Raw genomic sequence first — 49,710 nt, 5'->3', positions numbered from 1 at the left:
GTCACAGTCCGATACTTCTGCCCGTCGCGCGGGTCGGTGAACTCGCCGTAAGACACCTTCTCGTTGAACTGCTTCGACATGTCGAAGTAGCTGCTAGTGGGCACAGCCGAACTAGATGATTCCACTGGGACCCAATATCCATCTTCGCAGACAAATCGCATCCCATCCTCTCTCCGAGTTGTTCCCTCTTCATCTGCGGAACACGTTTTCTTTACTTTACTAGAGCTGCTGGACTCAATCTTGACATATTGACCACTCTTGCAAACATATCTCTCCCCAGTATCATAAATGGTCAAAATACGATTCTCATCCTTTTCTTCGCAAGATTCCGGAATCAATCCATTCAAAGAACTGCTCATGGAGTCCGTGGACGAGTTTGATTTTGCGGAGGAAGAGCTGTTCGTTGACGAAGACGAAACGCTACTGCTAGACTTGTCATCTTTGCTGCTGCAAGACGAGGGGCTAGAGCCTTCATGGCTGTCGCCACTCAGGGTAGCGCCGCTGTCGGAGGATTCCTTTTCCGGTTCAACGAAGCTGCTGCTGTCGTCGTCACCGCAGGCGGTAAAGAACATGGTTGCCGCGAACAGGGCCAGGCAAAAAATTCTGAGCAGGTTCATTCAAATATCCTTGTCATAACTCGTTTGAAAAATAAGGCTATGTTCTATTAGAGTGTAGGACTGCCATTTTATGTTGAATTTACTGAAAAAAATACTAAAAAATGGTCTAACCCAACAAAAATTAGGTTAGACCAAGTATCTAAGATAAAGTTTTTAGATAGTTATATTACATCTACACTTTGAAAGAACATAGCCAATTTTATTTTTGAACGTTACACAAGGGACGTACTAGGAACGGGGATTTTTACCGAAAAATTCCTTGTAGCACTTGGTAAAATAGGAGGGAGCGGAGAACCCGACGCGGTAAGCCACCTCGGAAATGCTAAGGCTCGGATCCTGCAAAAGCTCGCTGGCCCGTTGCAGACGACGCTCGCGGATAATCTCCACAGGGGACTTCTGGGCTAGACTTTTCACCTTGCGGTACAGCTGAACGCGAGAAACACACATTTCCTGGCTAATATCCTCTACGGAAAGAGTGGGGCTGTCCAGCTTTTCATCCACACAGGACAGGAATTTCTCCATAAATTCGTTCTTTTGAGGGATTTCTGCGGACTTTTCCGGTTCAGTCGGCTGATTTTCAATCAAAGTTTGGGTCGTAGCGTCCAAAAGTTGGTCTCTTTGTTCCTCAAGTTGGTCCCTTTGCTGTTCCACACGGGCCTTTTCAGCATCAAGCTCCTCATTTTTGCGGATCAGTTCGTCATTTTTCTGACGAAGTTCCTCATTCAGGCAGTCTTTTATACGATTTGCATGAATAATCAGGATCAAGAAAACGAAAACAACGCCAGTGAAAAGGCACATGGCAATGCTAAGCATGGCTCGAGTTTCCGATTCATCCTTGATTTTGCCTACCAGATTGTGCATCTTGGCAATATAGCCCGCCCTTTTTTGGACTTCGCGGTACTGAAGCAACAAAACATTGGCATTTTCCTTGGTGACAATACTGGTTTCCAGTACATTGTTCTTTTCGTAAGGCTCCCCACGAAGAATCTTCAGAGCAAGTTCAATCAGCTCATCGCCGCAGGTGGGGTAAATGCCAGAAGCGATCAGCAGACCGTCACGGACATTTTCCATACCGCCATCGGAAATAGGCAGGGCATCCACACCCAAATACAGAACTTCATTTTCCTGACCATCCAACTGCCCGCGGGACGAAAGCACCTTGCGAGCCCCCAAGGCCATGCGGTCATTATCCCCAAAAACCAGGTCGATGGGGCCATCATAATACTTGAGGATTTCCTCCATGGCCTTGGCACCGGATTCTTCCTTCCAGTCGCCCTCGGCGTAACCCACAATTTTCAGATCCGGATATTTTTTGATGGCATCCGCGAAACCCTGATGACGTTCCTTAGCCGGTGAAGAACCCTTGAGGCCACCGATTTCGGCAATGTTTCCCTTGCCCTTCAGCTGAGCCGCCGCAAATTCTCCCATCATGTTTCCGATGGCGTAATTGTCTGCACCCATGAACGCCGCAAATTCCACGTCGTTCATCTTGCGATCATAAAGGATCACAGGCACCTTCATGTCCTGGGCCCGCTTCATACTTCCAGAAAGGCCCTTCACCTGATTTGGAGATACAATCAGAAGGTCTAGTCCTGTATTCAGAAGAGAATCAATCTGACGGCTCTGCTGCACATCATCGTCGTCGGCAAAGGCCATACGGATTTCCACATCCTCATTAAAATAGGATGCCAGCACCAGCTCATCTTTGAGCTGGTAACGCCAATCCGTTAGCGAACACTGAGAAATTCCAATCACATACTTGTGTTCGTGACTGCCACAGCCCATAAGGGTCGCGCACACAAACGTAACAAATAACGCCCCAAACATTTTCATCATGTTTCCAATATACAATAAATTTTCGGTTCTGTTTTCTATATTCCCACTACAATGCAGCCGACTCAATCCTCATTCAAGAATTCTCTGAAGATCGCCTTCAAGCGTTCTTTGCCAGTACTTACAGGGTACTGGTTTCTGGGCATTACTTATGGGGTGTTGGCGGAGTCCATGGGCTTCAGCTATCTTTACCCGCTGAGCATGGCGCTGTTCATTTTTAGCGGGTCTGCGGAGTTTCTTGGCCTGGGAATGCTTGCGGCGAATTTCAATCCGCTGGCCGCTGCAAGTATGGCTCTGGTGGTGGGCGCCCGTCATCTGTTTTACGGAATTTCCATGCTGGACCGTTATCGCGGTATGGGGTGGCGAAAGCCCTTCCTGATTTTCTGGCTTACGGATGAAACCTTCGCCATCAACTATAACGCCAAGGAATCAACGCCTACGGAAATGCTGTTGGTGAGCCTCCTGGATTACCTTTACTGGATATCCGGCGGCTTTATGGGCTACATGTTCGGTTCCCTTCTGAAGGTGGATATTCACGGTCTGGAATTTGTGGTGACCGCCATGTTTGTGGCCATCTTCATGGATCAGTTCCTGAAAGAAAAGGAGCATCGACCGGCGTGGATTGGAATCGGTTGCACGGCGGCGGCGCTGTTCATTTTTGGAAGTCAGTACTTTGTGATTCCTGCCATGATTGGTATTCTTTTGCTGTTGACCACTTTCCGTAAAAAGTTAGAGGTAAACCTTTGACATCCCAACAACAAATATTGACCATTGCCATTCTGGCCTTGATGACGGTGTTGACGCGAGCCTTGCCTTTCATCATCTTTTCGGAAGGGAAGTCCCGGAAAAAAGAAACGCCCAAGTATATTCAGTACCTGGGCAAGGCTTTACCGCTAGCTGTTTTTGGAATGCTGGTGGTGTACTGCCTTAAGGATGTTCAGTGGCTTCAGGGGGTGCACGGCATTCCCGAGGTAGTGGGCATTTTGACTACCGCGGCAGTTCATGTGTGGCGTCGTCAGCTGTTCCTCTCCATGGCTGTAGGAACCGCGATCTACATGATTCTTATTCGCGTTCTGCAGTAGCCTTCATCTTCTTTGCGAAATCGGCCATACGCTGCAGGTCGTTTTCGTTAGGTCGTGTTGCTGCATCGGCCCAGCGTTTCTTGCAGGCTTCAAGGTCTTCGCCCCTGTGGCCGGGAACGCTTCCTTCGAGGCGTCGCTTGATTAGTGCCGGGTTGACGGCTCCCTGGCAGCTGAAGGTCCCGAGGATCCTGTTGCCTGGTCCCATCATGGAACCTGCCCGGGCAAAGGCCGTGATGGTGTGTTCCGTTCCGTCGTAGGCACCGTGGGTCTGGAACAGGGCGACCTTCTTGCCGGAAATTCTAGAAAGTAAAATGGAGGACTTACGGTCGGGAGCGCCCTTGCGGAGCCAGTAACCTACCATGACTCCATCGTAGCCGGAAAGTTTTTCTTCCAGCTTTCTGTCGAGAGTTTCCGATGAAATGGCGAGACTGTTTCTGCAGACGTCGATGGAGACAGATTCCTCATCGTCTTCTTCGCGAATATCTGCGGATCCAATAATTTCCTGAACGTTCAATAAATCGGCACCCATTTCACGGGCGGCCACTTCAGCCAGTTTGCGGGTGTTCCCCGTAACGCTGGAATAAACAACAATCCATTTCGCCATGTCCCTAATCTAATACCAAAAGCGCGGGACAAAAATCATTTTTTTCTTATTGTTGAACATAAAAAACGCCCGCGTTTCCGCGAGCGTTTTTAGCTTAAAGTTTAAAGTTTAAAGGTTAAAGTTTAAAGGAAAGCGGATTTTTTCTGAATTTCTTTCCGCTTTACTCTATCCGCTTTCACCTACTACATGCAGGTGTAGCCACCGTCAACCGGAACCATGATGCCGGTAACGTAGCTGGAAGCCTTGCTAGCGAGGAAGATAGCGGCGGTGTCCAGTTCGCCTTCATTACCATAGCGTTCTGCCGGGATCATAGTCTTGGCATTTGCCTGGAAGAAGTCGGAATCCAGGGTTTCCTTGGTGAGCGGGGTGTAGAAGTAACCCGGGCAGATGGCGTTAACGTTGATGCCCTTGCTGGACCATTCAGCGGCCAGGGCGCGGGTCAGGTTAACAACTGCGCCCTTTGCGGCGTGGTACGGTGCAGAACCGCAGATCTTGTTACCAACAAGGCCGTACATAGAGGCGATGTTGATGATACGGCCATACTTTGCCGGGAGCATTGCCTTCTTGGCGACGGCGCGAGCCATCTTGAAGGTGCCGCCCAGGTCCACGTTCATTTCGTGGTTCAGCTGGTCGTCGGTAATGTCTTCTGCCGGAGCGACAGCGCCGGTACCGGCGTTGTTGATCAGGATGTCGATGCGGCCAAGCTTTGCGAGGATTTCGTCAACGGCAGCTTCGACCTTGGCGGTGTCGGTAATGTCGCACTGGACTGCGATAGCTTCGACGCCGTAGGTTTCAGAAATTTCCTTGGCGACAGCTTCGATCATTTCCTTGCGGCGGGCGATTGCAACAATCTTTGCGCCCTGATTTGCAAGTGCCTTGGCCATCTGAACGCCAAGACCAGTGGAACAACCAGTAACAACTGCGACCTGACCGGTCAAATCAAAATAATTCTTCATCTTTATTCCTTGTGTGATGATTTTTTTTAAAATGCGAAAGTAAAATACACTTTAAAACCTTTAAAGTGCTACAAATTGGAGCAATTTTTCAAAAAAATTACGGAAATTCGTTGAAAATCACAAAAAAAGACCCGATTACGGGTCTATTCCGTCGATCTCGACGACTTTCTTGTTGTTCGTTGAGCCTAAAACCACCCGAACATCCCGCTTGTGAACCTTAAAATGGTCTGCCAGCAGCTCGCAGATGGCTTCGTTGGCGGCACCCTCTACCGGCGGGGCCTTGACTTCCACCTTAAAGCTGCCGTCGGGCTGGGGCGTTACCGATTCCCGCTTGCTGCGGGCGTGAACCTTGATATTGATTCTCATGGGGTTCCTGCGGGCTTAGGCCAGGACGTTTCCCATGGTGGGAACATTGACCTTGGCAGGAGCCACGCGCTTGGGTTCCCGTTCCAGGGCTTCCATTTCGCGCTGGTCGTTTTCCATGGCGGTCAGCAGGTCCTGCTGGCCCTTGATCAGGGCGCGGCAGCGGATGAAGTAGTTGGTGCGCAGCTGTTTCAGCTGTTCGATTTCGGCGCGGAGGTCTTCGGCTTCACGCTTGGTACTTTCCACTTCGCGGACGGCGCGGGCCTTGGCTTCGGCGATAATAATTTCGGCTTCCTTTTCGGCGGTAGACTTTACTTCGTCTACAGTCTTCTGCATGGTCACTACGGCGTCCTGGATTGTCTTTTCAATCTGGCGGTAATAGTTGACGCGCTCTTCGGCCACCTTCAGACGTTCAGTCAGGTCGGTTCGCTCCCTGGACATCTGTTCAAAGGCGTTGGCTGCCGTTTCCAGGAATGCCTTGACTTCTTCGGGGTCGATGCCGCCAAAGCTCTTCTTGTGGAAAGTCTGATTTCGGATATCTAGAGGTGTCAGTTCCATAATTAACCTTGTAAAGTTGGAAGTCCTTTTTAAGACGTGTAGAAATATAATAATAAGAATTCCCAATTTAGTCCGTCTAACTTTATAAAGTGGGTTAGAGGTGCCGAAAATTGAAAAAATTTCAATTAAAAATGTGGACTTTTTTTGTTTTCTGCAGAATTCGTTTTATATTTTGGTGTAGGATAGGATTGATGAGAATAATAAAGAATTTCTGGAAACAGCAGAACACCCTGGAAAGGAAACTTTTCTGGTCGATTCTTGTTGTGGTGACCCTGGCTTCTACGGGTTCGGCTATCTTTACGGTAGCTGAAGGGATGAGCGCCATAGCTGCGGCCTGTGGCTTCGGCTGTGTACTTGTCTGCTTGATGGTGGCTGCCGTTGCAGTAAAAACTTCCCTGTATAACCAGTGTTATCTGGTGATGTGCTGCCTGCTCACCTGCTTTTTGATGCCGTTGCTGTTCTTGTTCTGCGGCGGTATTACCAGCGGAATGCCTCTTTACTATGTGACGGCCATTGCCTTGATCGCCTATGCGGCGCGGGGGACGGCCAAGATCGTGGCTTTTTCTGTGTCGGTCCTGGTGAACGCCATTGTGTTTTTGGCGTCCTGGGTCTACCCGAACCTGGTGGTGGCGGAATTGGATCGGGATGGCGCCTACCTGGATATTCTGGTAACGAGCCTCTTCACTTCGTTGACCCTTTTTGCTGTGGGGGCGTTCTCTTTGAGGGCTTATGCCGAAGAACGCAAGAAGTGTGAAGTTTTGCTGTATAAATTGGATTATTTATCGCAGCGAGACCCGCTAACCGAGATTTATAACCGCAGGCACTTGATTTCCCACTTGCAGGATGTGGTCTGGCGCCGTCGAAATGAATTTTACCTGCTGATGCTGGACCTGGATGACTTTAAGCGGATAAACGACCGTCTTGGACATCCGTTCGGGGATCAGATTATCAATGCCGTGGCTCGAATTCTGGCAAATCATCAGGACGAAGGTTGCGGGGAGTGTGTTGCCCGTTACGGCGGCGTTAATTTTGTGTATGCCATGAACGCTTCGTCCGAAGGCGAGGCTTTTGCCAGGGCGGAAGCTATCCGCAAGGAAGTTCGCCAGCTCCAGTTTGAAGATTTTCCAGACGTTTCCGTGACTATAAGCGGTGGTTTTGTGCCTTGTTCTGGGCGGTCTTTCTCTGATATTCGGCAGGTTTTGAGCCACGTGGATGAACTTCTGGTGTTTGCGAAAACCCATGGAAAAAATCAAATTCGCAATGGGGCTGATTAAGAAATTCGTGGAAAAGGTGTTGATAACCCCGATTTCTTAGACTACCCCCCTTGATTTATCCTTGAACTTTACTAAATTTGCATTTCAAAAATTTGACTTTTAATAAAGGTTACTACAATGAAAAGAACTTTCCAGCCTCACAATCGTAAGCGTGTCAACAAGCATGGTTTCATGACCCGTATGGAAGACCGTTGGGGTCGTGCTGTTTTGAGCCGTCGCCGCGCCAAGGGCCGCAAGCGTCTGACCATCAGCGACACTATCTACAAGAAGTAATTTGGGAATTGGCTCGTGGCCAGTCTACGTTCTTATAGGCTGCCCAACCAGCCCGCTTACCGGCAAGTAGCCGTCCAAGGGAAGTATGTCCGCGGTTCATCGTTCTCGATGAGGTGGATTGATAGTCCGGACGGTTTTTGTCGTTTCTGCTTTTTGGCAAAAAAGAAAAACGGTAATGCCGTTTATCGCAATAGGTGCCGCAGACTTCTGCGCCCGTTGTTCTATGGGATGGTTCCCCAGATCACCAAGCCTGTTTGGGCTATGATCATCGTAAACGATAAGGCCGAAGAAGTTACTTCGGAACGTTTCCGCGAAACCGCCGAGAAAATCTTCAAAAAGATGGAATGGAGCCATGCAGACTCCGACGTCAAGAATGGATAAGATACGGGATGTTGCCCGGAGCGTGATGATTGCTCCCATACGTCTGTACCAAATTATCCATCCTTTTTTCTTTAGTGGCATCTGCAGGTTTCAGCCGACCTGTTCTCAGTATGCAATTGAGGCTATCCGCGTCCACGGAGTCTTCAAAGGTTTCTATCTTGCGGTTTTTAGAATTTTAAGGTGCAATCCATTTTGCAAGGGCGGCTACGATCCCGTACCCCCTAAAAAGGAAAGAAGATGAACAAGAATACCCTAGTCGGAACTATTCTTATTGTAGCCATCATGATCTGGTGGTTCAGTACCAATGCCGCTAATAACGAGGCCTCCATGGCTGCCAGGGCCGCCCAGAAGGCTGCTGCAGATTCTGTTGCTGCCCTCCAGGCCGAACAGTCTGCCTCTAATGGTAGCCTGGTTCTCCCGGTAACGGGAAATACGGAACTGAAGGCCGCTCCGGTTCTGGGTGGTGCTCCTGCGGTTGCCGCAGCGGATTCTTCTGCCAAGGATTCTGCAGCTGTTGATTCTTCCGCTGCACCTGCCAAGGTGATTGAAGCCCGTTCCGTCGTGGTGGAAACCGAAAAGTTCATCATGACCCTCACCAACAAGGGTGCAAAGATCCAGAGTGTGATCGTGAAGGCCCTGCCGGATTCCGCAGGCAAGTTCCCCGAACTGATTCAGGATACCACCCTCGGTGCCCTGGACCTGAAGATTGACGGAGCTGACCTGAGCGAAGTGCTGTTTGATGCTGGTGAAGTTCCCGCTAAGATTGATGTGGCTTCCGATACTACAGTGCAGTTTGTTTTCAAGGACGCCAATGGTAACCAGGTTATCCGTAGCTATGGCTTTACCAAGGATGGTGCTGCTGTTCGCCAGTCCAACAAGGTGGTGGGTTTCCGCGCTAACGGTTATGAACTGTCCTGGAAGGGCGGCATGAAGGAAACCGAAGACATTCCTCAGGGTAAGAGCTTCGGTGGCGCCTCCTACTTCTTCAGCGAAGTCGTCTACAATAATACCAGCAATGTGGAACGCGAAATGGTCCGCGAAGAAACTTCCTTCAACGATGGCCGTCTTTCCTGGGCTGGCCTTCGTCGCAAGTATGTCGCCATGACCATGCAGTTTGACACTCCGGTTCCTGCGACCCTCAAGGCAAAGCCCATGAAGGTGATGGAAAACGACAAGGATCCCGGTACCTACAAGCTGACTGTTTCTGATGAATTCCATGGCGACGAACTGGCTTACAACTTCATGGTTCTCCCGCTGCAGTGGAACGAAATTGAATCCCTGAACCAGGACTACGAAAAGATCATCGTCAGTGGCTGGACCTGGTGCGGAGCAAACGTTTGGTTCGTATGGATCTGCAAGATGTTGCTGAAGCTCCTGAACCTGTTCTACAGCATGTTGCCCAACTACGGTATCGCCATCATTCTGGTGACCTTCATTGTCCGCGGTATTACCACTCCGTTTACTGTCAAGCAGATGAAGTCTACCAGCGCCATGAGCAAGCTGAAACCCCAGCTGGATGAAATCAACGTGAAGTACCGTAGCGATCCTCAGAAGAAGCAGGCCGCTATTATGGAACTTTACCAGAAGAATGGCGTGAACCCGCTGGCTAGCTGCACTGGTGGCTGCCTCCCCATGCTGTTCCAGATGCCGGTGTTCATGGGCTTGTTCTTCGTGCTTGGCCGTGCTGTGGAACTCCGCGGTATGCCGGCATTCCTCTGGATTACCGACTTGAGCCGTAGCGATGTTATTTTCGATGGCTTCAGCATTCCGTTCCTCATGCCTGCCGGTCTCGCTGTTCTCCCCTGGATCATGGTGGTTACCACCTATTTCCAGACCAAGGTGACCATGGGTAGCAACTCCGCGATGGATCCTGCCCAGGCTAAGATGATGGCTTGGATGATGCCCGCCATGATGTTCCTGTTCAGTGCCGTGATGCCTTCTGGCCTTGTGCTCTACTGGATTGTTTCTAACATCTGGTCCATTGTCCAGTACAAGATCATCAAGCGCGATCAGAACGGCTCCGATTCCAAGACTATTAAGGGCAAGAAGGTCCAGGACGCTGAAATCGTCAAGTAGTCTGCTGGCTTTCTAGACTGTAGTCTTATAGAATTGAAAAACTCCCGAGGTCTGAACTCGGGAGTTTTTTTATAGTATGAATTTTTCCGTTTGACTACTCGTATTCTGCGCCGTCTAATTTGCGGCCGAGAATCTTGTATTTCATCTTGATTGCCTTCCGCAAAATGGGCCAGCCGATTTTATGGAATCCCTTTTCCAGCAGGGTGTCTCGGGTCTGGGTGATGATGTTCCCTGCGGGCTTGGGGAGCCATTCTTCCTTGAAATCGTTTGCGAGACCTGCTTCCTTGATAAGGGCTGCGTAGTCTGCCGAGAGGGCGTCGTAGGCCTTGTTTCGGATAAAGTGCATTCTTTCCTTGGCGTCGAATCGGTGCTGCAGGAGTTTGCGCTTTACAAAACCGCAACCTTGTGCGATTAGTTCCGGATAGGCGAACATGACAGGTCGTTCTGTGTTGAAAAGACTTTCCGTCTGAACTTCAGCTTCTAGGAATGCGCTGGAAAGCCCGATTTCAAGACGATGGACCACATCGTAGAAAGTTTCCTGTTCGGGAGTTTCCATGAGGTGCATATAGAAGGCCCCAAGTGCTTCCTGTTTTAGATAAAGGAAGAAAGACTGCAGGTGGGGAGTGACTTCGTTGTTCATGGTAAGAGAAACCGCGTCGGCAGTGCTGGTTTCGGCCCGCTTGATAAAATCGGCGAAACGGTTCTGGTAGTAGACGATAGAATCGTTTACCAGCAGGATTCGTTCGATACTGGTCAATGGGGCAAACTTGCCTTTGCCTTGTGCCAGATCCTTGAGAAAACGGTGCCACATGCCGAAGTCGAAGCCGTGGTTTTCTGTAAGGTAAAGCCTGATCCCGTTTTCTTCGAGGAACGTGTTTGTTTCTGCAGAAAGCGGACGGTTATTTGTCAGAAGGACCACGGTAAAGTCGGTTTCTGCCAAGTGCTTTAACGCAAAGCGGACGTAGCCGGGGAGGTCTTCCCCGACTTGGTACGAAGCGTATAGGACTAGCTTGGAATTTGTAGGCATGATTACCTGCGGCGGGTGCGGACCTTGCCTTTACGGGGCTTTTCGCTGCGGCTTCTGGGTGTAGCGCGAGTTTCCTTGGCGGCTGAACTGTGTCCGCGGTCGGCTCTGCCTCGGGCGGCACGTCCGGTGCGTTCGAAGCTGGGTGCGTCCATGTCGGAACCACGGCGGCCACGACGTCCTCGTCCGCGCATGCCTGCGGAAAGGAATGCCGGCATGCCGTCATCGCGATCGTCATCGTCGGGCTGACTCAGGTAGCCCATGGCTTCTGCGGCTTCGGCTCGGTCCATGCGTTCGTTGTAGTTGCGAGCGTCTTCTTCCACGTCGCGGCGGGTGCGGCGCTGCTTCTTGGGCTCGGGAGAGAGTTTCTCGATAATGGAGAAGTCCACCTGGCCGCGTAGCGGGTCCACGCGGAGCAACTGAGCCATCACCTTGTCGCCACGGCGGAAGGTGCGGCCACTGCGCTTGCCGAATGCAAGACCCTGATCCGGATTGTATACGTAGAAGTCATCGCCGGCGATGTCGCGGTAGCGGCACAGACCTTCGGCGATGGGATCGTTAATGGAAAGGTAGATGCCCCATTCCTCGATGCCGTTGACGGTGGCCTCGAAGTTGTCGCCGATGCGGTCCTTCAGGAGCCAGGTAGAGCAGACCTTGATGGCCTGGCGTTCCACCTTCATGTTCTTGATTTCGTTGGCGGAAATCAAGTCGCATACGTCAATGACGCTTTCCTTGCGCTCTGCGGAAATTTCCTTGCCCTTGCGAGCCAGTTCGCGATGGCACCAGAGGTCGGCGTAACGGCGGATGGGGGAGGTAAAGTGAGAGTAGTCCTGCCAATTCAGGGCGAAGTGGCCGAAACTGTTGCTGTCGTAATGAGCCTTCTGCATACTACGCAGAATACGGTTCATCAAGGTCTCGTCGTCACCAGCCTTCTGCACCAGGTGTTCATAGAGCTTGAACGCGGTGGGATTCAGGTTGGTGTCGCCGCTGCGGGGTTTGCCCAGATCGCGAAGCATCACCGGAGCGCCCTGGAACAGGTTGGGGTACATATAGTACAGTTCCATGATGTCCTTGGTGTCGGGGGCTTCGTGAATACGGTAGATGCCCTGCAGACCGCGCTTCTTCAGTTCCTTGGCGCAGCAGTTGTTGGCAATCAACATACATTCTTCAACCCAGGAGTTGGAGATGTCTGTGGTGCGGGGGTAAATGTCAGTGGGTTCGCCGGCTTCGTTGAAGTGGCAGCCCAGTTCGGTACTCTTGAATTCCAGCAGGCCTTCCTTGGTACGGTTGGCTTTCAGCTTGGCGGTAACTTCGGCCAGGTCCTGCATATCCTTGTCACCTTCTTCCCACAGCTTCTTTGCTTGCTGGTAGGTGAGGGAGCGGGTAATGCGGACGATACTGCGATGGAAATCCCAGCTGAGAACATTGGCGTTCTTGTCCAGCATGATCATGCAGGTGTGGGCGCAACGGTCCACATCTTCGTGGAGGGAGCAGATGTCGCTGGAAAGTTCGTCGGGAATCATGGGGACTGCGGTCCAGGGCAGGTACTGGGTGTAGCTGCGTTCCATGGCTTCCTGGTCCAGGGCGCTGCCCTCGGGAACATAGTAGCTTACGTCAGCGATATGGACTCCCAGCTTGTAGCCGCCATCTTCTGTACGTTCGATAGAAATGGCGTCGTCATGGTCCATGGCGCCTTCGGGGTCGATACAGAGGATGGTGGTCTTGCGGTAATCCACGCGACCCTTGAAATCTTTTGCGGTAGGAGCCTTGATGGTCTTGATGTAATCCTGGATTTCCTTGCTGAAGCCCTTGGGAAGGTTAGACTCTTCCATGAACTTCTGGGTAATCTCGGACCAGGAAACGTTCAAGATTTCGGCGGAATGGTCCACCTTGGCTAAATAGCTGTGCTTCAGACGGGGGTGGGGGTACAGGGTAAAGCTGATGACTTCCCCTTCCTTACCCGGAGCCTGACGGCGGTGGCACATTTCGAACTGCTGTTCTGAATCCAGTTCGGTGACGATCCAGGATTCTTCGCCAGTCTGGTGCAGTACGCCTCGGCGGACGCGGGTGCTCTTATCGTCGGTGGTCTGGCGGCGGCTACGGGCTCCCGGACGGCGGTTGTCGCCATCGCTTGCTTCTGCCAGCTTTTTCAGGCGTTTTTCACGCTTTTCTTCCAAAGGTTCGCCGTCACCAATCTGGTATTCCTTGTGATTGGTTCGCTTCAAGACGCCCTGGCTGACCAAATCGGCCAGAAGCTGCTTGAATTCCATTTTCTGTTTCTTGGGAAGGCCGAGGGAGGCGCGGAGTCTGCTCCCAACCATGGGTTCTTCTCGGAGAACGGCGACAATCTGCTCGACTGTCGGTAATTGCTGTGCCATGTTAAGCCTCCTTTTATGCTTCGGCCTGGGCCGCTGCCATTTCCGCCTGCTTATAGGGCAATGCGGATTCAATCAAATCGTGTACTTCGTCGCGGAAGTCTGCCATAGGTTTATCGGCGTAATCTTCGTATTTGTAAACCGGATGGACGACAATCTTGACTTCACCGGGAACGAGCGAAAACTTCGTCTTGGACAGACGTTCGCCGGTTCCAATTAATGTAATTGGCAAAATTGTAAAATGTTCTTCTTTCGCCATGCGAAATATTCCATTTTGGAACTTCAGCATTCGGCCATCGGCACTACGGTGTCCTTCGGGGAACACGCTGATGGTGTAGCCCTTGGAAAGTCGGTCACTGACCAGCTTGCCCATGCCGGCATTTTTCTTGGGATCCTTGTGGTTTACTGGGATACAACCTACGTGGTTGAGGACCCATCCGAAAATGGGGATGTTCCAAAGTTCGCCCTTGGCGATAAAGGAGCTAATGATGATGCCCGGCCAGATAACGTTGATGTCCAGGAAACTCTGGTGGTTGGACACGATAACGAAATTGGTACCTTCGGGGATATTTTCTTTGCCGATCACGTTCAGCTTGATTCTAAAAATCTTGAACAGTACGTTAAAATAGGTGATACAGACACGGGTACATTCTTGCCATTGACCCAAAAGTCCACCACGGAAAAGCATGTAGGGGACGCCGATGATGATAAGGGAAACTGCGATGGTCAGGTAATAAAGTATTGCTCTAATAAAAGATACAAAAGCCATAATTGGAACCTTAATGTTGTGATGCGATGGGTCCTTGTTCTCTTGTAGACAATCTACATAAAAAAAGGGACCCCTGCGTCATCAAGGGTCCCGTACTAGATGTTTTTTAGCTTATTTCAACTTCCATTCCAAGGTTTGGCCGGCTGCCAGGGGAACCACTCCGTTGACGACCTGGGGAACAGTCCAGTTTTCCTTGACCACTTCGATTTGACTGGTGGTTCGGGGAAGTCCGTAGAAGTCTGCACCGAAGCCCGCGATGAAATTGGCTAGCTTGTCCAATGCACCTGCCCGATCAAATTCCTGCACGAGAAGCGGGATAGCTACGGGGGCGCTATAGACGCCAGCGGCACCGCAGGGGCATTCCTTCTTACCCTGCTGATGGGGAGCGGAATCGGTGCCCAGGAAGAACTTGGGATTGCCGCTAAATGCGGCTTCGCGAATGGCGGCGCGGTCTTCGGGGCGCTTGGGCAGAGGTTTGCAGAAGTGGTGGGGACGCAGGGCGTCGCCAATCACATCGTCCAGAGTCATCATCAGGTGATGAACGGTAAAGGTGGCTGCCACATTGGCGGGCAGACGCTTTACGGCTTCTACGGCCTTTGCACTGGAAAGATGTTCAAAGACTATCTTCAGCTTGGGGAATTTTTCGGCCAGAGTTTCCACGCGCTTGATGAATGCGGGTTCGCGATCCAGGCAGAATTCGCCCGGTTCTTCACCATGGACGCAGAGAATAAGGCCCAGTTTTTCCATCATGGCCACTACGGGGAATACGGCTTCGAAATCACTGATTCCGTCGGCGCTATTGGTGGTGACGCCTGCAGGATAGTACTTGCCTGCCACGACACCTTCTGCCATCATGTCCTTTAGATCCTGTTCGGTGTAGTTCGGATTCAGCTTGAAGGTCATGAGGGGCTGGAAATCCGGGCGGACACTCTTGGCGGCTTCAAGAATCTGCTGCTTGTATTCCTTGATGGATGCGGCAGATGTCATGGGGGGCATGGTGTTGGGCATGATGATGGCACGGCCGAATTGTGCAACAAGGTCGCGGACATAGCCGGGCATCAGTTCGCCCTGACGGAGATGGGCGTGAAAGTCATCGGGTAAAGGAAGGAACATAATAGTGAACAGTGAATAGTTGGGAGTGAATAGTGAAGAGTTATGAGCGATGAGTGATGAGTTATGTGCTAAAGTTAGGTGCCTTCGGCGCGATTATCTAGCTCATTGCTCTCGGCTCAAAACTCACCGATGAAAGGAGCCGTAGGCGACGCCCTCGCGCCTCTTATCCGCTTGTTCTTAGGTCTCGGAACAGTTCCCTGGAGATTTCGCTGTTGGAGGTTCTCCAGTATTCAAAGGAGTTGGGTTCCGTAAGAACTTTGCGGTGCAAGAAGCAAATATTGCAATCCAATTCTTTAGAAATCAGCAAGTCATGGGTCACGATGATGATTGTTGTCTTAAACAGCATTCGCATGTTGTCGATCAGAGGCAACAGGTTTCGGCGATTGTAGTTGTCCAGACCTGCGGTAGGTTCATCCATCAAAAGGAGCTTCGGGTCCATGGCCCAGGATCTTGCGATGGCCACGCGCTTCTGCATACCCATAGAAAGCTGGTGCGGGTAAAGGTCTGCTTCTTCACGGACTCGCATCAAGTCCATGGCCATGTTGATCTTTTCGTCGATTTCGTCGGGTGAGCCCATCTTGTGGTATCGCAGGGGGAGGGCGATGTTATCTCGCACCTTCAGATTGGAAATGAGGGCTCCATTCTGAAAAACCAGTCCTACCTGACGTTTTGCCACTTCCAGTGCCGTTAGACGTTCCGGTGGGATGTATTCACCAAAATAATATAGGTTCCCCTTGGTGGGGCGCACCAACCCTGCAATGATTCGCAGAATGGCACTTTTTCCCTGACCGGATCCACCACCGATACAAATAGTGTCGCCACGGGTCACGGTAAGATTCGCTCCGGTCACTAACTCTTTCTGGGGGTCGTCTTCAACTTTCTTGAAGAATCCCAAGGCTCGGGGCTTTGAGAAAATCGTTCCTGCCAGATCGTTGTAGGACAGGTGAATATCTTCCATTCTTAAAGCTTCGTCAATCATTAGATAATCGAGTTGATGTTGTTCATGTAGTCGACGAAATAGAATATAGAAAGCACTACGTCTGCGCACACAATATACAGGAAGGACTTGATAACGGATCGGGAGGTGGCCTTGGGGACCTGGCGGATGTCTCGCGGAATATTCAGTGCCTGGTAACAGGCGTTGGTTGTAATGATTGCCCCGAAAACGAGAGGCTTGATTATGATATAGACGAAATCTGTAAGGGTCAGTGCGCTCAGGATTTCAGTGGTCAGATAATCCCAGGTCAGCTGGATGTTGATGATATTTCCGGTGAGGGCGATCATGGCCTTGGTTACGAGGAACCCTGCACAGATGGCGCTTGCACTGAAGATGATGTTCATGAAAAACAGGGCGATGCATCCACCAAAAAGGCCCGGCATAACAAGGAATCGAATCGGGTCCACACCCATGGTGGCCAGCGCATCAACTTCCGAATTAATGACCATGCTTCCGATGTATGTGGTCAGCGAGGATCCACTTCGGCCAGCGATAAGGAATGCCGTAAGAATGGGCCCTAATTCTCGGATGATTACAATAACAATCAGACTTCCAACCACATCGGAGAAACCCATCCTGCCCATGAGGGAGATTACTTCGATGATGACGACTGTACCGAACAAGGTGGCCACGACGAACAATACCGGAAAAATTTCTACGCCGGTAAAGAACGTCTGGGTGATGATATTCTTGGTGTCTGTCTTGAAATTACGGTTGCGAGAGAAAAGACTGGTGATGGCGTTCCAGAAAAGAGCGCACTGCTGCCCAAAGGTACGATGCAGCAAAAACATTCCCAGGTAGTGGAATATCTTTGCCGGGGGGCTGAGCTTCTGCCAGTTTTTTGATCTCTTTGTTCTCACTAGACCTTTTCGCCTTGGTTCATTGCTTCAAGAATTTCAGTCCAGAGCTGGTCAAGACCGAATTTTTTTAGGGAGCTCACGCAAAGAGGGTTAGATTCAAGACCGAACTTTTCCTTGATGGAACGAAGTCCCTTGGCAAGTTCAGACTGATTGACCTTATCGCGCTTGCTGGCAACGATCAGCACGGGGCATCCTGCGGCGCGGATATTTTCCACGGCGTCGATGTCTACGTCATGTCCGCCGTGGCGGATGTCTACCAGATAGACCAGACCCTTCAAGTCCTTGCATTTTGCGATGTAGTCTCGAATGGCGGTGGACATCTGCTCGCTTTTGGACGAACTGACCTTTGCGTAGCCTACACCTGGTAAATCTACTAGAAAAAACTTGTTGTTGACTTTGAAGAAATTGATTTCGCGGGTTTTTCCGGGGGTAGAACTGACCTTGACCAGTCCGTTCTTGCCCATAAGTGCATTCATAAGGGAAGATTTTCCCACATTGGATCGTCCAAGAAATGCGATTTGAGGGAGGCGTTCCTCGGGAAGCCCTTTCATGTTTACGGCTGCCGTTACAAAGACTGCCGAGGTGACGGTGAAGCCGCCCACTTCGACGGGGGCTTGGTGCTTTACGGGTGCGCTCATAGGCTTACTCTTCCTTCGAAGGCTCTTAACATGGTGACTTCGTCTACAAATTCAAGATCGCTGCCCATGGGGATGCCGCGGGCCAGGCGGGTACGCTTAACGTTGACTCCGTTGAGCATGCGGTCGATCATGAGGGCGGTGCTGTCAGCTTCGGGGCTGGAACCTAATGCCAGGACCAGTTCTTCGATCCCTTCGGTCTTGATGCGGTTGACCAGTTGGTTTAAGTGGAGTGCCTCGGGACCGATACCGTCTAACGGAGAAATGACTCCCCCCAGTACAAAATAAAGTCCGCGGAAAATGCCTGACTTTTCAAAGGGGATGATGTCTGAACTTTTTTCTACGACGCAGATGGACTTTGCTCCTGCCCTGGCCTTGCAGGTGGGGCAGAGGTCTTCGTCGGTAAAGGCGTAGCAGTTGGGGCAATGATGAACTTTGGTAATGGCGTTCACCAGGTTCTCGGCGAAGCGTTCCACGTCGGATTGCTTGCGGGTGAGAATGTGGTAGGCCAGGCGTCGGGCTGTCTTTTGCCCGATGCCGGGGAGACCTGAAAATTCCCCGATGAGAGCTTCAAGACTTTGTGGTTCTACCATCATAGGCTATTTTCCGGTCTGGCGTATAACATGAGCAGCAACCATTCCTGAATGTGGCGCATACCAACCCAGACGACTGCATCTTTTATGTTGTCTATATGGTCGTGGGCCTGGCTGTCGGAATTGACGAACTTTAGAAGGTTTGCGGCAATTTCCGGATGTTTGTCCAAGTTGCTGCAGAGTTCTTCTAGAGTGGGGCGGATCCGCAATAGCTGGAGCAACTGCAAAATGGCTGTAGATGTGGCGTCAATTTTTTGACCGGTGACCATTTCGGGTCGGGCGAAATAGAACCCTTGAAAATAATCGTAACCGGCTTCTACGCAACGCTTGAAGGTTTCTTCGTCTTCGACTTTTTCGGCTAGGAGCTTGATGTTCCTTGCCTTGAAGAAGGCGGCGGCCTTGCTCATGCTGTCTAGGCTGTTTTCTACAACGTCCATCTTGATGTAGCTGACGTAGGGGAACAGCGGGGCGAAGCGGTTGATGAAGTTCTCTTCGAAGATAAAGTCGTCCAGGGCGATTTCGAAACCCATGGACTTATACTCCTCGATGGCTTCGATGACGCGATCGTCCACTTCTACACTTTCGAGAACTTCCAGAACGAAATATTTAGGGTTCAGCAGGCCGAATAAATTGTCCAGCAGCATGTTCCTGCTGCAGTTGACAAAAGCCTTGCTGCTGCCGACCAGACGCTGGATGCCGATGTTGTTCAGTACGTTCTCCAACACCTGTGCGGTTGCCAGCAAGTCGCTGGATATAACAGCCGTACTGCTGTTCGGAGAATCTCTGAACAGCAACTCATAGGCGCATACCTTGCCATCGCGGTCAAGGATCGGCTGACGGGCTAAATAAGCGAGTGATTCCATGAGGTAGTGGCTAGTGGTTGGTGGTTAGTGGTTAGTGGTTAGTGGTTGGCGGTTAGTGATGTTGGAAACGTTTTTTACCTGCATATCCTGTTTACTAACCACTGCTTACTAATCACTATTTTAAGGTCCTGTTTACTAACCACTAATCACTGTCTACTGAATTTAACGCGAAGCGTTAAATTCGGGCGGACTTGATACCGAAGAGCAGGATGCTGCGTGCGCCTGCGTCCCAGAGCTTGTCCATGATGGCGTTGGCATCTTCCTGGGGCACCATGGCCTTTACGGAGTACCAGTCACGACCGTGGAGCTTGGCAACGGTAGGAGCGTCGAGACCCGGGGTCAGGGCTACAGCCTTGTCGAGAACGTCTGCGGGGCAGTCGTATTCGATCATCATGTAGGACTGTGCGACCAGCTTACCCTGGATGCGGCGGATCAGGGTGTTCACTTCTTCCAGGTCGGTCTTCTGGGGGTTGCAGTAGAGGGCTGCGTTGGAGCGGAACAGCGGTTCACCGATAATACGGAGGCCAGCCTGCTTCAGGGTGGTACCGGTTTCCACAACGTCTACGATAGCGTCGGCCACGCCAAGGCTAACGGAGATTTCCACAGCGCCTTCCAGAACCACAAAGTTCATGGGCTTCTTGTAGTAGCCTTCAACAATGTTGGGGAAGGAGGTGGCGATGGTAGAATCCTTCAGTTCGTCCAGAGTCTGGATGGGGCTTTCGTTAGGAACTGCAGCGCACATCTTGGAAGCGCCAAAGGGCAGGTCCAGAACCTTAACAGCCGGGCTCTTGGCTTCGGCGTTGAAGTCGATGCCGGTGATACCTGCGTCGATGATGCCGCGACCCACATACATGGGGATGTCGCTAGGGCGCAGGAAGAAAAATTCGATACCGTTCTTGGTGTCGATCTGGGTCAAAGTCTTGTAGGGCTTGGATGCCTTGTAACCGCAGGCCTTCAGAAGTTCCTGGGTAGGTTCAAAGAGCATGCCCTTGTTCGGGAGAGCTACCTTAATCATAGTTTAGCGTACACTTCTTCGAGGGTGAGACCTTTTTCTGCCATCATGCAGGCCACATAGTACAGAACCTGGGAAAGTTCCAGGCACTGGTCGTCGCGGGTTTCGTAACGGGCGGCCATCCAGCTTTCGCCGGCTTCTTCCACCAGCTTCTTGCCGATACCGTGAGCACCCTTCTTGAAGAGTTCAGTGGTGCTCTTGCCTTCGGGCATGGTTCTCTTGCGCTCGCAAACCAGCGCGTAGATTTCTTCAAACGTCATGATTGACCTCTTTTTGATATTTCTTTACGAGGTACAAGATAGAAAATTCAAAAAAGTCCACTTATGCATTTTGAATGTTCAATAAGGTTTAACGTCCTATTTTGCGGAACATCTATTTTATATTTGGAAATATGAAGTCTTTCGTGAAAGTTCTTGTTGCTGTGGCTCTTGTATTGGTGTTGGGAGTGTCACTTTACCAGTTTATCAGTTCTCGTGAAAAGGGGATTGCCCCGCAAAAATTGAGTTTCCCTGAAGCCCTTGAAAAAGCGGACCGAATGGAAGTGACTGCGGCGGGCCTTGGTAAAATTGAACGTAGCAAGATAATTGATGGTCGGTTGTACCAGAACTTTGTACAGATACTCCGTGTCGGTCTTCTTTATGAACATCCGCAGGATACTCTCGAATCTGACTGTAAAGAGGGTGCCTATATTACTTTGTATCGCGGTGCGGATTCCCTGGACAGATTCCGTTTTACCACTGCGTTTAACCGAGAAGGTTCGGTGGGATACTGGAGTACTCCCAGATTGCATAAGATTAATAAATTCCTGAAGGATGTGGGCGTTCCCTTTAGAGGTTGCAAAATCGAATCTGACATGGTTACTGAAAAATCTGAAAAGACCGAAGTAATGACTGTTCCCAAATTCAAGAAAAGACATGGGAAACGGGATGCTGATTTTTCTGAGATCCAGTATGAAGTAGACAGAGACGGTAACGTGTTTGAGTTGGGCGATTCTGTAAAAAAACAGGTTGCCGTAACGATGGAACTTTTGAACGAACTGATTTTCCCGGCCGATACGGCTCTTGGAACACCGCTTAGTGAACTTGTACGAGACTGCAACCGGGCCGAAGTGATTTTTAACTGCAATGAGGATTGTAAGAAAGAGGTTCGCGTAGCTTCTAAGAAGGTGGTGCTTGATTCTGTGCAGCTGGCGGAATTCAAAAAAATGTTGCTGAACCCCACGTTTGAAACTTTTGCTGGTTCTACTGTGTCTCGTGCCGAAACGGTTATTACTTTGTATAAAGATTCCGCCGAAGTTCTAGAACTTTGGACTATTGGCTCAGGCTTCGGAAATATTGACAAGCATCAGCGGGACAAGGATTTTGATAGAGGTGGCGCCTGGTATAAGAAAGAGCCCAAGGATTTGGATGCCTTCTTCGCCCCAATCAAGGCTGCCGCATTTGAATAGACATCCCGTTATTTCTATATTTGCCACCGATTTTTTTAAGGTGGAAGAAAATGAACAAGTTTGCAAAGAGTATTTGTGCTTTGTCCGCTGTGGCCGTGACGGGTGCCGCACTGATGGCATGTGCCGGCGGTTTCAAGGTCAAGGATCCGGAGTCCTTCAAGAATAAGTCCGGCGTGATTGGCGTGTTTCGCCAGGCCGCTTTTTATTGCAGCGATGTGAATCCCCAATACATGACTTTGGGCGACAAGCGAATCCTGGTAAAATCCGGTTGGAGCAGCGAACAGGACAACCTGTTTGTGAACGAAATGAATCCCGGCGTTGCAACTCTTTATTCCTACGAATATACTTGCGGTGAAAACGATAACAAGCTGGTTCTGGATACTGCCGATAATGGCAAGCGTCCGTTCCCTATTGCCGTAAAGATTCCGGATGACGGCTTCTGCAAGATTGTGATTTCCTTCCTGGAAAATGACAATCTGTTCTCTCACAATGACGCCCTGTTGCAGGAACAGTTTGAGAAGGAGAAGGTGGCCCTGAATCCGGATAATGTTCCTTACTGCGATATTATCGATACCAAGGGTAACGTGGTCTCCTTCGTCAATCGCGATTCTTTGATTGATGCCCAATATGAAGCAGCACTGAAGAGCGCTCCCAAGTTGACTAGCGATGACATTCAGCCCCTGGTGAACCTGGACCAGAATTCCAGCGTCGCTACCTTGAGCGGCGACAACACTCAGGTGATGTTGGTGACCTGGCACAATGATCCGGACCAGTTCAAGGATGGTCAGATCATGACCTTGAAGAAGGACTTCGTGTGGGCCTTTACCGACAAGGAATTCATGAAGTGGTTCAACGAAAATAAGGATGGCGTGAACAACTGGACTTTGCGCCTGAAGCAGCTCCTGGGCAAGGCTCCTGACTTTGACGGAACTTACTTTACCGTATTCTGGGTCCCCGTGAAGGATGTGTTCCGTCCGGCATTTGTTCCCGATCCCACCAATGACGTGATGAACGTGGCGTTCCCCAGCTCTTTCGAAGAAGACCGTAGCGAAAGCGCCATGTGGTTCAAGAAGTGGTTCGACAAGACTCGCTCTCAGGCCTATGGGCGCGAAGGCGGTTTCCCCTGGACACGTCTGGGCTATACATACGACTGGGGTCGTACCGATGGCGGCAAGTATGGCCTTACCGAATTCATTGTTAGGGAAGGTGCCGAAATCGAAGTGAAGTTTACCCGTGGAACCAAGGGTTTCCTGGCCTGGACTAGGGACCGTAAATAATAGGGTTCTGCAGGTCTAGTACCGCTAACTTTTAAAAAGAGCGGGTTCACCATTTGAGTGAACCCGCTTTTCTATTTGAACTCAATTTGGGAATTCTATTTGCGGACTAGAGTTCGCCAGAGTTGCTGGCCTGCTTCCTTGAATTTTCGCTCGAATGCCGTTTCCGGATTTTCGGGATTGAAGGATTCGCAAACGACAGTGGCTGAAGTGTTCACGATGCGGGCTGCTTCTGCAAATTCCTGTGCGTAGATGTCCCAGTTGGTACGAAGTTCCGTAACGGGACTCAGGGACAGCAGCGTAGGAAAGATGGGGTGCAGATGGAATCGTCTGCCGGCTTCGCTTTCCTTGGGCCAGGGGTTGGGGTAGAATACGGCGTGATGTTCGATGATCCAGTTGCCTGCAAGAACTTCTTCCTGGGCTAGACGCCAGAAATCCAGAAGTTCGGCTCGGATCCAGAATGCGTTGGCGGGCTGGTCTGTGCCTGCGGCCTGTTGCTGGTGCTCGTTACCGGCCTTGTTCAGGCGAACTGCAGACTTGTCCACTCCGATGACAGGAATGCCTGGAAAACGTCGGGCCAGATGTAGCGTGCTTTCACCTGCGCCACAGCCCGAATCCAGAACGATGCGGAACCCTTCGGCGTTGCCAGAGACCTTGTTCCCATTCTTCTCGTAAAAAGATTTGACGTAGTCCTTTGCGACCCCAAAAGCCTCGCGGGTATGGTCGGCTATAGGACGCAAAAAACGGGTCGCAATATACTTGCGAACCGTTTCGTCTAGATTTTTGTAAAGACCGTCTTGATTAGATGTTACCGCATGAACTGCGTTGTCTGTCATTACTTTTCCCAAATGCTCTGTCTGTCGCCACCAATCAGTTTGACATCATCCATCCAGAAGTCAACCGTATTAGTGAACTGCCAGGTCAAGATGGTGACGCAGCTGAGGCTACCCTTGGTTTCGTCGACGATGTCGGCGGTCGCCACGGTAACAGTTTCCCACTCGTCAGAAAGTTCCTTAAATCCGTAGGACTTGTTTTCGACGGTGATGGAACCGTTTCCGTCGGTAGGCTTCTTGTGTACTTCGTCTTCGATGATGAAGTAATAGCTGCCAGTACCTCTAACCTTAAAGCTAATGGAATCGACGGAAGAAAGGTCGTAACAGATAGACTTGTCGTTACTGCCGATGCCGACGCCCACATTAGCCCAGGGGTAGACCAGCAGGGCGCCCTTGTCGTCGGTGTTCGTGTCGCGCAAGGTGTCGAAATTGAAGGTGACGTGCAACAGACGCTGTTCACCGTCGTCGTACATCTTCAGGTATTCGCTGGTATCGCCTTTTGCAACGACAATCTCGGTACCTGCATCGATGATGACATTGGAATGATGAGACTGGAACCACCAGCCGCCATCACTGGGACCAAAATACTTGGGACCAAAACGATGCTGGTTGTTGCCGTCTTCGAAGTCGTCCAAAAGCAAGGCTTGGCGTTCGTTGGCAAAAGTGCTAGTGGAGGATTCCTTACCTGCATCAATCTTCAGGTATGTGCTGGTGGTATCCTTTGCCTTTTCGTTGGGAATGTACACCAGGTCGAAATGACCGGCGGGCAGGGAATCCAGAACGAATTCGCCGTTGACAACTTTTGCGGAATGGTCGAGGCCGCGAACCTTGATGGTTCCTTCATCGATGTAACCCAGGAAACCGTTGATGGTTGCCATATCGGCCAGGTTCACTGTTCCAAGATCTACTCCGGCGTCAGAAACCTTGACCTTTGTCTGGATGGCCTTGCCCTCGAGGGAGGCTTCCAGAATGTAGCTGCCGCTGGCAACGCCTTCAACAACTACCTGACCGTTCTTATCGGTTTCGGCGGTGTAGGCATCCTTGGAACCTTCGAGGCTTGCGCTTTCTACAAGCTTAACCTTGGCTCTTGCGGCAGGAGTCTTGTCGGCTGTTAAAATCTGTGCGGTAATGGCGTTTCCGGCTTCGGTGCCAGAGGGGCCGCCGCCTGCAACCTTGTCGTCAGAACATGCAGAAAGACCGAGGCCAAAGCCAAGGACTGCTGTAACTGCCAATGTTCTATAGGACTTGCTCATACCCAAAAAATAAAAATTTTTTCCGAATAGTTCCATCATCCCTCCTTCTTTGGCGGCTCGGAACCCGTGCAAGGGTCATCCACTTTGTTGGAGAGGGGGAACATGGCGATATTCAGTGCGTAAACTCGGTCGGCGCGTTCACTCTTGCGGGCGAACTGCAGAAGTCCGCGGCGGAATTCCTCGATGCGGTGGCGGATTTCCGGCAGATCGGACTCGTCTGCGGTAAATACCACGCTGGAAATGTCACGGTCTTCGGGCTTGTGGCGGTCGATAGATTCCAGGGCCAGTTCCATGGTATGTCTATGGAAGTCGCGGACAGCGGTGCTTTTGACTTCGCCGCCGGTACTGATAATCTGGTCGGTAATGTTCCATCCGCCGTTGCCGTCGGGTACCACCAGGCCCAGCTGCTTCATGACGCCCAACGCGTTGCGGGCTTCATCCTGGGAAATGGCGGGATTCAGGTTGGATGCCAGCTTGTTGATGTCGCTGGTGTCCTTGGTAATGCCGATAAGGGCGCGTAGAGCTGCGCATGCCCAGCTGCCGAAGTAGGAAAGTTCCGGTGTAGAGAGCACTCGGGTTTCCAGGGAGCGCAATTCCATAAGGCGGTAGTACAGTTCGGAAAGAGCCTGCTTTGCCTTGGTCTTGTTAAAGCGGTAAAGTGTCTTGAAATATTCCGCACGGCGGTCGTCGAGTCCGCAAAGGCGGATGAACACCGGCAAGGTGCTTTCGTTCAGGTGTCCCTCTTTCTGGAACACGCGAACAAGCCAGGCCGGGTCAACGCCGGTCTTCTGGCCAAGATAGCGGTATGAGGTGAAAGGATTGTCTTTTTTCGTTTCGACAAACCAATCTCTCAAAAACTCACGATACTCTAGATACTCTAATACTTCGGGCATGTTCATAAATCTAAACAAAAGTAGTTACATAATGCCACTCTGGAAACCGGGTGTTGAGAAATGCCGTTGAAAAAAAAACAACGAAGTGTAAAAATGCCTTTTTTTTGGAAAAAACTACAACTCAATCCCTGTTTCGCGTTCGGTGACCGTGCAACAAGCCGCCTTGAAGGTCTCGGGGGAGGCTATTATGGTTACAGATTCCTTGGCGCGGGTAATGCCCGTATACAGAATTTGGTTCGTTAATAGGGGGTGGCCCTTCTGCTTTGGGAGGTACATGGTTACATGTTTGTATTCGGATCCCTGGGATTTATGGATGGTGATGGCGAAGGCGCTTTCAATGGCTTCTTCTGGCAAAACCGCAATGGGATAGAATACATAGTTGTCCCTTTGGATGTTGGAATCCTGAGGTGGCGCTTTTTTTAACATCAGGTAGGGAGTATGCCCATCAAAAACTACAATACCGGTATCACCATTGTACAACTTGTACATTTCTTGGTTCTGGGTGATAATCAAAAGTTGACCGGGGAAATATCCGGAATCCTGAATGGCTATAGTTTCGGTGGGTTCTGTTTCTCGCGCAGTCTGTTTGGATTTCTTCCAGAGGCTGCGGAGTTTACTGCAAGCTTTCTTGTTCAGGTTTTCAACACCGCGGGGGCCGCGACGTTCTGCCGAAAGCATGCGCTGGGTGAGGCTCAAGTTCCAGAGTTCATCACGGAGTTCTGTTTCGCCAGTGGCCTTGTTCGGGTGAACCTGTTCTGCTAACTGGGAAAGTTTGCTGAAGTTGCTGACCCAGGCATTTACGATTTTTTCGATGCGTTTTTCTTCGATCTTTTTGGCGGTCTTACATTCGCTTTCGGATTCCAGTCGGTAATATGAAACCAAGTCCTTCATCTTTTCGGAACCGTTGTCTGCACTAGACATTGTATCGCCTTCGGAACAGAGGGCCGGATGCAACAGGAAATTATGGGGCTTGAAGTTGCCGATGTCCTTGGTTTCGGCTACAGTCTTGATTTCGTGAGCCAGGCGTCCGATGAGGGAATCATCGGTAAAACGGTTTGATATTTCTAGTTTGACAGTAAAGTTGCGAGCGCTGTTTTTGGCCTTTAGGATTTCTCCCAGAACTGCTCCCGAATCCACAGAGGGCAACTGGTACGGATCACCAAGAATAAAGAGACGTGCACCTTCGGGAATGGCCTGCAACAGGGCGGCGAACATTTCAATATCGATCATGCTGGCTTCGTCAATGACGAAGATGGAATTTTTGGAAAACTGTTCATTCTTGTTGTAATGAAAGTCGCCTTTTTCTCGGGAGAATTTCAGCAAACGGTGAATAGTGCTGCTTTCCAGATCCTTCAGCTTCTTGAATATGGGAGCGCCTTCTTCGCTTTCACGGATTTCGTCGTTGATGGCGGAAAGACCATCAGAAAGGCTTTCTCGCATACGGTCTGCAGCCTTGCCGCTGGGGGCTGCCAAATAGATAGACCAGTCCAGCATATCGCTGTTAGATTGCAATAGCTTCCACAGGATGTAGAGAACCACGGTGGTTTTACCCGTACCCGGGCCACCTGTAATAATCAAATTCTCAGAAAGGCCGCGAAGGATTGCCGTTGCCTGTTGTTCATTGACCAGGAATGGTTTACCGTTTATAGGCTTTCTAATTTTTGAAATTTCATCAATGCATTTCTTGATTGATGTAGCAGAAGGGTTGCTGCCGTTCTTGAACAGAAGTGCTGCCGACTTTTCAATGAGACATTTTGCATTGAAATGCTTGGCAAAATAAAGGTAGGGCGTTACGCCGGTGGTGATGATAAATGGCTTAGAATAGTTATCATTGTCAATGGCTTCGTTTACCAGGCGTCCTTCTACGATTTCAGAAAATTTTAGGCTCTTGAATTCGGAGATTCCCGCGTCTATAATGTCCAAAAATTCCTGCGGTGCGTGGAAGTTGTTTTCGTCTATTTCTGTTTCAGAAGCGCTGATGCTCAATTGCACAAGGCCTTGCCACTTCTTGGACCACATTTCAAAAAATTCTTCGGCGATAAGAGGCAGGCGGGTATTGCCATCGTCCAGCAACGAAAAGCAGAGAGCGAGAAACTTCTGTACCTTCAGGCTGATATCCGGCTGAATGTCAAACAGCAAAGAGAGAAGGTGCTTGTCGATGGCGGAAATCCCACGCATTTCCTTTAATGCGTTGTAGAAATCTTCAAAGTTTTCTGTTTCAATAAAGTTCATTATGTTACCTCCTACTTGCTCATCAATTTTTTGATTTCGCCATAGGCATTTCTAAGATCGTCATAACATTTCCAGGTCTGGGCGTAAATTCCCTTGCCTGTTCCGCCCTGGGTGCCGCGGACAAATGCGTAGTAGATGCCGCCGAAATGCTTGTTGAAGATTTCTTCTTCAGTCAGGTTTTCTGCAGTACCTTCTCCATAGAACTGTTTCAGCCATTGAATAAGGCAGTAGCTGTATAGCACTCGTTGAATGGAATAGTCTGCATCAACGCGTTCCTTTAAGGCTTCTGGCGTATAGCGATTTTCCTCCAGAACGTCGGATTTCCAGTCCAGAATGCTGTAGAGGTTGTTGCCCTGGGCATCAGTTCGCACGAACATCAAATCGATAAAACCCTTGCAGAATCTGCGGAGCTCTTCGGAGGTTCCTGCATTCAGGTTGAACTGCATTTCAGCCTTATGATTTTCCAGAGGAATTTCTGTTAGGGTGAAAAATTCTCCTGTAGCGCAATTTCCTGCGATGGCGGGTAGTTTTGCATTCAGTGTATTCCACAAGTAGGCAATGGCGATGTCAGTCCATTCCTTCTTGTGATTCCAAATAGGCAATGCCTCGTTCTTGAATTCTTCTTCGACGACATTTATGCATTTGGAATCTGCCAAGGCACTTTCTAGAGTAGGGAGCTGTTGTCCGATTTCAAAGAACTTGGCTCGTTCAAAGACATGGTGGATGGCGTTACCCAATTTGCTTCCGCGAGGGAACTTCTTTAGATTTTCTTCGTAGTGGCTCTGATAATCGCGAGATTCCTCGTAGGCAAGGGTACAATCTAGTGCATTGACATCAATACTCTTGATGGAGACCTTGTTCTTGCCTGCAACATCAGCCACAGAAGATTCTTCGTTGCCGTCTTGATCGATGGGAGTATCGTCTTCGTTGCTGATGCCGTTGTCGGCCTTGCCCGAAAGGGATGAGTAGGAATACTGCATAATGCAGGCCTGAGGCACATGCTTCTGCAGGTCTTCCATGATGCCTTTTTGTTCCTGAATCAGCTCTTCGATATTGTCTGTGGATTCCGCAGAGGAACTGTTTTTGCTTAATGGCTGCAGAATATATTCCCGTACGAGTTTTTTCTTTTCGGCAATGCTCCAATCGCTGTCTGTTTTTAGAATTGTGTAGCAGGGATATTCAAAAACGCTGTTTTCAGCATTTTCGATACATACGGCATTTTCACAAAATTCCTTATGGGAATCATGTAGAAACTTGAATTCTGGTTTAACAGAAATAATGGCTCCGCTCTTGTCCTTTTTGGTCCAGTTTTCGTAGCGAGGTAGCATTAGAATAGATGATGCTCGTGTAAAGTCCACGTAGAACAAACGCTTCCATTCTTCCAGTTCTTCTGCCTTGCGAATTTCCTTGGCGTCGCTGCCTAAGCCCAAATGGATTCCATTGTCGTCATGATACAGGAAGGGACCTCTAGAAAGATTATTCACGCCCTTGAATCCTGCCACAGAAATTACCACGGGGAATTCCAACCCCTTGGAGGCGTGAATGGTCATGACCTGAACGGCATCGTAGTCGGTTCCCTTTTCAACGAGGCTTCCGTCTTCATCGTCGGCGTCATCACGGAATGCAGCCAGTCCTTCCAAGTGACGGACTAGATCTTCCAGGGAACAGTTGTGGCTATAAAGGAATTCTACGGCGTAGTTTCCGATCTGACGGAGCTTCGCCAAATTTTGCAACTTGGAAATATCCATTAGACGTTGCTCAATCTGGGTGTCGCTATAAATACGCTCCAGCATTTCGGCGTATCGACGCTTAAGAGCCAAGTCTCGCCAGACATTCAGCAGTTTGCGTTCCCTATTATTGGGGTCGTCAAAAACCTTGCTGTCAACATAATGAAGTTCATCCATGCTGTGATCTTCAGAAGAATTGTCTTTTTTGGTAAAGACCGTCTTAAAGAAATCGGTAATGAGAACTTCACTTAAAAGTTTACGGTTCCATGCAGAAAAATCCGGAGCATTCAAGGCACGGAACAGGGCTATCCATTCGGCACATTCACGGCTGTTAAACAGGTTGTTGTCTTTGTAACGACTGAAAGGGATACCTGCGTGTCGCAGTGAATCTTCCATGACTTCCATTTCGCTGCGAGTACGGGCCAGTACGGCAAAGTCCTTGAAGGAAACGTTGCGGTATTTGCGACAATCTTTCTTGTCGAAAACCTGGAGCTTGGTCTTTCCGTTTTCGAAGGAACACCAGTCTACGATTTTTGCCACAGCGGAACGTGCGAAATTCAGACTGGAAATTTCGTTTTCGCTAATCCAGATCGGTGCAACTTCCTTGCCGCTTATCATAGGCGGAACTTTAACTTGGCTTTCGTTGGTAGGAGCACCAGATGGTTGGAATTTTACCAGTTCGGGAGAGCTTTCTGCAGGAGTAAAGAAACTTCCCTTGAACAGTTCGTTGCAACCTTCAATGATTCCCGTTGTAGAACGGAAGTTGTTGTTGAGAGAAGTTCCGTTGTTGATTTCCAGGATCGCTTCCTTATAGACGTTTACGTCGGCTCCCTGGAAACTATAGATGGATTGTTTTGGATCGCCTACCACAAAAATGGAATGACCTTCGACGGCCTTGCCCTGATCTTTCAAAAAGATTGTGCGGAAAATATCCCATTGCAGTTTATTGGTATCCTGGAATTCATCAATGATGGCGAAGTTGAACTGCTGACGCAACTTTTCCTTGAGATTGTCACTTTCGGTGATAGCCTTATGTACCGAAAGAATCATGTCGTTAAAGGATTGCCTTTTGTCATCCTTCTTTGCTTTTTGCCACTTGTCAAAAAGTATGGGAATCTGCTTGCAGAGAAATTCCTCGTACTGGGCGCGATAAAGGTGTTTTGGGGCGCTCTTGATCAGTTCCTTGATTTCCTTGATTGCATTGAAATGGGGAAGGGTTGTCTCGGAGAATGATTTTGTTGTGAATGAGTGGCCGTTAAAAAGAAGGTCCTGACTTTCGTTGGTCCATGACTTGATTTTTTCGGTGAACTCCGTGGCTCTTTTTTCTGTATTAGAAACGCTGTCGAAAAAAGTCAGCTCATCTTCAAAACCGGGAATACACTTCAAATCGTTATAACAGGTGGCTTTAGAAATTTTTTCAAGAGCGCTTAGGGGGACCTCCTGACCATTGATTTTCGGAAGACTGGGCCCGTCTAACGGAATGATTTCGCCTTTTTTACAACAGCCTTTATAGTTGTTGATGGCGCTGACAATGGTTTCCGTTAACTGGTTGGTCAAAGATTCTGTTTTTTCAGATGCGAGAAGTTTCTGGAATTTTTCGTCATTGACCCACTGGTCGCGAATATACTGTTCTACCAAGGTGGTAACCGCGGCATCATCGATCATACCCATATCAAAGGGGCGGCCCGCGTCGTAGGCGTATTCCTTCAAGGCCTTCTGACAGAAGGAGTGGATGGTGAAGATCGCTGCGTTGTCAACATCCTGGTTTGCCTTGGCAAAAAGGGACAATACGTCCTTGGAAAGTTCCGGTTCGTCAGAGTCATCCTTGTTGATTTTTTTGAATTCAAGGACTTCGTTAATCTTTTTGCGGATACGGTCCTTTAACTCACCCGCAGCTTTTTCGGTGTAGGTGACGATAAGAATCTTTTTGAGAGGCGTGCCTTGACTAATCAGCTTGGATACCATGAGCTGAATGGTATAGGTTTTGCCTGTCCCTGCTGACGCTTCGATAAAGAGGCTGTGTTTCGGATCAAAATTTTTCAGATTGAAACTTTTCAATGTGTCGCTCACCTTATGCCCCCTTCTTCGTTGCGGATTTTGTTCCCTTTGCTGTTTTAGCAGGCTTTTCCGGTTTTTCGTAGGCCTTGATTTCCATAAGGGACTTCATCTTGGCCTTCGCTTCTGCCCACTGCTCCTTGAAATTCTCGGAATCGAATCCCACATCCTTTACCGGATCGAAAAGTGCTTTCTTGCCGAAGTAGGACCAGGGACCATCCAATAGTTTTCCTCTGTACTCATATATATCGTCGCTTTCCTTGATTGTATCAAGAAGGTCTGCGGGGACAGCCTTACTGTAAGGCATCTTCCTTGTCTTTTCGCAACCGTAGGCTTCGCTGTATATACGTTCCAGCATTTCCCTAGCTTGAACGGGTGACATTTTTACAGATGTTGTTGCAGGGCCACCGATATTCTCGTCGCAAGAATAAATGGAAATGCCAATGGTCTGTTCCTTATTTGCCGAGTCCGGATGCTTTTCGCATTTAAGGGCGAGAAGGGCCAAGGCCTTGATATACGGGCTTAAGTATTTACTGAAATTGATTTTATCGGCAGTGCTGTTAGATGTTGTTATAGAAATGATTTCGGTAACATCTCCCAGTTCCTTGTTGTTGCACCAGTCCATGGTTCCGGAAAGGTTCCACTTGGTTCCGTCACCACGCAATAATTGCAGATCTTGCAAACGGTCTTTATACGTCCAGCCGTTGCGGAGTTCCTGAATTTTTTCTTCGCCCATCTGGCAAAGAATAAGGTTCTTTTTTACGTTCAGGTCTTTCCAGATTTTTTCACTGAAAATCTGGTCGGGCATCTTGCCCTTCAGCTGACTATCCCTCTTGAATTTTTCCAGTTCGTCTTCCTTGCCCGAAAGTTCTGCTGCCAGCATCATTTTCAGTAAGTTGCTTTCTTCCAACTTGTTAAAGAAAATCGGTTCAAAAAATTCTTTTTCGGGATCGTCATCATCTTGCTCCATCATCATCAGGCCGATTCGGAACTCAAATGGGTCTTCCAGGAATTTGCACAACTGGAACAGAGAAACTCGTTCGGGAATCTTGATGGCAATGTTCTTGATGTCAGTAGACTCGTCACCTCGAACTTTTATGTTGGTGCGGGCCTTGGCATTTCCGTCGTGGACCATGTCTACGTAAGCCTTTTTGTTACGGAGGCTTCTGGGCGTAAACAGTTCTGTAGTGTCGCGGGTCTCGTCCAGCGAGATTGATTTTTTATTCCATGCGATGCCATTCTTCAAAAGAAATTTCTGGATGTCATTGACGACGGACGTGGGGTAAAGTTCCGCATCCTTTTTAATGTCCTGGTCGACAAAGCTAATATGGAAGCTTTCGCTTACGCTCATGAGCTGACAGAGGAAGGCGTAGCGTCGCTTGGAGATAGGGGAGCCATCACCAGGCCAGGGGCGGCCGGATTTACGTAAGTCCAAAGTGTTCTGCTGCTTGGCTCCAGGGAAGTTGATGGAATCTCCACCAATAAAGAACAGGTGCTTTACAGGAATGATTCGGTTAGGGATGAATTTCATGAAGGTTATGCCATTCACGAACAGGTTACCGCAACTATATGCGGATCCCTGGGCTGCCGTAATCAGACTCTGCTCGATAATTTTCCATGAAATGGCCTCAATGCCGGTATCCAGCTGGTAGTGAAGATTTTCCACGGATTCCGTCACTCGCTTGAAGATGATGGATTCTCCTCCAAGACCTTCGGGAGCGCCAGTCATGGCGAGCCATCCGTTTAGGTGATCGTTCAGCTTATTAAGATCCGCAATTTTTCCTTGGGAACCGAAGGCAATCCAGTCTCTTAAATCGTTAATGGCTTCTACAAAGCGGCAAAGGCTGGCGTTGTTGCTGGTGGCCATATCGGAGTATGGTTTTAGCGAGTCTTCCTCGCCAGAGAACTTCACCAGATTTTTTGTCATCTTGGCCAAAAGCAGTCGGCGGACTCCGTCGAGCCAGTCCTGTTTCTTTGAACTGCGGTCGCGATAAACATTGGTTTCTTCAATCCAGGTTTCCCAATCGTTAACTTCCTCTTCCTTGATGCCGCGGGTTTGCTGCACTACAGGATTGCGCATCAAGCTAAAGAACTGGGGACGTCCAATGGAGTTTCCCTCTAAAATAGAGAACAGATCCTGTAGGGCGGTTTCGGTTAAAGAGCTGTGGGCCGGTGAATCAACAATGGAAAATGGAATATGAAGGTAGCCGGGATTGTTATGGCCTGCCACGTCAGAAACCTTTCGGTCGGGAGTCTGGTCGAATACGGTCTTGATGGCTGTGCGGTAACTATCCAAGTCTGGTGAAACTACCAGAATGTCATTGATGCGGGCTCCGCTCTGCAGAAGTTTGCAGATGCTGGAATGCAAAGCTTCCACTTCACGAATTTTTGTGGGAGCTGCCGTTAATGTTAGGCTGTTCTCTTCTGTTGCCCCTTCGCCGATAATGTTGGTTCGGTTGGCGATAGCGTACTGCAATTTATGCAATAGGGTGTCCTGGGGCAAGTCGCTTGCCGATGAAGCACTCCCATTGCTTGCGTCAAAATCGAAATCGTAATTTGCGGCCTGACACCACAACTTGATGTTGTCGCGGCCGGATCTTCCCCAGGTGCAGAGCAGTGTGTTTTCGGACTCCTCTTCGGCGAGATTCTGATATTCCGGGATGTCGTCTGGATCGGTCGCACTGACTTCTGCAACGCTATTTCCCGCTTCGCCAAGATTTACATCCATGCGGCGTTTAACGCTGTTCAGTTCGTTGCCATTTTCATCATTCCAGGAACCGTTAGATGCAACCCACCTGCGAACAATCTTATCGTTGGCAATATCTTCCCAGAATTCCATACAGGGATTCTGGATGTAGGCAAAAACGTCGTGCTCCTCGGCAAACTTATGAAGAATCACCCGGTAGAACTGCCCCATACCAGATAGACCGAAAATGAACAGGGGCTGGTCCTTGATTTTTTCCAGATGGAATTTGGCGATGCCGTTTTCATCGAAGCAACTGTAGTAAAGGAAAGGGATGGTCAGATAGGTAATCTGGTCATCATTCTTGCGTTCTGCCTCTTTCTTAAAAACGCGGGTGAGAAGGGAGTCCTTGTTACCGTGCTGGTGAAAAATGGCGGAGTACAATTTCTGCTGCCATTTTTCGCGGACCGCCACGTCTCCATTGCGGTTGCCTGTAAAGAAAGGTTGTAAATCTCCCTGTTTCCACTTATCGAGAATCCCATCGGCTGCACTGCCATCGGCGTTCTTCACAAAATCTCTGGGACGGCTCGTCTCGTATTCCAAAAACAATGTGGCGATTTTCTGTGCGAAATCAAAAAGATGGGTCTCGTCCAGTTTGCCCTTGCCGTCTGCGTCTTCCACAATCAAGTACCGACGGACTTCGTCGCCCAGCTTTTCGTAATTGTAGGATCCACCTTCTTCCATTTTCAGATAGGCGAGAATCACATTGCACAGCATATCTGCCGTCAGCTTCTTTTTGCTGTTGTCGTCACCCACCAGAATTTCCATGAGGAATCGGTCGATCATCATGGTGCTGAGGCCAGCCAGAGCGCCCTTCTTCTGAATCCAGCGGAGCCTGAACCACTGCTCCAGTTTTGGATCCGGAAACACGACTATTGGACATACGAAAGGGTTCTTCCAGCTGGTGGAAATGGCGTCGATCATTTCGTCGGCGAGGTTCTCGAGATTCAGTGCGAATTTTAAGTGAAGCATAGTGGGCAATATATTTTATAAAAAAAGGATTGTTCTATTTGATTATCGTTTTCAGCCCCGATTTTGTCAAATGATTTGGGAATCTGCAGGTAAGGAATGCTAATTTTTAACGAGAAAAAAGGAGTTTGCCCATGAGGAACGCTCGTGTACCTTTTATTTATGTCACATCACTTCTTGCGATGTTCTTTTTTGCCTGCGAGGATTCCACCAGTGCGTCCGGTTCTCAGGATGAACAGAGTCGTGTAGATACTGTCTATGTAAGAGACACCGTCAACATAAAAGGTGATACCATTCGCGTAAAAGGTGATACGGTCGTTGTAACCAAACAGGATACCGTTATCAAAAATGGCGATACCGTAGTGGTCTCCAAGAAAGATACCTTGGTCGTGAAGGGCGATACCGTTGTGGTGACCAAGAAAGACACCTTGGTTTTAGATGGTGATACCGTAGTTGTCCGTGATACACTTTATCTTCGTGATACGGTTTACGCCCGTGACACGATTTTAGATACTCTTTACCTTGCGGAAGAAAAAATTCTTCAGGAATGCGCCAATCATAAGTTTGATGAAAAGTCCCAATTCTGTTATATGGGTAACGTATATCCCCTGTGCGGAGGCAAAACCTATAATCCCGATAGTGCGACCTGCGTGAATGATGTGACGGTCCTTGCCTGCGGCGGTACTGTATACGACAAGGCCAAGAAGATCTGTTATAAGAACAAACTTCACGATCGCTACGTCCGTATGGGTAAATTCAATTACGAATATTTTGTGGATGATCGTGACGATCAGTTCTATCGCAGCATCCCCATCGGTAATCAAATCTGGATGGCTCAAAATTTAAACTACGCCGTTGATAGCAGCTGGTGTGCTGGCGGTATCGCCACGAGTCCCGATGACTTTACTCAGGGCGATTGTGAAAAGTACGGCCGTGTGTACAGATGGGCTAGTGCCATGAATATCCCTGATGAGTATAATGAGATTAGTGCCGTAGGAACCGTGGTGGATACAACCAAGGAATATCAGGGAGCTTGCCCCAACGGCTGGCACGTTCCCAATCACCATGAATGGTATGCCCTCGAAGATTACATTTATACCAACATAGACCCCGATTCTTCGCATTCTATATCCGAACACCTGAAGTCTGATAGCTTGTGGGTCGATGGCTATGGTTGGATGGGTTCTGGCGATGACCGTGTGAAAGTTGAAATTCCGAAGGGAATTAACTCTGTAGGGCTGAATATACTGCCTGTAGGAAGTTTCATTTATTACGATTCAAAAGTTTACCCTTCGTATTTTGGCCAGGATTCCCGCCTTTGGAGTGTTAACGAAACGTACAATACCGGAGTCTATGTGGTGTTCTTTAGCTATTCCACCGATTACAAGACCCTGAAGTATTATAAGGGCTCTGCGGCTTTCAAGAATTGGGCTTGGTCTCTCCGCTGTTTAAAGAACAATAATTAAGAACGTAGGACCCAAAAAACATCTATTTATAAGGGAAAATTTTATTCGTTAAACATGGAACGTCTAATCTTATACTAGATTAAAAGGCGTAAATTATTTACCGTAAACTCGGAGTTTTATTATGGAAATTAAATGGCGTAATCCTGATGCAAAGTTTGATCGTCTGGTTTTGGCTGGCGATATCGGCGGTACCAACACCAACCTTGGCGTTGTTGGCTACAAGGATGGAAAGTTCACCTTGATTCTCGAAACCGTATGTCCCTCCAAAGACATTGACGGTCTGGATGCTCCCATCCGCGAAACCCTTAAGCTGGCTGCAGAAGCTCGCGCTGACCTTAAGGTGAGCCACATCTGCATTAGCGCTGCCGGTCCTGTTGCCAATAACAAGTGCGTCATGACCAACCTCCCTTGGTCTGTGGATGGCGATGCCATCTCTGCTGCAACGGGCATTCCCACTCTCGTGATCAATGACTTCATGGCTATCAGCTACGGTATCCCCACTCTGGACGTGGACGATCCGGAACAGATCCACAAGCTGGTCCACACCGACGGATCCACTCCCGCTCCCCAGGCAGCAACCAAGGCTGTGATTGGTCCGGGTACCGGCATGGGCGTTGGCTTCCTGGCATTCGACGGTCAGAAGTACATTCCCGCTTCTTCTGAAGGTGGCCACTCTACTTTCGCACCTTTCGACAAGGACTCCCAGGAATTCCACGATTACATGGAAAAGAAGCTTGGCGTTGTTCCCGGTGTAGAACCTCTGGTTTCCGGTATGGGTCTTCGCAACATGTACGAATGGTGGAAGGAAACCCGCGGCGTTCCGAACAACGAATACTTCCAGAAGATCGAAGAGACCGAACCCAACGATCGCCCCAAGTACATTTCCCGCGCCAGCGACAACGATCCGGTGGCCGCCGAAATGATGCGCCTGTTCGTAAAGATGCTGGCCCGCTTTGCTAGCGACGCTGCAACCCTGTTCCTCCCGCTGGGTGGCTTCTACCTGGCTGGCGGTACCGTACAGAAGGATCTGCGCTGGCTGGAACGCGATAACCTGTTCATGCAGTACTTCGAAAAGAACTATAACCCCAACATCCGCCCGCTTCTGAACAAGATTCCGGTGTACGTGATCAAGGATTATAGCATCAGCCTTTACGGCGCTGCAAACGCAAGCCTGAATCTGCAGAAGTAAGCGGTCACGCGCAGCGTGTCATCCTGAGCCCGTAGAGCGAAGGATCTAGCTAAAAAGTCCCCGATCAATCGGGGATTTTTTTATACAAATTGCGATTTGTTTATGCTATTTGTATAAAGTCCGGTCGGTCTCAAGATTTTTTGTTTAAATTGAAAATAAAGAACTTCAAAAAAGGAATGAATTATGGCTGTAAAAAAGTCCGCTGCTAAATCTGCTCCCAAGAAAGCTCCTGCAAAAACTGCAGCAAAGAAAGTTGCCGCAAAGCCCGCTGCAAAGAAGGCTTCTCCGAAGGCTGCTGCAAAGCCTGCTGCAGCTGAAGAATCCGAAGGCTTTGACATTGAACTGAATGCAAACCCGGCCATGGGTGCCATTGTTGTCGAAGCTCTCAAGAGCGAATACTTCGAAAATGCCGCCGACGAAATGGAAGCTTTCTTCTCCAAGGAAGAAGTGAGCGATGTGGATGTTCAGTCCCTGCTGTTCAAGGTGTTTATCCAGGGAACTATCGCTGGTGCCGCTATTGCCGCTGACGAAGCCCAGAAAGGCTTTGAAGACGTCAATAAACTGCTGAAGAAACTGTCCAAGAAGTAACTGCTCAAAGTAACTAAAAAAGGCATTCCGTTTTATCGCGGAATGCCTTTTTGCTTTTAGTAAAGTTTTGCTTCCCAGGTTATGGCGTAATCGTCGTTATCTTCGTCATCTAGGAACGTTTCCGTATCCTTGATGTATCCGATATCCTTTGCTGACATGCATCGGCCAGAACTGACGATTTCGTCTTCTTCGTCATCGCCTGTCTGGCTGATAACGACGGGGCAAATCCTGATTTCGTCAATGCCGCGGACAACCGAAATGGGGTCAAAGGAAGTCGTATCGCGCCATTTCTTTTCTTCAAGTTCTAGGGGTAGCACTCCCGTTGAAAGGGTGTTCGCCTTGACGCTGTCGCTGTACAGTTCAACCTTGAAACGAACCATCGGGTTGCTGGCCTTGTCTGACTTCTGCTTAAAGGACTTCAGCGTAATGGTGATGTTCTTGTTTTCCTGCAGGTAGTAGACTTCCACAACGGTATCCTTGGGTGTCACGTTGCTAGTATCTTGCGGCGTGACGTTGCCCGTAGTGTCCTTTGAACCATCGTCGTAGGTGTATTCGCCCTTGTCGTTGTAGTACGGATTGGAAATCTGCGGACAGTCGTAGGAACCGAATTTCTTGTAGAAATTGGAGCAGCGTTCCTTGCTGTAGGCTGCCAGGCAGTTATACAGATCTACGCGGCCCAAGTTGGCTTCCAGGGAATCCAGGAGACCTTTTTTAGGACCCTTGTGTTCGCTAAGAATTTCATTTTCGGCCTCGATAACACTTGTTTCGCTACAGGCGGAAAAAATAACGGCGGTAGATGCAATTGCAGATGCTACAAGAAGTTTTTTGATAAAATTAAATCTCATAATTCCTCCTTACTTTAGACTCAAATCCACCATTACGCGCCATGAGGGCATGCCACCATGGTTAATGGCGTGGAATCTATGATTGTCTTTGGTGGAACCAGCAGCGAGGAGTACCTGGTATTCGACAGAGATGTATTTGCAGTCGATGCCTGCGCCGGCCCAACTGCTGAACTCCCAGTCGTCTACGTAGAAATTGCCTTCAACAGTGTAGTTTTCGTAGGCCGGATAAAGTCCTTTACTTTCAAGAACGGCCAGGTCTTTCTTCAGTTCCTTGGACGGATGCTTTACGGTATATTCGCGAGTTGTATTGATCTGGTCGAAAATGGACTTTGTGATATCCCCTGCAAGGCTGAGGAAAATGAACGTTGTGTGGCCGGTGTGAGCTCCGAATTTCAGTGTAAGAGGAGCGTCAACGGCGATGTCATGATAGTCTACGGTAAGCTTGTTGTTGACGTCAAATTGGGTTTCCTTGTATGTGATTCCGTCCTTGATTTCGTCATTCTTTGTGAATCTTGCATAACGGTATATGGCGCCAAGGCGTCCCTGCAAGGCAAAGAAACTGGTAAAGTAGTATCGATAGAAAAGATATACGCCAAAGTTTCCGTCCCAGTCGCTGTTTTCTTCGAGATTGCCCAAACGCTTGTCCTTGGCTCTTCCTCCGATAAAGGAAAGACCGAAGTTGTAGGTGATCGAGGCGATGCTGTCTCTGATGGCGTTCTGGGTGCTGTCGTATTCCGCGACGCTCTTCTTCTTGCGCATGGCCTTGAAGCGGTTGGCGTAAGTCTTCTTTTCGGTGAGAGTCTCGTCTTCAACCTTGTTTGCTGTGTCTGCAACTGCTGCAGTGGTCGCCTGTGTCGAGGTGCCTCTCAGGATAAATGTCTGCTGACCGGGCTTCGTGTTCAGTACCGCCGGATTAACTGCAGTTGCCTTGGCTGCTGGCTGTGCTGATGCTTGTGTTGCGGGCTGTGCAGCCGGTTGAGGGGCGGGCTGTGCAGCCGGTTGAGGGACGGGCTGTGCTGCGGGCTTGGCCTCAGGTTGCGGAGTCGGTTCTGCAACAGGTTGAAGTGCGGATTCTGCCGGGGGAGTGGGTGCTTGTTCCGGTGCGGCACTGGACTGCACTTCCTCAAATGCACTTTCAAGGTCAGACTGTTCTTCCTGCGGAACTTCGGCCTCGGCGGTCTGTTCTTCGGCGTTATCTTCAACGGCTTCTGTAGAAGATTCTGCTGCGGATTCTTCTTCAGCAGTCTCGACAACCTGTTCTGCCTGTTCCTTTTTCTTTTTCTTCTTCTTGGATTTCTTTGCCTTTTTGGCGCTCTTTGAGGTCTTGGACTTTGCCTGTAGAACCTTCTGTGTCTTCTCCACAGATGTTGCCGGCATAGATGGCGCAGCCAAGACGACCGCAGCCATGAAGGCCAAGAATGTCAGTATTTTTCGAATTAAAGCCATTTGAAAAAACTCCCGAGATAAGCAAAAACTACCACTAAACTTACGCAATGTTGGCTTGTCGTGCAAATGTTTTTTCGAGAAAAAAGGGAATTTCCTGTGTTTTATCACTTTTTATGGGAAAATTTCGCCACGCATATTCCAACTTGGAACGCGTTTATGAAGCTTTCATCACAGAGACACTGGCTTAAGTCCACTTTTTGTAAGCAAAAGTTTATTTTTATTGGGTAATCTAGGAGAATTTTTTATGAAGCCGCTGAAATTGAATGTCTTGTTTGTGTTTTTGGGCCTGTTGTTTGCTGCAGGTCAGTCTTGGGGTGCGCTGCGAGATACCACGATCAGCGATGTTAAGTATAAGGTGATTGCAAGTGCTGATGATCTTGTTGAATTCTCTACGGCTGCAACTAATACGGATATCGCAACAGTACATGAAAAGCCCGTTTCTAAAATAAACGGTATCGTTGTTGCTCCCATCAATATGGAGGGTAAGTCTTTCTCACCTATTGGTACTAAAGCTGATGACGATTTTGTGAAGTTTGCAGGAATCTTTGATGGCCAGGGATATTCCATTTCTAATCTCAAGATTACTTCCGAATATCAGGATGTAGGCCTTTTCGCTCAGTTGGGCGGGGGTACCATAAAGGACGTGATTCTAGAGAATGTGTATATCAGTTCCGGAAAGACAGGAACCCTCGAAAGGCCTGGGAGTACCGGTGGTATTGTTGGCTGGATGGATGGTGGTCTCATTTCTGGATGCTATGTATCCGGAACGATTATGACTACGGGTTCCAAAAGTAATGCAGGTGGCATTGTTGGTTACTCTGATGAAGGTGTTATCAGAAACTGCTTGAGTACGGCCTCTATTATCGCAAATGGTACGGATACATACATCGGGGGAATTGTTGGCTGTGCTCAAAATAAATCTGAAAAAGATAATTTTTATAGTGATGGAAAGACGAAAGTAGAATATTGCGCCTATGATGGCAATACTTTGATTGGTTCCGGCTATGTGGGTGGCATCGCCGGTGTGGATAATCAGGCTAGTAAGGAGGCTGGTAAACTTGAAGGTTGTCAATACAATTCCAATGCGATTCAGCAGGGTGTGGGAAACCACATCGCAGGTGAAGGAGATCATAAAGACTCAGATCAGCCGACTGTTGATGAGGAAAAGGGAACTACAGGTGTCTCTGACCTAAATAGTGAAGAAGTTGTCTGTAACTTGAATGGCGGCACATATCAGGACGGAGAATGTAAGAACAAACCTGATGAAAATGAAATCTGGTCTCATGGAAGCAATATTACCAATACAGGTGTTTCTGAAGACAATAAGGGCGAGATAATTTTCACCATTTACTTTGATGCTAATGGTGGTAAATTTGACGATGGGGCGAATACGGAAAAGCAGCTTAAGGCCGAAACTAAAATTACTGCAGATGGAATTCCCGAACCTAAGTGCGAAGGAAAAACATTTGTTGGCTGGAGTCTGGATGCCGATGCCACGGAATCCTCTTCCCTTGGCGAGGTTAGCAAGACAACGACAGTCTATGCTGTGTGGGTGGCTGATGTTCTTGTTACTTTTGATGCCAACGGCAGCAAATTCGCTGATGAGTCTGAACAAAAGGTTTTGACTTTTAAATATGGAAAAGTTATTACGGCTGCAGATGTAGAAAATCCTGCAGATCTTTACCCTGCTGATTACGTGGCTGGCGAGGGCGAAAATAAGGTGTATCACGCCTTTGTGGGCTGGGCTCTTGCATCTGATGCGACCGAACCTGCTGAAGATTTGGGAACGGCAAAAGATGCGATAACCATATATGCTGTGTGGAAAAAGACTAGTGCAAAGTTCTTTACTGTAAAGTATGATGTTGTCGGTAAGGGTGTTGCTCCTTCTTCTGGTCGTGTGGAAGAGGGTTATAGGGCTACGCAGCCTACGGATGTGACTGCTGACGGGTACGAATTTGCGGGCTGGTATACCTCTGCCACTTATGAGGGAATGCCGTTTGATTTTGAAAGCCACGTTACCGAAGATATTACCCTATATGCGAAATGGATTCCGGTGCAGTACACCATTGAATACAAGAATTTGGAAGGTGGTGAAAATGATGTGGAAAATCCTTCCTATTATAACGTGGAATCTGCAACGATTGACTTGAAGGAACCTTCCATGGAAGGGAAAAACTTTGAAGGTTGGTATTATGATGAGGCTAAGACAAATGTGGCTTTGTCTATTCCCACAGGATCTTTCGGTAATAAGGTTTTCTATGCCAAGTGGTCTGACAAGACTTATACGATTACTTATTTGGCAGGTGAGGGTGCTACCGGGAAAATTGATCCTCAGGTGAAAACGCATGGTCAGCCAATTACGCTGTCAAGCGGAGGTTTCGAATCCTCCTACGATCTGGCAGGATGGTCTCTTTCCAATGGCGGTGAAAAGGCTTATGAACTTGGGCAGACCATAAATGAAAATAAAGATTTAATGCTGTATCCTTATTGGAAAACGACGAAGTATGCCGTAAATTATGAAATTTCCTATGAAGATGCCTTGGGAGTAATGCGTACTGAAACCTATAGGGATTCTGCTTTGAAAGGAATTACCGTAGTGTTGCGTAAGTTAGATATTCCTGGTTATTCCTTTGATAAGTGGGATGGTGCTTCTTATACTAGGAAAATTGCATTTGTAGAAAGTACGAAAGATTTGAGCATAGAGCATGGCGCCCGTTTCACTATGGTGGAATATGATGTTACCGTAAAGGGAACATATAAGATTAACAGCTATTCTTTGGTCTATAAACTTAATGGTGCTACTTATGATTCTACCGTAGTGAAATATGGAACAACTTTGACTCTGAAGGATGATCCTGCAGTGGATCCAGGCTACAAGTTTGATGGCTGGAGTGATTTGCCTGCGACGATGCCCGATCATGATGTGGTTGTAGCTGGATTTACGGAGTTGCAAAAGTTTGAGGTAACATTCAAAAATGGGGAAAGTGAAATTGGAAAGAATTCTGTTGCCTATGGAACGGCTCCGGTATTCGATGGAATTTTGCCTGTAAAGGATCATTATAAGTTTGCTGGCTGGAATGATGGTTTGGTAACGTATACTGCAGATCAGTTAAAGGGGTATGCCGTTGTTAGCGATGTGGCATTTACTGTCGTCTGGGATACTGTTATTACTGTTATCGTAAAGAATACTAGCGGCGAGGATGTAATCGTAGAAGTGGGTGTTCCTACAGGATCATCCGATGAAGTTATAAACAATAAGATTAATAATGCCATTGAAGATGCCAAGAAGGATGATCCCATGATTGTCGTTCCCTCAGTTGGCGATAAGGATAAGGACGGTCATGAATTCAATGGCAAGTGGAAACCGAATGGTGATGGTAATTATGAACCAGTCTATGAAGTTCCTGATGATTGCAAGGAAATTGTCGTGGTTGTTGGTGATGAGACTATCAATGTGACCATTAAGAACGGAGACACTGATGCGGATGTTAATAATAAAATTAACGATGCTGTGAAGGATGCCGGAATTGTAGTTCCCGCCAAGGATGGCGATGGTTATAAGTTCAATGGCGAATGGGAACAGAATAAGGATGGCGCTTACGAACCCGTCCATGAAAAGACTGTCCAGGCTGAAGTTGCAGGCAAGAACATCCCCGTTGACATCAAGAAGGGCGATAGCGCCGATGACATCAGCGATAAGATTAATGATGCTTTAGCTGAGGCTGCCAAGACTGATCCTGCCGTTGTTGTTCCTGCCAAGGATGAAGCTGGTCGTGATTTCAACGGCAAGTGGGAAGACGCCGATGGCGACGACAAGTACACTCCGGTGTATGTTGTACCTGATGACAGCAAGGTCATTGAAGTTGTTGTTGGCAAGGATACCATTGAAGTTGTTGTTCCCAAGGATGCTTCTGACGAAGAAGTTGAACAGAAGATTAACGAAGTCGTGACCAAGCCTGTCGTTGGCGACAAGGATGAAGACGGCTACCAGTTCAATGGCGAATGGGAACAGGACAAGGATGGCAATTACGAACCCGTCTACGAAAAGACTGTCCAAGCTGAAGTTGCAGGCAAGGATATTCCTGTTGACATCAAGAAGGGCGATAGCGCCGATGACATCAGCGATAAGATTAATGACGCTGTAGCTGAGGCCGCCAAGACGGATCCTGCCGTTGTTGTTCCTGCCAAGGATGAAGCTGGTCGTGATTTCAACGGCAAGTGGGAAGACGCCGATGGCGACGACAAGTACACTCCGGTGTATGTTGTACCTGATGACAGCAAGGTCATTGAAGTTGTTGTTGGCAAGGATACCATTGAAGTTGTTGTTCCCAAGGATGCTTCTGACGAAGAAATTAAGCAGAAGATTGAAGAAACCTTGAATAATCATGATCCCAAGATTGAAGTTCCTGAATCTGAAGATGGTTTCGAATTCAATGGCGAATGGAAGAAGGATGATGATGGCAATTATGTTCCTGTTTACGAAAAGGAGATTGTCGTAGTCATTGGAAACACTACTATCAGCGTTGTTATCGACAAGGATGATTCTGATGATGATGTCAATCAGAAGATTAACGATGCTGTGGCCGAAATTTCCAAGAAGGATTCTAGCATTGTCGTTCCTGTCGTTGGCGACAAGGATTCTGTTGGTAATGAATTTGATGGTAAGTGGGAAAAAGATGAATACGGCAATTATGTGCCTGTTTATTCAAAGGCATACAAGATTGTCTATGTGATGCCTTCAAATGCGGTTCTTTCCAGCGACGTTTCAAAGTACGTTCTTGGTAAAGGTGTGCAGCTCCCGTCTGCTTCCATCAAGGATGATGAATCCTGGAAGTTTATGGGTTGGTATGAAACTGAGGATTACGCTGGTCTCAGGGTAAAGTTTGTCGGTGCCGAAGCCAAGGGCCGAAAGACTTTCTATGCCCTGTTCCAGAAGACTGTCCATTATAAGGCTGGCGATGTATCCGGAAAAATGGAAGTGGTGTTCAACTACGACGTAGAAAATTCGGATGAGGTCGTTCAGCGTGCCTTGATGGGTGTTGCTCCCGAAGGCTACACCAAGAAGGGTGTGGACTACGTCTTTGACAAGTGGGTTCTTTCTGACGGTGTGTATGTGGCCAAGTTTGTGGATGCTTCCACTGGCATGAAGAACATTGCTGTGGCACGTCACTTTGGTGTCTCTGTTAGCGGTCGCACTCTGAACATTGTTGGCGCTAAGCAGGGCGACAAGATGCTCGTTGTTGATATGAAGGGCAAGATTGTGGCCCAGGACAGAATCAGCGGTGTAAACCACATTGTTGAACTGACTTCCGCAGGGAACTATTTGGTTCGCGTCAATGGAGTTTCTACTCGTGTGATGGTGCGATAAGATATAGGTTGGACTTCAAATTTCTACATTTGACTTTAATATGAAATTTGAAGAACTTCCTTTGGCAAATCCGCTGCAGCGTGCTGTTCGCACTGTAGGCTACGAAACCCCCACTCCCATTCAGGAACAGTCCATCCCCAGTTTGCTGGAGGGTAAGGACCTGCTGGGTATCGCCCAGACGGGAACGGGCAAAACCGCAGCCTTTGCGCTCCCTATTCTGCAGCGCTTACTGGACTCTGGTAAGTTCCGTCAGCCTAAAACTTGTCGCGCCCTGATTTTGCTGCCCACTCGTGAATTGGCAATTCAGGTGGAGGAATGCTTTAAGCAGTATGCCCAGTATACTGCTATTTCTACTGCCTGCATTTTCGGTGGCGTTAGCGATGTGAAGCAGAAGAACGTTCTTGTTCGCGGTGTAGATGTTCTGGTGGCAACTCCGGGCCGCTTGCTGGATTTGATTGGCCAACATGCCGTGACCCTCAAGAATGTGGAATTTTTCGTTTTGGATGAAGCTGACCGTATGCTGGATATGGGCTTCATTCACGACATTCGCAAGGTGGTGGGCATGCTTCCGGGCAAGCGTCAGAACTTGTTCTTCAGCGCCACCATGCCTAAGGAAATTTCTGACCTGGCTGCAACGATCCTCAGTGCAAATCCGGTTCGTGTGGAAGTGGCTCCCCAGAGCACTCCCATTGAACGAATTCGCCAGGAACTGTACCGCATTGATAAGCGTCGCAAGGGCGCCCTGTTGAAGGAACTTCTTGCTTCTCATGAAGAGATGAAGAAGGTGCTGGTGTTTACCCGCACCAAGCATGGCGCAGATAAAATTGTACGCGTGCTGGAAAAGGCTGGTGTCAAGTGTGCCGCCATTCACGGCAACAAGAGCCAGAATCGTCGTCAGGAAGCTCTTGGCAATTTCAAGGATGAACGTATCCGCGTGCTGGTGGCAACGGATATTGCTGCTCGCGGTATTGATGTGGATGATGTGACCCACGTCTTCAATTATGACCTGCCCAACGAACCGGAAACTTTTGTGCATCGCATTGGCCGTACGGCTCGCGCTGGCAAGGAAGGCGTCGCCATTTCTTTCTGCGCTCCCGATGAAGAACAGGATCTGCGTGCCATTGAAAAGCTGACCAAGGTGAAGGTTCCCGAAGGTGACAAGGCTATCTACGAAAAATTGCCTGAACAGCAGAAGGAAACTCCTGAAAGCGAAATGCGTAATGCTCGCGGACGTTTACCTCGTGGTCAGAAGGGCGACCGTCGCGAAGAAAATCGCGGCGAAGGCCAACAGCCCGCAAAGTTCGACTGGCGTAAGCACCAGGCCGACAAGCGTAACGCCCGCGCTGCAGAACAGGCCCGCGAAAATGGTGAACAGCCTCGTCAGTCTCGAGAAGAGCGCCGTGGCAATCGTGCGGAAAAATTCGGTCGCAAGCCGGAACAGGTTCGAGGCGCCTCCAACCCGCAGAACCGTCCCAGTTCTCAAAATGGTTCCGTTCCGCAGAATGGTTTCGAAGGCGACAACCTGAACCGCCGTACCATCGGCAAGAATCGCCCCGGCTCCCGTGCCCGTAAGCGTATGCGTGAGGCTGCCGCTGCCAGCGCCGCCGCTCAAGCTCTCCTAAGTAAAGTGAAGTAAAGTTTCGCGACGGAAAAAACGCGACGAAACAAAGTAAACCACACTCCCTGACACATGAAAACGCAATCCTTGTCATACAAGGGTTTTACGTGGCTATGGATGAAAGCTTCCTCATCGGGAGAAAATCTTAAAAATCCTAGGGACTCGTAATGTTCAATCAATTTGTCGTTGGGTAAAGCGTATATATATCGTGCTTGCACGCCGGATTGTTTTTGGATTTGCTTAACTAACGGGATTATGAATTCATTGAATTCTGTTGTTCCTAATTTCCGGACGATGGAATTTTTTTCCTTGTAGCTATTATTCACAGCAAAATTGGAAAGCTCTATTGCGGGGATTGTTGAAAAATGCTGAGAATTGTTAGGTAGGGTGAACAATCCGTTACGCAAACTGAAATAGCATACAATCTCATTGGTATTTTTATCCTTAACGAGATAAGTTCGATTTTTGTAGCTTGATTCTTCCTCGAATGCGTATTTCTTTAGAAATGACTCAAGATTTATCGCGTCTGGATGTTTGACTGTAAATTTTCTTGATTGACCTTCGGAGCGTTAATGACCTTGAGTAGGATGCGCTTTGCCATTCCATCTGGCATTGCGTCTAGTTCCTGTTGTTGGCTAATGCCCATCATGTTTGACCTCGCTGGTGTATGTTACTTAAATTCGGATATACAAAACACAGCGAAAGCTGCTTCGCAAAAAAAGTACTTGCCATATTCTTGTCAAGGATCGTGACTTTTGGGTCAGGATTTTGCAAACAGTTGTTTGCATTTTTAGAGAATATGTACTACTTATCCTCGTTTTGTCTGTTTGATAATTTAATTGTCTCGGAGGACTTTGTTTATAATCACAATTTGCCATAGAGCTTCACCTACTTGTTGTTAGCCTTGTAGTACTTGATTAACTTGGGAACCACTTCTTCAACGTTACCGATGATGACGTAGTCGGCAATTGCGTTAATCGGAGCATCCGGGGCATTGTTCACGGAAATGATAATGCCGGAATCCTGCATACCAGCGATGTGCTGGATCTGGCCGGAAATACCGCAGGCGATATACACCTTCGGGCGTACAGCTTTATTTATAGGAGGGGGGGAAGAGTCCCGCACCACCTAAAGGTGGCCATGTACACTAAGGCCTAAAGGCCAAGTGTCCAAAGGTCGCTTCAGCCCCGGCCCCGCCCTTATAATCATTCCCTTCGGGAATAAAGTTTCGAAACCCACCCGGCCGGGTCTTCCGCTACCCCCTCTGCGGGGCTCAGTCGCCGCCCCGCAATGCCCTGCTTCTTTCACTTGTTCGTCTATATGCAAATAAAAACGAGTTACTGTCACTTTAATGACAATTAAATGAATCGCGGATTCTCATCGTCAAGTAAATCCGATCTAGGCTGAAAACAAAAAAATCCCTAGAAAGTGAATTCTAGGGATGGTTAGGTTTCTAACTTGCGTTTTCGACCAAGAAAAGGACAAGCGATGAGACTTAACCGAGAC

The 49,710-nt window shown here is 48.8% G+C and carries 38 protein-coding genes and 2 pseudogenes; 14 read left to right on the top strand and 26 right to left on the bottom strand.

From position 1 onward, the window contains the following. Both BUB94_RS16540 and BUB94_RS13790 read right to left on the bottom strand, forming a co-directional pair. Positions 1 to 617, bottom strand: a pseudogene (locus BUB94_RS16540) (hypothetical protein); the annotation flags it as partial. A gap of 228 nt (positions 618 to 845) precedes the next feature. Continuing rightward, positions 846 to 2,453, bottom strand: coding sequence for an AraC family transcriptional regulator (locus BUB94_RS13790; protein WP_083538308.1), 1,608 nt, complete (start codon positions 2,451 to 2,453; stop codon positions 846 to 848). 51 nt (positions 2,454 to 2,504) lie between these two features. Between BUB94_RS13790 and BUB94_RS13785 the strand changes: the two genes are divergently transcribed. Together BUB94_RS13785 and BUB94_RS13780 are read left to right on the top strand one after the other, a co-directional pair. Next, complete coding sequence (locus BUB94_RS13785; protein WP_073157778.1) at positions 2,505 to 3,197, top strand: AzlC family ABC transporter permease; 693 nt, start codon at positions 2,505 to 2,507, stop codon at positions 3,195 to 3,197. Further along, positions 3,194 to 3,532 carry a branched-chain amino acid transporter permease gene (locus tag BUB94_RS13780; protein WP_073157775.1) on the top strand — a complete coding sequence of 113 codons (339 nt, stop codon included), beginning with the start codon at positions 3,194 to 3,196 and terminating at the stop codon, positions 3,530 to 3,532. Before BUB94_RS13785 ends, BUB94_RS13780 begins: the two co-directional genes overlap by 4 nt. On the opposite strand, the gene BUB94_RS13775 is transcribed toward BUB94_RS13780, so the two are convergent. From BUB94_RS13775 to BUB94_RS13760, 4 genes are all read right to left on the bottom strand, one after another. Further along, complete coding sequence (locus tag BUB94_RS13775; protein WP_073238053.1) at positions 3,513 to 4,136, bottom strand: flavodoxin family protein; 624 nt, start codon at positions 4,134 to 4,136, stop codon at positions 3,513 to 3,515. The genes BUB94_RS13780 and BUB94_RS13775 overlap by 20 nt on opposite strands. Before the next feature lie 182 nt (positions 4,137 to 4,318). Then, positions 4,319 to 5,092 (bottom strand): SDR family oxidoreductase, encoded by a 774-nt coding sequence (locus BUB94_RS13770; RefSeq protein WP_073157769.1) that lies wholly within the window; start codon positions 5,090 to 5,092, stop codon positions 4,319 to 4,321. A gap of 135 nt (positions 5,093 to 5,227) precedes the next feature. Next, positions 5,228 to 5,458 (bottom strand): DUF167 domain-containing protein, encoded by a 231-nt coding sequence (locus BUB94_RS13765; protein ID WP_073157767.1) that lies wholly within the window; start codon positions 5,456 to 5,458, stop codon positions 5,228 to 5,230. A 15-nt stretch (positions 5,459 to 5,473) separates the two neighbouring features. Beyond that, positions 5,474 to 6,013, bottom strand: a complete 540-nt coding sequence (locus tag BUB94_RS13760) for a DivIVA domain-containing protein (protein WP_083538306.1) — start codon at positions 6,011 to 6,013, stop codon at positions 5,474 to 5,476. A gap of 191 nt (positions 6,014 to 6,204) precedes the next feature. Here BUB94_RS13760 and BUB94_RS13755 point away from each other — a divergent pair, with 191 nt between their 5' ends. From BUB94_RS13755 to yidC, 5 genes are all read left to right on the top strand, one after another. Next, the gene (locus BUB94_RS13755; protein WP_073157764.1) at positions 6,205 to 7,287 is read left to right on the top strand and encodes a GGDEF domain-containing protein; all 1,083 of its coding nucleotides are present in this window, start codon (positions 6,205 to 6,207) and stop codon (positions 7,285 to 7,287) included. A gap of 117 nt (positions 7,288 to 7,404) precedes the next feature. Then, positions 7,405 to 7,560, top strand: a complete 156-nt coding sequence (gene rpmH, locus BUB94_RS13750) for a 50S ribosomal protein L34 (RefSeq protein WP_073157761.1) — start codon at positions 7,405 to 7,407, stop codon at positions 7,558 to 7,560. A 15-nt stretch (positions 7,561 to 7,575) separates the two neighbouring features. Further along, positions 7,576 to 7,941 (top strand): ribonuclease P protein component, encoded by a 366-nt coding sequence (locus BUB94_RS13745; protein WP_249506433.1) that lies wholly within the window; start codon positions 7,576 to 7,578, stop codon positions 7,939 to 7,941. After that, positions 7,934 to 8,182, top strand: a complete 249-nt coding sequence (yidD, locus tag BUB94_RS13740; protein WP_073238032.1) for a membrane protein insertion efficiency factor YidD — start codon at positions 7,934 to 7,936, stop codon at positions 8,180 to 8,182. The genes BUB94_RS13745 and yidD overlap by 8 nt, the downstream gene beginning before the upstream one ends. Continuing rightward, positions 8,179 to 10,017, top strand: a complete 1,839-nt coding sequence (yidC, locus tag BUB94_RS13735; RefSeq protein ID WP_073238029.1) for a membrane protein insertase YidC — start codon at positions 8,179 to 8,181, stop codon at positions 10,015 to 10,017. The genes yidD and yidC overlap by 4 nt, the downstream gene beginning before the upstream one ends. Before the next feature lie 94 nt (positions 10,018 to 10,111). Here yidC and BUB94_RS13730 read toward each other — a convergent pair whose 3' ends face one another. The 11 genes from BUB94_RS13730 to hisE form a co-directional block, all read right to left on the bottom strand. Beyond that, entirely contained in the window at positions 10,112 to 11,044 is a 933-nt protein-coding gene (locus tag BUB94_RS13730) for a rhamnan synthesis F family protein (RefSeq protein ID WP_073238015.1), read from the bottom strand. Positions 11,045 to 11,046: 2 nt separating this feature from the next. Next, positions 11,047 to 13,419, bottom strand: a complete 2,373-nt coding sequence (locus tag BUB94_RS13725) for a ribonuclease R family protein (RefSeq protein ID WP_083538299.1) — start codon at positions 13,417 to 13,419, stop codon at positions 11,047 to 11,049. A gap of 13 nt (positions 13,420 to 13,432) precedes the next feature. Beyond that, positions 13,433 to 14,185 carry a lysophospholipid acyltransferase family protein gene (locus BUB94_RS13720; RefSeq protein ID WP_073238012.1) on the bottom strand — a complete coding sequence of 251 codons (753 nt, stop codon included), beginning with the start codon at positions 14,183 to 14,185 and terminating at the stop codon, positions 13,433 to 13,435. 111 nt (positions 14,186 to 14,296) lie between these two features. Beyond that, positions 14,297 to 15,298: a dihydroorotase gene (pyrC, locus tag BUB94_RS13715; protein WP_073157746.1), complete on the bottom strand. Its 1,002-nt coding sequence runs from the start codon at positions 15,296 to 15,298 to the stop codon at positions 14,297 to 14,299. A 163-nt stretch (positions 15,299 to 15,461) separates the two neighbouring features. Further along, a complete protein-coding gene (locus BUB94_RS13710) occupies positions 15,462 to 16,277 on the bottom strand; it encodes an ABC transporter ATP-binding protein (RefSeq protein ID WP_083538298.1) in 816 nt (271 codons plus the stop codon). After that, the gene (locus BUB94_RS13705) at positions 16,277 to 17,155 is read right to left on the bottom strand and encodes an MlaE family ABC transporter permease (protein ID WP_073157744.1); all 879 of its coding nucleotides are present in this window, start codon (positions 17,153 to 17,155) and stop codon (positions 16,277 to 16,279) included. Before BUB94_RS13705 ends, BUB94_RS13710 begins: the two co-directional genes overlap by 1 nt. Further along, a complete protein-coding gene (gene yihA / locus BUB94_RS13700; RefSeq protein ID WP_073157742.1) occupies positions 17,155 to 17,793 on the bottom strand; it encodes a ribosome biogenesis GTP-binding protein YihA/YsxC in 639 nt (212 codons plus the stop codon). Before yihA ends, BUB94_RS13705 begins: the two co-directional genes overlap by 1 nt. Then, complete coding sequence (gene recR / locus BUB94_RS13695) at positions 17,790 to 18,386, bottom strand: recombination mediator RecR (protein WP_083538296.1); 597 nt, start codon at positions 18,384 to 18,386, stop codon at positions 17,790 to 17,792. The genes yihA and recR overlap by 4 nt, the downstream gene beginning before the upstream one ends. Next, a complete protein-coding gene (locus BUB94_RS13690) occupies positions 18,383 to 19,246 on the bottom strand; it encodes an EAL and HDOD domain-containing protein (RefSeq protein ID WP_073157739.1) in 864 nt (287 codons plus the stop codon). Before BUB94_RS13690 ends, recR begins: the two co-directional genes overlap by 4 nt. A 175-nt stretch (positions 19,247 to 19,421) precedes the next feature. Beyond that, entirely contained in the window at positions 19,422 to 20,261 is an 840-nt protein-coding gene (gene hisG, locus BUB94_RS13685; RefSeq protein ID WP_073238009.1) for an ATP phosphoribosyltransferase, read from the bottom strand. After that, positions 20,258 to 20,518 (bottom strand): phosphoribosyl-ATP diphosphatase, encoded by a 261-nt coding sequence (gene hisE / locus BUB94_RS13680; RefSeq protein WP_073157733.1) that lies wholly within the window; start codon positions 20,516 to 20,518, stop codon positions 20,258 to 20,260. The genes hisG and hisE overlap by 4 nt, the downstream gene beginning before the upstream one ends. A gap of 131 nt (positions 20,519 to 20,649) precedes the next feature. Here hisE and BUB94_RS13675 point away from each other — a divergent pair, with 131 nt between their 5' ends. Both BUB94_RS13675 and BUB94_RS13670 read left to right on the top strand, forming a co-directional pair. After that, positions 20,650 to 21,705, top strand: coding sequence for a hypothetical protein (locus BUB94_RS13675; protein ID WP_073238006.1), 1,056 nt, complete (start codon positions 20,650 to 20,652; stop codon positions 21,703 to 21,705). Between the two features lie 50 nt (positions 21,706 to 21,755). Beyond that, complete coding sequence (locus BUB94_RS13670) at positions 21,756 to 22,982, top strand: hypothetical protein (protein ID WP_073157727.1); 1,227 nt, start codon at positions 21,756 to 21,758, stop codon at positions 22,980 to 22,982. Positions 22,983 to 23,077: 95 nt separating this feature from the next. Here the strand turns inward: BUB94_RS13670 and BUB94_RS13665 are convergent, their stop codons facing one another. The 6 genes from BUB94_RS13665 to BUB94_RS13640 all read right to left on the bottom strand — a co-directional run bounded on the left by BUB94_RS13665 (position 23,078) and on the right by BUB94_RS13640 (position 35,687). Next, positions 23,078 to 23,815: a tRNA (guanine(46)-N(7))-methyltransferase TrmB gene (locus BUB94_RS13665; RefSeq protein ID WP_073157724.1), complete on the bottom strand. Its 738-nt coding sequence runs from the start codon at positions 23,813 to 23,815 to the stop codon at positions 23,078 to 23,080. After that, the gene (locus tag BUB94_RS13660) at positions 23,815 to 25,065 is read right to left on the bottom strand and encodes a carboxypeptidase-like regulatory domain-containing protein (protein WP_139259095.1); all 1,251 of its coding nucleotides are present in this window, start codon (positions 25,063 to 25,065) and stop codon (positions 23,815 to 23,817) included. Before BUB94_RS13660 ends, BUB94_RS13665 begins: the two co-directional genes overlap by 1 nt. 35 nt (positions 25,066 to 25,100) lie before the next feature. After that, positions 25,101 to 25,958: a TIGR02147 family protein gene (locus BUB94_RS13655; protein WP_073157948.1), complete on the bottom strand. Its 858-nt coding sequence runs from the start codon at positions 25,956 to 25,958 to the stop codon at positions 25,101 to 25,103. A 114-nt stretch (positions 25,959 to 26,072) separates the two neighbouring features. Then, positions 26,073 to 28,190, bottom strand: coding sequence for an ATP-dependent DNA helicase (locus BUB94_RS13650; RefSeq protein ID WP_073238000.1), 2,118 nt, complete (start codon positions 28,188 to 28,190; stop codon positions 26,073 to 26,075). Between the two features lie 11 nt (positions 28,191 to 28,201). Further along, positions 28,202 to 31,987 (bottom strand): UvrD-helicase domain-containing protein, encoded by a 3,786-nt coding sequence (locus BUB94_RS13645; protein ID WP_254793744.1) that lies wholly within the window; start codon positions 31,985 to 31,987, stop codon positions 28,202 to 28,204. Between the two features lies 1 nt (position 31,988). After that, entirely contained in the window at positions 31,989 to 35,687 is a 3,699-nt protein-coding gene (locus tag BUB94_RS13640) for an exodeoxyribonuclease V subunit gamma (RefSeq protein ID WP_073237997.1), read from the bottom strand. 131 nt (positions 35,688 to 35,818) lie between these two features. Between BUB94_RS13640 and BUB94_RS13635 the strand changes: the two genes are divergently transcribed. The 3 genes from BUB94_RS13635 to BUB94_RS16910 all read left to right on the top strand — a co-directional run bounded on the left by BUB94_RS13635 (position 35,819) and on the right by BUB94_RS16910 (position 38,927). Continuing rightward, the gene (locus BUB94_RS13635) at positions 35,819 to 37,150 is read left to right on the top strand and encodes an FISUMP domain-containing protein (protein ID WP_073237993.1); all 1,332 of its coding nucleotides are present in this window, start codon (positions 35,819 to 35,821) and stop codon (positions 37,148 to 37,150) included. 121 nt (positions 37,151 to 37,271) lie between these two features. Next, the gene (locus tag BUB94_RS13630; RefSeq protein ID WP_073157710.1) at positions 37,272 to 38,339 is read left to right on the top strand and encodes a glucokinase; all 1,068 of its coding nucleotides are present in this window, start codon (positions 37,272 to 37,274) and stop codon (positions 38,337 to 38,339) included. Between the two features lie 183 nt (positions 38,340 to 38,522). Further along, positions 38,523 to 38,927, top strand: a complete 405-nt coding sequence (locus BUB94_RS16910) for a hypothetical protein (RefSeq protein WP_083538295.1) — start codon at positions 38,523 to 38,525, stop codon at positions 38,925 to 38,927. Between the two features lie 56 nt (positions 38,928 to 38,983). On the opposite strand, the gene BUB94_RS13620 is transcribed toward BUB94_RS16910, so the two are convergent. Beyond that, a complete protein-coding gene (locus tag BUB94_RS13620; RefSeq protein ID WP_073157707.1) occupies positions 38,984 to 39,772 on the bottom strand; it encodes a hypothetical protein in 789 nt (262 codons plus the stop codon). A gap of 9 nt (positions 39,773 to 39,781) precedes the next feature. After that, entirely contained in the window at positions 39,782 to 41,218 is a 1,437-nt protein-coding gene (locus BUB94_RS13615) for a hypothetical protein (RefSeq protein WP_139260249.1), read from the bottom strand. A gap of 244 nt (positions 41,219 to 41,462) precedes the next feature. On the opposite strand from BUB94_RS13615, the gene BUB94_RS13610 reads away from it, so the two are divergent. After that, entirely contained in the window at positions 41,463 to 46,586 is a 5,124-nt protein-coding gene (locus tag BUB94_RS13610; protein ID WP_073237986.1) for an InlB B-repeat-containing protein, read from the top strand. A gap of 40 nt (positions 46,587 to 46,626) precedes the next feature. Continuing rightward, positions 46,627 to 48,222 (top strand): DEAD/DEAH box helicase, encoded by a 1,596-nt coding sequence (locus tag BUB94_RS13605; protein ID WP_073237984.1) that lies wholly within the window; start codon positions 46,627 to 46,629, stop codon positions 48,220 to 48,222. 870 nt (positions 48,223 to 49,092) lie between these two features. Here BUB94_RS13605 and BUB94_RS13595 read toward each other — a convergent pair. Continuing rightward, positions 49,093 to 49,293 (bottom strand): annotated as a pseudogene (locus BUB94_RS13595) (FAD-binding protein); the annotation flags it as partial. Between the last annotated feature and the right edge of the window lie 417 nt (positions 49,294 to 49,710).

The sequence above is a fragment of the Fibrobacter sp. UWH9 genome, assembly GCF_900129715.1.
Lineage (GTDB): Bacteria > Fibrobacterota > Fibrobacteria > Fibrobacterales > Fibrobacteraceae > Fibrobacter.
This window is presented reverse-complemented; position numbering and strand designations above follow the sequence as displayed.

Bases quoted from the DNA above. Each gene is read 5' to 3' on its own strand.
- recR (WP_083538296.1), bottom strand. From the start codon at position 18,386: ATGATGGTAGAACCACAAAGTCTTGAAGCTCTCATCGGGGAATTTTCA.
- BUB94_RS13720 (WP_073238012.1), bottom strand. From the start codon at position 14,185: ATGGCTTTTGTATCTTTTATTAGAGCAATACTTTATTACCTGACCATC.
- BUB94_RS13770 (WP_073157769.1), bottom strand. From the start codon at position 5,092: ATGAAGAATTATTTTGATTTGACCGGTCAGGTCGCAGTTGTTACTGGT.
- rpmH (WP_073157761.1), top strand. From the start codon at position 7,405: ATGAAAAGAACTTTCCAGCCTCACAATCGTAAGCGTGTCAACAAGCAT.
- BUB94_RS13615 (WP_139260249.1), bottom strand. From the start codon at position 41,218: ATGGCTTTAATTCGAAAAATACTGACATTCTTGGCCTTCATGGCTGCG.
- BUB94_RS13655 (WP_073157948.1), bottom strand. From the start codon at position 25,958: ATGCCCGAAGTATTAGAGTATCTAGAGTATCGTGAGTTTTTGAGAGAT.
- BUB94_RS13775 (WP_073238053.1), bottom strand. From the start codon at position 4,136: ATGGCGAAATGGATTGTTGTTTATTCCAGCGTTACGGGGAACACCCGC.
- BUB94_RS13610 (WP_073237986.1), top strand. From the start codon at position 41,463: ATGAAGCCGCTGAAATTGAATGTCTTGTTTGTGTTTTTGGGCCTGTTG.
- BUB94_RS13790 (WP_083538308.1), bottom strand. From the start codon at position 2,453: ATGATGAAAATGTTTGGGGCGTTATTTGTTACGTTTGTGTGCGCGACC.
- BUB94_RS16910 (WP_083538295.1), top strand. From the start codon at position 38,523: ATGGCTGTAAAAAAGTCCGCTGCTAAATCTGCTCCCAAGAAAGCTCCT.
- BUB94_RS13650 (WP_073238000.1), bottom strand. From the start codon at position 28,190: ATGAACTTTATTGAAACAGAAAACTTTGAAGATTTCTACAACGCATTA.
- BUB94_RS13710 (WP_083538298.1), bottom strand. From the start codon at position 16,277: ATGATTGACGAAGCTTTAAGAATGGAAGATATTCACCTGTCCTACAAC.
- BUB94_RS13675 (WP_073238006.1), top strand. From the start codon at position 20,650: ATGAAGTCTTTCGTGAAAGTTCTTGTTGCTGTGGCTCTTGTATTGGTG.
- BUB94_RS13605 (WP_073237984.1), top strand. From the start codon at position 46,627: ATGAAATTTGAAGAACTTCCTTTGGCAAATCCGCTGCAGCGTGCTGTT.
- BUB94_RS13765 (WP_073157767.1), bottom strand. From the start codon at position 5,458: ATGAGAATCAATATCAAGGTTCACGCCCGCAGCAAGCGGGAATCGGTA.
- BUB94_RS13785 (WP_073157778.1), top strand. From the start codon at position 2,505: ATGCAGCCGACTCAATCCTCATTCAAGAATTCTCTGAAGATCGCCTTC.
- BUB94_RS13620 (WP_073157707.1), bottom strand. From the start codon at position 39,772: ATGAGATTTAATTTTATCAAAAAACTTCTTGTAGCATCTGCAATTGCA.
- BUB94_RS13660 (WP_139259095.1), bottom strand. From the start codon at position 25,065: ATGAGCAAGTCCTATAGAACATTGGCAGTTACAGCAGTCCTTGGCTTT.
- yidD (WP_073238032.1), top strand. From the start codon at position 7,934: ATGGATAAGATACGGGATGTTGCCCGGAGCGTGATGATTGCTCCCATA.
- pyrC (WP_073157746.1), bottom strand. From the start codon at position 15,298: ATGTTCCTTCCTTTACCCGATGACTTTCACGCCCATCTCCGTCAGGGC.
- yihA (WP_073157742.1), bottom strand. From the start codon at position 17,793: ATGAGCGCACCCGTAAAGCACCAAGCCCCCGTCGAAGTGGGCGGCTTC.
- hisE (WP_073157733.1), bottom strand. From the start codon at position 20,518: ATGACGTTTGAAGAAATCTACGCGCTGGTTTGCGAGCGCAAGAGAACC.
- yidC (WP_073238029.1), top strand. From the start codon at position 8,179: ATGAACAAGAATACCCTAGTCGGAACTATTCTTATTGTAGCCATCATG.
- BUB94_RS13760 (WP_083538306.1), bottom strand. From the start codon at position 6,013: ATGGAACTGACACCTCTAGATATCCGAAATCAGACTTTCCACAAGAAG.
- BUB94_RS13635 (WP_073237993.1), top strand. From the start codon at position 35,819: ATGAGGAACGCTCGTGTACCTTTTATTTATGTCACATCACTTCTTGCG.
- BUB94_RS13670 (WP_073157727.1), top strand. From the start codon at position 21,756: ATGAACAAGTTTGCAAAGAGTATTTGTGCTTTGTCCGCTGTGGCCGTG.
- hisG (WP_073238009.1), bottom strand. From the start codon at position 20,261: ATGATTAAGGTAGCTCTCCCGAACAAGGGCATGCTCTTTGAACCTACC.
- BUB94_RS13725 (WP_083538299.1), bottom strand. From the start codon at position 13,419: ATGGCACAGCAATTACCGACAGTCGAGCAGATTGTCGCCGTTCTCCGA.
- BUB94_RS13690 (WP_073157739.1), bottom strand. From the start codon at position 19,246: ATGGAATCACTCGCTTATTTAGCCCGTCAGCCGATCCTTGACCGCGAT.
- BUB94_RS13640 (WP_073237997.1), bottom strand. From the start codon at position 35,687: ATGCTTCACTTAAAATTCGCACTGAATCTCGAGAACCTCGCCGACGAA.
- BUB94_RS13630 (WP_073157710.1), top strand. From the start codon at position 37,272: ATGGAAATTAAATGGCGTAATCCTGATGCAAAGTTTGATCGTCTGGTT.
- BUB94_RS13665 (WP_073157724.1), bottom strand. From the start codon at position 23,815: ATGACAGACAACGCAGTTCATGCGGTAACATCTAATCAAGACGGTCTT.
- BUB94_RS13730 (WP_073238015.1), bottom strand. From the start codon at position 11,044: ATGCCTACAAATTCCAAGCTAGTCCTATACGCTTCGTACCAAGTCGGG.
- BUB94_RS13755 (WP_073157764.1), top strand. From the start codon at position 6,205: ATGAGAATAATAAAGAATTTCTGGAAACAGCAGAACACCCTGGAAAGG.